This window comes from Labrys okinawensis, assembly GCF_002982075.1.
GTDB lineage: Bacteria > Pseudomonadota > Alphaproteobacteria > Rhizobiales > Labraceae > Labrys > Labrys okinawensis_A.
This window is the reverse complement of the sequence record NZ_PUEJ01000012.1, coordinates 114,362-170,227: the sequence shown is the minus strand read 5'-3', so window position 1 is coordinate 170,227 and position 55,866 is coordinate 114,362. Positions and strand designations below refer to the sequence as shown.

The window sequence follows — 55,866 nt, the reverse complement described above, 5'->3', positions numbered from 1 at the left end:
CCGGCATGACCTCGACGATGGCATTGAGGGCGGCCTCGGAAGACTTGCGCGTCGCCATTGCGGTGGGGGCAGCGGCCAGGGCCTTCTTGTGGGCGAGAATGGCCTTGCCGAGCTTGGCGGGGCGCACATGGCCCATGCGGCGGTTGAATTCGGCCTGCTTGCGCTCGGAGAGGGTGGCAAAACGCTCTTCCCAGGCTTGGCGGGCAGTGGCGCCACGCGAGCCGGCTTCGCGCCAGGCCTTGAGCACGTCGGCGGGCACCTCGAAGGGGGCGCCGGTGATGCCGAGATTCTCCTTGGAGAGCTTGGCCTCTTCCGGCCCGAGCGGCTCGCCATGGGCCTTGGAGGTGCCGGCGCGATGGGGCGAACCGAAACCGATGGTGGTCTTGCAGGCGATCAGGGTCGGCTTGTTCGACTTCTGGGCAGCCTCGATGGCGGCCGCGACGGCATCCTGGTCATGGCCGTCGACATTCACGGCGCGCCAGCCGGCGGCCTGGAAGCGCTTGATCTGGTCGACCGAGTCCGAAAGCGTCAGCGGGCCGTCGATGGAGATGCCGTTATGATCCCACAGCACGATCATCTTGTTGAGCTTGTAATGGCCGGCGAGCGCGATCGCCTCCTGGCTGACGCCTTCCATCAGGTCGCCGTCGGAAGCCAGCACATAGGTGTAATGGTCGACCACCTTCTTGCCGAACTGGGCGGCCAGCATCTTCTCGGCGAAGGCAAAGCCCACGGCGGTGGAGATGCCTTGCCCGAGCGGGCCGGTGGTGGTCTCGACGCCGACGGTGTGGAAATTCTCCGGATGCCCGGGGGTCTTGTGGCCGAGCTGGCGGAAATGCTTGAGCTCCTCGACCGTCATGCCCGGCACGCCGGTCAGGTAAAGCAGCGAATAGAGCAGCATCGAGCCATGGCCCGCCGACAGGATGAAGCGGTCGCGGTCGGCCCAATGCGGATTGGCGGCATCGAACTTCAAGAAACGCGTGAAAAGGACGGTGGCGACATCGGCCATGCCCATGGGCATGCCGGGATGGCCGGATTTGGCTGCCTCAACTCCATCAATCGCCAAGCCACGGATGGCATTGGCCAGGCGGTTCTGCATTTCGGTGAGTGCCATGGAGTGTTTCCTGATGAAATTCGCCGGAATTTGGCAAAAAAGGGCGGTGGGTTCTTAGCACCTCATCCCCGACTGTCAATGATCCCCAGGCTTGTGCCTGAAATTCACGCAACCGGCGGTGAGGCGATCGAAAGCCAGAGGTATCATCAGGGGAAGGCCGGCGGCTTTCGCTTGGCCGCGGTGCGAAACCGCGATACTTTGATATTTAAGCAAAAACGCGGAGCGGCGCCGTCATGATTCGATGGAATGCCGCGATAGGGAAAGAGTGAGTAGGCCCTTGTCTGTGGATGCAGCCTTGCAACGATTGAATACGGCCCTGGCCAAGCTCGAGGAGGCCGCCGAGCATCGCGCGGAACTCGACCGCACCATCGGCGGACATCGCATCGAAGTGCAGGCGCTCTCGGAAGACCGCAATCGCCTGGCCTTGGAACTCGACGCGAGCTATGCACGTTTCGCTGCGATGGAAACCGCCAATCGCGACGTATCGCGACGCCTCGACCAGGCGATGGATTCCATCCGTTACGTGCTTGAGCCGCAGGACAGCTAGCATGGCGCATGTATCCGTCACCATTGCAGGCCGTGCCTATCGCATGGCGTGCGACGAGGGCCAGGAGGAACATCTCCTCGGCCTCGGTCGTCAGCTCGACGCCAAGATCGATGCCCTGCGTTCCTCTTTCGGCGAGATCGGTGACATGCGCCTGGCCGTGATGGCCGGCATCATGGTCGCGGACGAACTGTCGGAAATGCAGCGGCGGGCAGCAACCCTGCAGCAGGATCTCGATGAATTGCGCCAGACCCGCGACAATGCCCTGCAGCGCGAGCAGCAGACCCAGATGCGCGTGACTCAGGCCTTGACCGACGCCGCCAGCCGGGTCGAGAAGCTGATCGATTCCCTGTCGAAGACCGGCGTCTAGAGCAAAGCGCGTTCAAGTGTGAACGCTTATTTGCCCTAACTCATTGGTTAGACGCGTCTTTGTCTTTTCCGGGATCTCGGGATGCCTGCGATCCCGGGCCGTTCGCGCTCTCAGCAATATTTTCATCGCCCTCTGGCGCTCGCATCGTCTCGACCCTATTATCTCGGCGCGGTGCTGCCTGGTTCGTCAGGACAACTGTATCCCCGGGGCCATACGACTCCCAAGGGAGCTGTCACTGTTCTCGCTCGAGGGCTTGGACATTACGGCGCCCACCTACATCAGTAGGCGCCCGGGATCGAACCGTCCAACGGCCGAGGTGGCCCGCTCCCTCCTCTTTTCATGCGCGTAATGGCCTCCACCGATCACAAGACCCAGTTGCGCCACAAGGCGATGGCGGCGCGTTCAGAGATCCGCGGTCATCAGCGCCAGGCAGCGACGGCGAGAGCCGCCCATCACGCCTTCAGCCGCCTGAAATACACCAGCGGCATCGTCGGCCTCTATCAGGCCTTTCGCGACGAGATCCATCCGGACGAAGTGGCCGAGCGCCTGCACCATGCCGGCCGCAAGCTGGCGCTGCCGACCACGCCGAAATACGGCCACCCGCTCACCTTCCGCGCCTGGGCGCCTGGCGACCCGCTGGTGGTCGGACGCCACAACATCCCCGAACCCTCGCCCGAGGCGGAGGAAGTCCATCCCCAGGTGCTCCTGGTGCCGCCCGTCGCCTTCGACCGCCGCGGCTACCGCATCGGCTATGGCGCGGGCTTCTACGACCGCACCATTCCGCAGTTGCGGGCGATGCATCCCGTCTTCACCCTCGGCTATGCCTTCGCCTGCCAGGAAGTCGCGTTCCTGCCATCCGAGCACCATGATGTGCCGCTCGATGCCATCGCCACCGAAAACGAAATCATCACAGTGACGGGGCGTTAGGGTCTACCCTCGGCTATGATTTTGAATTTGATGAGGTCAAAAATGATTGGATGGGAGGAGCCAGCGCTGCCCAGACTCCCGTCTTGGCAAGCGAAGCGACGCTGCAGACGACCATTTTTAACCTCACCGCCTTCGGCGGCGGGGCGCTTTTGGCCGATGAGCGCGTCGTATCAGCCACAGGCTTTGCCTGTGGCGAACGTAGCAAGCCGAAAGGCTTGCGTCCTCGAACTCCCGCGCACTTGCTCCACAACTGCGGACATCCTCGGCCAAAATCGCTCCCGTCAAATCCAAACCATAGCCGAGGGTAGACCCTAACATGCGCTTGCTTTTCCTCGGCGACATCGTCGGCCGCACCGGCCGCAATGCAGTGATCGAACGCCTGCCGGGCCTGCGCGAAGCCTGGAACCTCGATGCCGTCATCATCAATGGCGAGAACGCCGCCGGCGGCTTCGGCTTGACGGAGGCGATCTTCGACGAGGTCGTCGCCGCCGGTGCCGATGTGGTAACGCTCGGCAATCACTCCTTCGACCAGCGCGAGGCCCTCGTCTTCATCGAGCGGGCGCCGCGACTGATCCGTCCCGCCAATTATCCCAAGGGCACGCCGGGGCGCGGCGCCACACTGGTGGACCTGAGGAACGGAGCCCGGCTGCTGGTGATCCAGGTGATGGGCCGGGTCTATATGGATGCGCTCGACGATCCCTTTGCGGCGCTCGAACGAGAGCTCGCCGCCTGCCCGCTCGGTCTCGGCGCCGACGCGGTGGTGGTGGACGTGCACGCCGAGGCCACCAGCGAGAAGCAGGCGCTTGGCCATTTCGCCGACGGGCGCGCCAGCCTGGTGATCGGCACCCACACCCATGTGCCGACGGCGGATCACCAGATTCTCAGCCACGGCACCGCCTATATGTCGGATGCTGGCATGTGCGGCGACTATGACAGCGTGCTCGGCATGGACAAGGAAGAGCCGGTGCGGCGCTTTATCCAGAAGACACCGGGGCTGCGCTTCGAGCCGGCGACCGGCGAGGCGACCCTGTCGGGCCTGGCGGTGGAGACCGACGACAGCACGGGCCTTGCCGTGAGGATCGCGCCGGTGAGAATCGGCGGGAAACTGTCGCGGGCCGAGCCGGCTTTTTGGGGAGTCTAGCGCACCGGGAACCCGCGGCATCTCGCCTGGCATCCCGGGATTTGCCTCTCGGTATGGATTTTTCCCGCCGCCTTTTCTATAAGCCGCGCCACAATTCATTGGGTTCGCTTCGCGGAGCCTCAGATCGACACAAGGCAGGACACATGGCCGGTCATTCCCAGTTCGCCAACATCATGCACCGCAAGGGCAAGCAGGATGCCAAGCGTTCCAAGCTCTTCTCCAAGCTCGCCCGTGAAATTACGGTGGCGGCCAAGCTCGGCCTGCCCGATCCGAACATGAATGCGCGCCTGCGCGCGGCCGTGCTGGCCGCCCGCGCCGAGAACATGCCCAAGGACAATATCGACAGGGCCATCAAGAAGGCTGCTGGCGCCGACGGCGAGAACTATGACGAGATCCGCTATGAGGGCTATGGCCCCGGCGGCGTGGCCCTGATCGTCGAAGCCCTCACCGACAATCGCAATCGCACCGCCTCGGACGTGCGTTCCTATTTCACCAAGGCCGGCGGCAATCTGGCCGAAACCGGCGCTGTGTCCTTCATGTTCGACCGGGTCGGCGTGATAGAATATGACGCCGACAAGGGCTCCCCGGATGCCATGCTGGAAGCCGCCCTGGAAGCCGGAGCCGATGACTGCGCTTCCTCCGAGGATGGCCATGAATTTATCTGCGCCGCCGAGAATCTCGCCGAAGTAACCAAGGCTCTGGAAACCCAGCTTGGCGAGGCCCGCAAATCCGGCCTGGTCTGGCGTCCGCAGAACACGGTGGCCGTCGACGACGAGACCGGCGAGAAGCTGATGCGCCTGGTCGACAATCTCGACGACCATGACGATGTGCAGCACGTCTATGCCAATTTCGAGCTCTCCGACGCCCTGATGGCGAAGCTGGCTGAGTAATCCGGGGACCGCCGGCTTTCAGCCGGCTCTTGGAATCAGACCGTTCGCAGGAAAGGGAAGAGCCGGCTGAAAGCCGGCGATCCCAGGAAAATATGTCCCAGACCCCCATCCGTATCCTTGGCGTCGACCCGGGCCTGCGCCGCACCGGCTGGGGTGTCATCGAAGTACTGGCCAACCGATTGACCTTCATCGCCTGCGGCACGGTGTTTTCCGACGACAATGAGGAACTCGCCCACCGCCTGCTCGAACTGCACAAGGGCCTGACGGAGGTGGTGACCCGTTTCGAGCCCGACGAGGCGGCGGTGGAAAAGACCTTCGTCAACAAGGATGCCACGGCAACCCTGAAGCTCGGCCAGGCCCGCGGCATTGCCATGCTGGTGCCAGCCCAGGCCGGCCTTGCCGTCAATGAATATGCGCCGAACCTGGTCAAGAAGACCGTGGTGGGCTCCGGCCATGCCGACAAGCAGCAGATCCACCTGATGATCAAGGTTCTGCTACCCAAGGCCGACCCGAAGTCGGATGACGCGGCCGACGCCCTGGCCGTCGCCATCACCCATGCCCATCACCGCACCAGCCATAATCTGGCAGCGGTCCTGAAGCGGTCCTCCTGAGACGCTGGCATCTCGCAGATGCACGCGCTCCCAGGTAAATAGCGCTTGCCACCCCGGTTTGCCGCCCCTAGAACAAATCGTGAATTTATTCGAGGATTCGCCATGACCCAGGCTCGCCGCGCCGCCGTGTTCTCCGAACTGCACCAGCGTCCCGAACTTTTCCTCATTCCCAACGCCTGGGATGCCGGGTCCGCCAAGCTTCTGGATTCGCTTGGCTTTTCTGCCATTGCCACCACCAGCGCCGGCCTCGCCTTCACCTTCGGGCGCAAGGATGGCCAGATGTCACGCGAGGAAACGCTCGCCAATGCCCGGGCCATCGTGGAAGCGACCGGCCTGCCGGTGAGCGCCGATCTCGAAAACGGCTTCGGCGATGCGCCGGAAGACTGCCGGGCCACCATTCTCGCGGGCATCGAGGTCGGGCTCGCCGGGGGCTCGATCGAGGACGCAACCGGCCGGCCCGAGCAGCCGATCTACGAATTCGGCCATGCCGTCGACCGAGTGCGCGCCGCGGCCGAAACCGCGCGGGCCGGAGGTTTCGTGCTCACCGCCCGCGCCGAGAATTTCCTCCACGGCATCGCCGACCTCGACGATACCATCCGCCGCCTCCAGGCCTTTCAGGAGGCAGGGGCGGAGGTGCTCTATGCGCCGGCGCTGACTCGCCTCGACCAGATTGCCAGCGTGCTGAGCTCGATCGACCGGCCGCTCAACGTGCTGTTCACGGTGGGCGGGCAGGATTTCACCGTCGCCGACCTCGCCAGGCTCGGCGTGCGCCGCGTCAGTGTCGGCGGCTCGTTCGCCCGCGCGGCTTTCGGCGCCCTGAAGCGGGCCGCCCTCGAGCTGCGCGACCAGGGTACCTTCGGCTTTGCCAAGGATGCCATGTCCTATGCCGAGCTTTCTGCTCTCTTCGGCAAGTGAGAAATCCTGGGATCGCCGGCTTCCCGCCTGCTCTTGAAGCCGCGACACCGGCGGGAGCGAGAGCAGGCTGGAAGCCGGCGGTCCCAGGATTAGGCCCATGCCCCGAATCACGGCAAAGCATTAGAACTGCCGTGAGAGGATTTTCATGATCGGTAAACTGCGCGGGATCGTTGACAGCTATGGCGAGGATTGGGTGATCCTCGACGTGCAGGGCGTGGGCTATGTCGTCTATTGCTCCACCCGCACGCTCAGCGCCCTGCCCTCCGTCGGCGAAGCGACGGTGCTCGCCATCGAAACCTATGTGCGCGAGGACCAGATTCGCCTGTTCGGCTTCACCAGCGACAATGAACGGGATTGGTTCCGCCTGCTGCAGACGGTGCAGGGCATCGGCACCAGGGTGGCGCTCGCCATCCTCTCTACACTCAAACCGGCGGATCTCGCCTCCGCCATCGCGCTGGGGGACAAGGCTGCCGTGGCCCGCTCGCCCGGCGTCGGCCCCAAGGTTGCCCAGCGCATCGTTTCCGAGCTCAAGGACAAGGTGCCGAGCTTCGGCCATGTTCCCGCCGACGTCATCAGCCTGCAGAGCGATCTCGGCGAACAGCGCGCCGCCGGCCCCGTCAGCGATGCGGTGTCTGCCCTGGTCAATCTCGGCTACGCCCAGACCCAGGCTTCGGCTGCCGTCGCCGCCGCCTTGCGGGAAGCGGGTGAAGGCGCCGAGACGGCCAAGCTCATACGCCTCGGCCTGAAGGAATTGTCACGATGAAGCCCACGCGCAAGAGCGCCGGCGGCGAGGCACCCAAATCCGCCCGCCTCCTGAGCGGCGATTCGCGTGACGAGGATGCGGCCGATTCCAAGCTGCGCCCGCAGGACCTCGGCGAGTTCGTCGGCCAGGCCAAGGCGCGCGAGAACCTGTCCATCTTCATCGAGGCCGCCCGCAAGCGTGGCGATGCCCTCGACCATGTGCTGTTCGTCGGCCCCCCGGGCCTCGGCAAGACCACGCTGGCCCAGATCGTCTCGCGCGAGCTCGGGGTCAATTTCCGCGCCACCTCGGGGCCGGTGATTGCCAAGGCCGGCGATCTGGCCGCCCTGCTCACCAATCTCGAAGAACGCGATGTCCTCTTCATCGACGAGATCCACCGCCTCAATCCGGCGGTGGAGGAAATCCTCTACCCCGCCATGGAGGATTTCCAGCTCGACCTCATCATCGGCGAGGGACCGGCGGCGCGATCGGTGCGCATCGATCTCGCCAAGTTCACGCTGGTGGGCGCCACCACCAGGGCCGGGCTGCTGACCACACCGCTGCGCGACCGCTTCGGCATTCCCATTCGTCTGCAATTCTACACGGTGGAGGAGCTTGAGCTGATCGTGAAGCGCGGCGGCCGCGTGATGGGCACGCCGATCGCCGATGACGGCGCCAACGAAATCGCCCGCAGGGCCCGCGGCACGCCTCGCATTGCCGGCCGCCTGCTGCGCCGTGTGCGCGACTTCGCTGCGGTGCTCGGCGCCGAAACCATCACCAGAACCATCGCCGACAAGGCCTTGAGCGCGCTGGAAGTCGACCAGGCCGGGCTCGATGCCATGGACAACCGCTATCTGAACCTGGTGGCGCTGAGCTTCGGCGGCGGCCCGGTGGGCATCGAGACGATCGCCGCGGCGCTGTCCGAACCGCGTGACGCCATCGAGGACATCATCGAGCCTTATCTGATTCAGCAGGGCTTCCTGCAGCGCACGCCGCGCGGCCGGGTGATGACGCCGCATGCCTATCGCCATCTCGGTCTGGCAGTGCCGAGTTCGACAGCGCCCCAGATGCCGCTGTTCGGCGACGAGGACTGACGCAGCTTTTAAAGCGTTTTACAGAAAAGTTGATGGACTTTTCGATTAAAAAACACTGAGAAACAGAGAGTTAGAGAAAAACAAGAGGCGGACAGGACGCCCGCGGTCCCCACCTGAGCGTTGCCGTTGCAAACCTTGCAAGGTTCGTGTGGCCAATGCTTCGGCTGGAACCGCGGACGTCTCGTCCGCCTCAAAAACACACAGGATCAGGCGGGTCCGAAGACCCGCCCCCGCTTAAGAATTGCCGCCGTTCAGCACGGTGACGGCGCGGCGATTCTGCGACCAGCAGGAAATGTCGTTGCAGGTCGCGACCGGGCGCTCCTTGCCGTAGGAGATGGTGCGCATGCGGCTGCCCGAAATGCCCTGCGCCATCAGATAGTCGCGCACGGACTGGGCGCGGCGCTGGCCGAGGGCGAAGTTGTAGTCGCGCGTGCCGCGCTCGTCGGCATGGCCTTCGATGGTGACGGAGTAGCGCGGATAGGCCTTCAGCCACTGGGCCTGCTTGTTCAGCGTCTGCTGCCCTTCGGGGGTGATGTCGGACTGGTCGACAAGGAACAGCACGCGGTCGCCGACATTCACGACGAAGTCCTGCTGGCTGCCGGGCGATGCAGCGCCGCCGGCGCCGTAGCCGCCACCACCAGCGCCGCCGGGCCCGCCAAGGCCATCGCCGGCACCCGACTTACTCTTACAGGCCGCCAATGCGAGCACGCAGGTCAGTGCAGCGGCAAAGCGCAGTGCAGGGACCGCGCGCAGGGACGTCATCATTCCGGTTACTCCTCCGGTCGTCAGAATTGGTAAACCAGCCATAGCGAAAGCTGGTTAATCGAACGTTCCGCAAACACGGCCCGCGGCGATTTCTTGACCGCCGCGCCGCGGTCGCACCCCACCCCAAGAGCTAAACTGCCACTATGGTTAACCAAGTGCTGATCAATTCCGGCACAATGGTGGCCCCGGCTGGGCTCAAGCGAGGCGCGCCGCCATTCCCCGCCACTGTCGCATTTATGTCACACAGGAGCGACATGTGGATTGAGCTATAATACCTTTAGTCCATGCATTTTATAGATTGACAAGGTTGATTGATTTAGTGGAGATTTGGTCAGCTTCTCTCTCGACCGGAAACCATCCCATGACGATCAAAACGCTTCGCCTTGCGCGCCTTAGAGATACGCTCGGCGTCCTCCTCGCCCTGGGCCTGGTGCTCTGGCTGATTTTCGGCGCGCTCGCAGGGGCTCGCGCCGCCGAACTGCTGAATGTCTCCTATGATCCGACGCGCGAGCTCTACAAGGAGATCAACACAGCCTTCATCGCCGATTGGAAGGCCAAGGCCGGCGAAGACCTCACCATCAAGCAATCGCATGGCGGCTCAGGCAAGCAGGCACGCTCTGTGATCGACGGCCTCGAGGCGGATGTGGTGACCCTCGCTCTGTCCGGCGACATCGACGCCATCGCCAAGGCGACCAAGAAGCTCCCCGACAATTGGCAGTCGCGCCTGCCCCACAACTCCTCGCCCTACACCTCGACCATCGTCTTCGTGGTGCGCAAGGGCAATCCCAAGGGGGTCAAGGACTGGGACGATCTGGTCAAACCCGGCATCGCTGTGATCACTCCCAATCCTAAGACCAGCGGCGGGGCGCGCTGGAACTATCTAGCCGCCTGGAGCTATGCCTTCGACAAGAACAATGGCGACGAGGCCAAGGCCCGCGATTTCATTGCCGCCCTCTACCGCAACGTGCCCGTGCTCGACTCGGGCGCCCGCGGCTCTACCGTCACCTTCGCCCAACGCGACACCGGCGACGTGCTGATCGCCTGGGAGAACGAGGCCTTCCTGACGCTGCAGGAGTTCGGCGCCGACAAATACGAGATCGTCTCGCCCTCCTCCTCCATCCTGGCCGAGCCGCCGGTCGCGATCGTCGACGCCAATGTGGATGCCAAAGGCACGCGCAAGCAGGCCGAAGCCTATCTCAACTTCCTCTACACGCCGGCCGCCCAGAAGATCATCGCCCACAACTTCTATCGGCCGATCGACGAAAAGGCCGCCGATCCGGCCGACCTCGCCCGCTTTCCCAAGCTCAAGCTGGTGACGATCGACGATGCCCGCTTCGGCGGCTGGAAGACCGCCCAGCCCAAGCATTTCGGCGATGGCGGCGTGTTCGACCAGATCTATAAGCCGCAATGATGCGGCCAACCGACGAAGCGAAGCGGGCCTGCGGGCCCGTTTCTTTTTGGGACTTCCCTGCAAAATGCTGCCCGACTTCCACAGTCGCTCGATCGGCGGGTTCGGTCGGGATAGTCCACATATAACACGTAATTGTTGTGGAATTTACCCAATTTAACACATTGACAATGTCGATTGATTTAGTGGATATATGAAGAAGTTGTAAATTCTCCTTTCCCGCTTCCAGGTTGTGAAATGAACGGCATGACCAGCCTCACCCGCCTTCGCGACACCCTCGCCGTGCTGCTGGCCCTCGGCTTCGTGCTGTGGATGACCTTCGGCGCGCCCACGCGCGGCCATGCCGCCGAGTTGCTCAACGTCTCCTATGACGCCACGCGCGAGCTCTACAAGGAAATCAACAAGGCGTTCGCAGCGGATTGGAAGACCAAGACGGGCGAGGACCTCACCATCAAGCAGTCCCATGCCGGCTCCGGCAAGCAGGCGCGCGCCGTCATCGATGGGCTCGACGCCGATGTGGTGACGCTGGCCTTGTCCAATGACATCGACTCTATCGCCAAGGCGACCAAGAAGATCCCGGAGAACTGGCAGGCCCGCCTGCCGCGCAATTCCACGCCCTATGCCTCCACCATTGTCTTCGTGGTACGCAAGGGCAATCCCAAGGGCATCAAGGACTGGGGCGACCTCGTGCGCCCCGACGTTGCCGTGATCACCGGCAATCCCAAGACCGGCGGCGGCACGCGCTGGAACTATCTGGCCGCCTGGGGCTATGCGTGGGACAAGACGGGTGGAGACGAGGACAGGACGCGCGAATTCGTGGCGGCCCTCTATCGCAATGTGCTGGTGCTCGACAGTGCCGCCCGCGGCGCCACCATCACCTTCGCGCAACGCGAGGTCGGCGATGTGATGATCGCCTGGGAGAACGAGGCCTTCCTGACGCTGAAGGAATTCGGCGAGGACAAGCTCGAGGTGGTGGTACCCTCGATCTCGATCCTGGCCGAGCCGCCGGTAAGCATCGTCGACGCCAATGTGGATGCCAAGGGCACCCGCAAGCAGGCCGAGGCCTATCTCAACTTCCTCTACACCCCGGCTGCCCAGAAGATCATCGCCCATAACGGCTATCGCGCCAGCGACGAGTCAGCCGCCGATCCGGCCGACCTCGCCCGTTTCGCCAAGCTGAAGCTGTTCACCATTTCCGACCCGCAGTTCGGCGGCTGGGCCAAGGTCCAGGCCAAGCATTTTGCCGATGGCGGCATTTTCGACCAGATCTACAAGCCGAAGGGGTGAAGGCACGTCATCCCGGACGCGATGCGGCACGCAGTGGCGCTTTGCAGAGCCGGGACCGAGCTCCGAATAGAGCGCCTTTCTCGTTTTACGGTCCCGTGTCTGCGACGCAGCATCTCATGCTGCATCGCGCACGGGATGACATTCCACCCAGGAACCGCCCATGGCTCTTGCCGCCACCCTTCGCGCCCCTTTCGTCAAGCCGAGTGCCCTGCCGGGCTTCGGCCTGACGCTCGGCTATACGATCTTCTATCTCAGCCTGATCGTGTTGATCCCGCTGGCCGCTCTGCTGCAGAAGGCGGCTGTGCTCGGCCCCTCCGGCATCCTGGCCATTGCGGCCGAGGGGCAGGTTGCCGCGGCGCTGAGGGTCACCTTCGGCATTTCCCTGATCGCCGCCCTGGTCAATGTCGTCTTCGGCGTCATCGTCGCCTGGGTGCTCGTGCGCTACGACTTCCCGGGGAAGCGCCTGGTCGACGCCGCCGTGGACCTGCCTTTCGCCCTGCCGACGGCCGTGGCGGGCCTGGCCTTGTCGAGCCTTTATGCCTCCAATGGCTGGATCGGCCAGTTCTTCGCCCTTGCCGGCATCAAGGTCGCCTTCACCACCAAGGGCATCTTCGTCGCCTTGGTCTTCATCGGCCTACCCTTCGTGGTGCGTACGCTCCAGCCGGTGCTGGCCGAGATCGACAAGGAAATCGAGGAAGCCTCCGCCACGCTCGGCGCCACGCGCTTCCAGACGGTGACGCGCGTGCTGCTGCCCCCGCTGCTGCCTGCCGTGCTGACCGGCTTTGCCCTCGCTTTCGCCCGTGCCGTCGGCGAATACGGCTCGGTGATCTTCATCGCGGGCAATATTCCCTATGTCTCGGAAATCGTGCCGAGCCTGATCTTCCAGAAGCTCGAGCAGAACAAATATGCCGATGCCGCCGCCATCGCCATCATCATGCTGGCGATATCCTTCGCCATGCTGCTGGCGATCAACCTGATCCAGGCCTGGAGCCGCAGGAGGATGGGCGATGCCTAATTCAACCTCCGAACTGGCGATCGAGCTCTATCGCGAACCGCCCGTCAGCCGTGAACACGCGGTCACCACCGAGACGTCCTGGGTTCGCCGCGTCCTGATCGGCATCGCCCTCGTCTTTCTCGCGGCCTTCCTGGTGCTGCCGCTGATCGAGGTGTTCTACCAAGCATTCCGTAGCGGGGCTGCCGCCTATTTCGAGTCCTTCGAAGACCCGGATACCCGCACCGCCGTCTGGATGACCCTGATCGTCGCCCTGATCGCCGTGCCGCTCAACATCGTCTTCGGCGTGATCGCGGCCTGGGCCGTGGCCAAGTTCGACTTCAAGGGCAAGAGCCTGCTCATCACCCTGATCGACCTGCCCTTCTCGGTCTCTCCCGTGGTGGCGGGCCTCGTCTTCGTACTGCTGTTTGGCGCACAGGGCCTACTCGGCCCCTGGCTATCGGCCCATCGCATCCAGATCATCTTCGCCCTGCCCGGTATCGTGCTCGCCACTATCTTCGTGACCTTCCCCTTCGTGGCCCGCGAGCTCATTCCGCTGATGCAGGCCCAGGGCAAGGCGGACGAGGAGGCGGCGCTGACGCTGGGCGCCTCGCCGCTGAAAATGTTCTGGACCGTGACCGTGCCCAACATCCGCTGGGGCCTGCTCTATGGCGTGCTCCTGTGCAATGCCAGGGCCATGGGCGAGTTCGGCGCAGTCTCGGTGGTGTCGGGCCACGTCATCGGCGGCACCAACACCATGCCGCTGCATATCCAGATTCTCTATGAAGGCGGAGGCTCGGCCGCGATCGCCGCCTTCGCCGTCGCCTCTCTGCTGGCAATGCTCGCATTGGTGACCCTCGTGGCCAAGACGCTGCTCGAATGGCGCTATGGTGACGAACTCGCTCACGGCGCCAAACACTAATTCGTTGTTTCGACGCACCTTCTGAACCGAAAAGCCTGCCAGTTTTCCAGAAGATGCTTTAGCAAGGACCAGATCATGGACATCCGCGTTACGGGCCTGACCAAGAGCTACGGCGTCTCGCCGGCCCTGCACGGCATCGATCTCGAGATCAAGTCGGGCGAGCTTCTCGGCTTGCTCGGTCCTTCCGGATCGGGCAAGACCACGCTGCTGCGCATCATCGCCGGGCTCGAGCGCCCCACCACCGGCACCGTCTTTTTCGGCGCCGACGACACGGCCGGCCTGACGGTGCAGGAGCGCCGGGTCGGCTTCGTGTTCCAGCATTACGCGCTGTTCCGCCACATGACGGTGGCCGACAATGTCGCCTACGGCCTGAGGGTTCGTCCGCGCGCCAAAAGGCCGGCCGAAGCCGAGATCGTCAGGCGCGTGGCCGAGCTGCTCGATCTCGTGCAGCTGGGCGCCTTCGGCCAGCGTTACCCCTCCCAGCTTTCCGGCGGCCAGCGCCAGCGTGTCGCCCTCGCCCGCGCCCTTGCCGTCGAACCCAAGGTGCTGTTGCTGGACGAACCGTTCGGCGCCCTCGATGCCAAGGTCCGCAAGGATCTGCGCAGCTGGCTGCGCACCATTCACGACAAGACCGGCCACACCACCATCTTCGTCACCCACGACCAGGACGAGGCGCTCGAACTGTCGGACCGCATCGCCGTGCTCGAAAAGGGCCGTATCGACCAGCTCGGCGTGCCCGACGAGATCTATGACCATCCGGCCACACCCTTCATCTTCGGCTTCATCGGCGAGTCCAGCCGCGTGCCGGTGGCGATCTCGCAGGGACGCATCCTGCTCGACGGCACGGCCCTGCCCTTCAATGCCGACGGCCTGCCGGACGGGCCGGCCAGCCTGTTCGTGCGCCCGCACGACGTCACACCAGTGGAGCCGGGCGCCTCGTCTCTCAATGGGCTGATCGTGGCGCAGCGCCGTGTCGGCGCCACTCGCCGCCTGGAAGTCGCCTTGGGCACGCAAGGCACGGTAGTGGAGGTCGATACGCCAAGTCTGCGCAGCAGCGAGAACAACAAGCCGGTCGGCCTCAAACTGCTCAACGCCGCCGTTTTCGCCGGCAATGGCGAAGCCCGTTATTTCCGCGGCGCGGCGACGGAGCCGGTGGTGGTCCGGCCGAGCGCCTTCCAGCGCGCCTGAGCCCAGTAGTCGTGCGGGCCGGCCGCCTCTGCGGCTCCCGCCCCACTGCGCGTGCATAGCAGGTCTGCGCAGGCCCACGACGCCGCGGGTGAGGCTTCCGCCCCTCGCAAGGATGGGTTAACGCTGGCTAGCATTCCAAGGGTGCCGTCTCGCCGCCGCCCGTTGCGGCAATACCGTTTGTCCCGGTCAGGTGATCATCAACTTGCTCTCGCGCTTCCGCCCCGACAATTTCATGCTGATGCTCCTGGGTGTCGTGGCGTTGGCGAGCTTCCTGCCCGTTGCGGGGCGGCCGGCCGAGATATTCGCAGCCCTGGCCAATGGTGCGATCGCCCTGCTTTTTTTCCTGCACGGCGCCAGGCTGTCGCGCGACACGGTGATTGCGGGCCTTTCACACTGGCGTTTGCACCTCACCATCCTGCTGGCGACCTACGCCCTCTTCCCGGTGCTGGCGCTCGCGCTCGATTACGGCCTGGTGTCGCTGCTGACGCCGACGCTCGCCAGCGGCATTCTCTTCCTCGCCATCCTGCCCTCGACGGTACAGTCCTCGATCGCCTTCACCTCGATAGCGGGCGGCAATGTCCCAGCCGCCGTCTGCGCGGCATCGGGCTCCAACATTCTCGGCATCTTCATCACACCGCTGCTGGCGGGCCTGCTTTTCGCCTCGCGCGGCGTGGGCTTTTCCGGCTCGGTGCTGATCACCATCGTCACCCAGCTCCTGCTGCCCTTCGTACTCGGCCAAGTGCTGCAGCCCTGGATCGGTGGCTTCGTACGCAGGCATCGCTTCGTGCTGAGCTTCGTCGACCGCGGCTCGATCCTGATGGTGGTGTATCTGGCCTTTTCCGATGCCGTGACGGGTGGACTGTGGCGGCAATTCTCGGCCACGGCCCTGCTCACCATGGTGTTCGTCGATGCCGCCCTGCTCGCCCTGGTGCTCCTGATCACCACCTATGGCAGCCGCCGTCTCGGCTTCTCCAAGGAGGACGAGATCACCATCGTGTTCTGCGGCTCCAAGAAGAGCCTCGCCACCGGCGTGCCGATGGCAACCGTTATCTTCGCCGGCCAGAACATCGGCGCCATCGTGCTGCCGCTGATGCTGTTCCACCAGATCCAGCTGATGACCTGCGCCATCCTGGCTCAACGCTATGCCCGGCGCCTGAAGGCCCTCGCGGCGAGCCAGGAAGAAGACCCGACCGAGGATTGGCCCGAAACGGCGCCTCGCACACAAGAAGCGTCATCGCGGGCCAAATAAAAACCCCTCCCCGGCGTTGAAACCGGAGAGGGGTGATTTTTCGGGGTGCACGGGCATCTTGCCCGTTCTTCTCTTCCTGCAAGCATAGAGTTTCCGAGAACGGGCAAGATGCCCGTGCACCCGAAACTCGCTTCTTGCGTCAGTTCTGCTTGAACAGATTGGTGGACCAGGCCGGATCGGAGGCAAAGCCCTGCGTCGGTACGCGCTGCTCGGGCGTGCCGAAGATCGAGGCCTGCCAGAGCTGCGGCCCCTGGCCGAGGTCGCGGAACCACATCAGATAAAGGCCGTTCGGCGCCCAGGTCGGGCCTTCATTGTGGAAGCCCTCGGTGATCATGCGCTCGCCCGAACCGTCCGGCTTCATGATGCCGATGCCGAACTGGCCACCCTTCTGGCGAGTGAAGGCGATCAGGTCGGAGCGGGGCGACCAGACCGGCGTGGAATAGCGGGCACCGCCCTCGCCACTGGAAATACGCTGCTGGTTCGAGCCGTCAGCGTTCATGATGTAGATTTGCTGGGTGCCGCCGCGATCGGATTCAAACACAATGCGGCTGCCGTCCGGCGAATAGGAAGGCGAGGTGTCGATGGCGCTGCCATTGGTGAGCTGGGTCGCCTGCTTCGACTGCAGGTTCAGGACCTGGATGGTCGAAGAGCCGTTCTTTTCATAGCTCATGATCACCTTGCGCCCGTCCGGCGAGAAGCGCGGCGAGAAGGTCATGCCCGGGAAGTTGCCGACTACGCCGCGCTGGCCGGTCTGGACATTGGCCAGGAAGACGCGCGGATCAGCATCGCCGAACGACAGATAGGTCAACTCTTGGTTGGTCGGCGAGAAACGCGGCGTCAGAACGAGGTCGGTGCCGCGGCTGAGATAGACGGTGTTAGCACCGTCCTGGTCCATCACGGCCAGGCGCTTGACGCGCTTGTCCTTGGGGCCGGACTCCGAAATGAAGGCGATACGCGTGTCGAAAGCGCCCGGCTCACCCGTCACCGCCTTGAATGCAGTATTGGCGGCGAGATGGCCGAGCTGGCGCCAATTATTGGCCGAGGTCGAGAATTGCTGGCCGGCGATCTGCTTGCCCTGGGCGACATCCCAGACTCGCACCTGGATGCCGAGGCCGTTGCCGGTGGGCACGACTTGGCCCGCCACTACGACCTGGGCGTTCAGCGTCTGCCAGCTTGCGAAATTCGGCGTGGCATTGGGACCGACCTGCTCGACAAAGGCCTTCGGATCGATCGGCTGGAACAGGCCGGAGCGGCTGAGATCGTTGCTGATGATGCCGGAAAGATCGCGCCCGCCGCCGCTCATCGGCATGATCGCAACCGAGACCGGGGTTACACCGGCCCCGCCGTCGAAATGCAACGTCATGATGTTATCTTGCGCCGCCGCAGGCACGCTGACGCCGGCAAAGGCCAATGCCAGTGCGGTCGCAACCAGGCGGACCTTTGACTGAATAAGGGAGGCGATGGACATTCTCATCTCTCGACTTTTTGGAGGCCTTGCGCTTGCTTAGAAGCTGCCCGGCCTCACCTCGTAGTTGAAGACCTTCCAGGAAGCGTAGATCTCACGCTTGAACCTGAGCGGGTTGTCGGATGTTATGCAGCGCTTGATGGCACGCATCACGGCACCGGAAACCGTGGCGCTGGTCGCATTAACCACCTCGCTTTGAGCGACGGTTCCGTCCTCGTTCATATGAAGACGGATAGTCGCCTTCTGCGTATCGCCGTCGACGCCCAGCTGAAGATTGAGGCACCCCTTGATCTGGCTGTTGATCATGCCTTGCATGGCCATCTGCTCGGAGGGAGTAGCCTTTCGCCCGGTCGCCTCAGGTCTGCCTGTCGAAGCCGTTTCACCAACATTATCACGGGTATTGCCGGCACGACCTGAAGGCTTTGCCGGTGTGCTTGCGGGTGAGGCTGACGGCTTGTTCTTGCCGATCGTTTTGCTGAAGTCGAAATCATCGAACTTCTTCGCATTCGCGGCCATCTGCTGTTTCTTCGCAGCATCCGCCTTGGCCTTGGCGTCAGCAACCGCCTTTGCTTCGGCATCGGCCTTAGCCTTGGCCTCTGCAACAGCCTTGGCTTTTGCCTCTGCGTCAGCCTTCGCCTTGGCTTCGGCAATCGCCTTGGTCTTCGCTTCGGCATCAGCCTTCGCCTTGGCATCCGCGACCGCCTTGGCCTCCGCATCGGCCTTGGCCTTGGCCTCTGCAACAGCCTTGGCTTTCGCTTCGGCCTCGGCCTTCGCCTTGGCGTCCGCGACCGCCTTGGCCTTGGCATCAGCTTTAGCCTTTGCCTCCGCCTCGGCGATCTTCTGCTGCCGCTCGGCCTCCGCCGCTTCCTTGGCCGCAGCCTCGGCCTTGGCGGCAAGCTCGGCACGAGCCTCGGCCTGCGCCTTCGCAGCGGCATCGGCGGCAGCCCTGGCCTGGGCCGCCTTCGCGGCGGCGTCCGCCTTGGCCTGCGCGGCCTTCGCTGCGGCAGCGGCCTTGGCCTGCTCCTGCGCCTTGGCAGCAGCTTCCGCCGCGGCAGCGGCCTCGGCCAGCTTGGCGAGGGCCTGCGTGTCAGGTTTCGGATCGGGCTTGGGTGTCGGCGGGGGCGGCGGAGCGTCGTCGGCATTGTCCGCGACTTCGGCATCCGGCACATCACGCGTGGGCGGCGTCGGCGGAGCCTGCACCTGCTGCGGCGCGTCCTGTCCGCCGCCACCGCTGGCCGACGGGCTGGGATCGCCCTTCATAATCTCGGCATATTGTTCAGGCGTGACTGTATTCATCGGAACGTCCGGCGCCGAGTCGAGCGGCTTGGCGGCCGGAAACGCGAACAACAACGCTCCCAGCAAAATTGCATGCACCGCCGCCGAAACGGGAAGTCCATAATCACGCATCGTACTCAAACCGGCCTTTCAAACCCCAATCCCGACGTCATCGCCCGTTCGATACCCTGCGACGTCGCCAAGCTGCCCCGTTCCCGTGCCCGCCCGTCAGCGCGCGCATCAGCCGAAACGAGGTAAATGCGAGCATTCCCGTTCTAGCTCTGCGGCTGGGTTACCAGCGCGGCCTTCTTGAAGCCGGCGCCGGTGATGTCACTCATCACCTTGGCAATCTGGTCCCAGCTCGCCTTGCCGTCTCCCTTGACGAAGATGCGTTCTTCGACCCCTGCCCCATTCTCCGTCATCGCCTTGAGGCGACCGAGCAAATCGGGCTCCGGCTTGTCGCTGTCGTTCAGATAGGACTGGCCGTCCGCCTTGATGGAGACGGTGATCGGGCGCTTGTCCACCGAGATGGCCTTCGCCTGAGTCTGCGGCAGATCGATATCGACGCCTTGGGTCAACAGCGGCGCGGCGACCATGAAGATGATGAGCAGCACCAGCATGACGTCGATGAACGGCGTCATGTTGATATCGGCGATCGGCGCCTTGTGACGGCGCCGGCGGCGCGTCCCGCCGCCCGAGCCGCCGGATCCTGTCGCAACACTTCCACCCATGATGCTTTCCTCGAGATAGGGGCCGGAACGAGGCAGCCGCTCAGGCGGCCAGGCGCTCGTCGATCTGGCGCGACAGGATGGCGGAGAATTCGTCGGCAAAACCTTCCAGGCGAGCCTGCTGCTTGGCGACTTCCGCGTTGAACTTGTTGTAGGCGATCACCGCGGGAATGGCGGCGACCAGGCCCATGGCGGTAGCGAACAGGGCTTCGGAAATGCCGGGCGCCACGGCGGCGAGCGAAGTGTTCTTGGTGGCCGCGATCGACTGGAAGGCGGTCATGATGCCGACGACCGTACCGAACAGGCCGATGAACGGGCTGGAGGAGCCGACGGTGGCGAGCACCAGGAGCTTGGATTCCAGACGCTCCACCTCACGCTGAACGGTGACGTCCATCACCTTCTCGATGCGGGCCTGCAGGCCGAGGAAGGAGCGGCCGGGCGATTCCAGCGAGCGCTTCCACTCACGCATGGCCGAAACGAACAGGCCGGCCATACCGTAGTTCTGGCGCTGCGACAGCGAACGATAGAGCTCCTCGAGGCTCTGGCCCGACCAGAACACCTGCTCAAAGCGGTTCATGGCGGCGCGCGACCGGGAGAACAGGATGGCCTTGTCGATGATGATGGCCCAGCACCACACCGAGGCTGCCATCAGGCCCAGCATGACGATCTGGACGACCAGACCGGCATTCATGATCAATCCGAGCAGGCTCACATCGGTTACCGGAGCCAGGGCCGTCTGGGCCATATCGGCGGTCGCTTCCATTCCTTCAATTCCTCGTCCTGAGGCCGGCGGGCCAAAGCCGATCCCGAGGATCGGCGTCTTCTCAGTCTATCCGGTCCGCAGGGGATCGGCACATTCGAGCTAGGCTGATCCGCGCAAGATCGGCATATTCGCAGCAACACTCGGCGAGCCCGATCTCGATCCTGAGCTTCAAGCCAAGATCAAGCCTGCCTCAGGTGCCGCCCCGGCACACACCAAACGTTACTCGGGAAATCCACGCGCCTGATTGTGCAGAGCAACAACTCCAGGCGTCACGGGCTCCTTTTGACGTTTGAATGTGACCGCAGTGCGGCACCCCTTCCCAACCGCGATAAGCGGCGGATTCCAGGCCTATTGATCATCGGTACCGTTAATGTCGGGTTACGGCCGGCCTCGATTCGCGAATTCTTATTTATGATGCACCGCAACATTGATGACGGCGGCTCCAGGTCCCCCGATTACTGATCCCGACTGAAGCGTTCTGCGATTTGAGGAAAGCTGCCCGGACCGCAAAGAAGTGCGCAAACAAAGGACCGGAGAAAAGAAGCGTTTACGCTCCGACGCACTATGCTCTTGATAGCACAGTACGCAGACTCTCCGGCAGGCGCTGCGGCCTGCCGTTACGGATACAGACCACGAGCACCTTGGCGGTGGTCAGGACTTCCTCGCCCCGCCGGATGGTCTGTTCGAGATGCAGCGAGGGCCCGCGTACTTCACCCGCCTTGGTCTCCACCTCGATGATGTCGTCCATCAAGGCAGGACGCATGAATTCGACCTGGATCGACCGCACGGCGAAGGCGATTCCTTCTTCGCGATGGAGGGCGAGCTGGTCGACCCCGAGCGCACGGATGAACTCGGTCCGCCCCCGCTCGAAGAAGCGCAGATAATTGGCATGGTAGACGATGCCGGAGAAATCGGTGTCCTCGTAATAGACCCGAAGAGGCAGCATGTGGCAGACATCGTTAAGCACGCCGCCGAAATTTGGTGGGGTTTGCGCCTTTTCTATCATGGGGAAAGCCGTTTGTTCAAAGTTTCGCCTGACTTGACCTGTGTGGTATCGACGTGACCGGAGCATGATGCGTTGTGGTGAGAACACGCCTTGCTCGAATGCCGAGTTTCGACACATCCTTGCGATTTACGGCGATTCCGCCAGATCGCAGAACGCTTTGGATTGATTGCAACCGAATGAGCCGCCCTATGCTCCGCCCCGCTTCCGCCGCCCTTCTGCTGGCCGTGACCCTGGCCCTGCCCTCGGGCCCGGTACGCGCAGCGTCCTATGACGAGGGACTGATGCCGCCCGGCAGCGTCGGGCAGGACCAATCCGCGCAGGATAATGGCTACACGCCCGACCAGCCTTACCCCCAGCCGCCTGCTCAAGCCGAATATGACGGCACCGTCACCGGCTCGACTTATGAGCAGCCTCCCGCCGCCGCAGCGCCGACCCCGTCGCAAGGCGGCTACGTTGTGGCCCAGGAGTCCACCATGGGCGATCTCCTCGTACGCGTACAGCGGCTGGAAGGCGAGAACCGCAGGCTGCTCGGCACCGTCGAGGATCTGCAGTCTCAGGTGCGCCGCCTCCAGGACGACATGAAGCGCCAGCAGGAGGATACCGAATATCGCCTGCAGGCCCTCGAAGGCGGCGGCGGCAAGGCTTCCGCCCCCAAGCCCGCCCCCAGCGCGCCTCCGCGCCAGAAGAGCGGCCAGAACGCTCCCCCCGCCACGCAGCCCAATTCCCTAGGCAGCCTTCCCGCCGGCGGCGGCGACGACGTCGCCATGCAGGACTCCACCGGCGATGTTCCCGACCAGGCGCCGCCCTCGACGCCGCGCCCGCGCAACTCCACCGTCGCCCCTGGCCTGCCGGGCATCGCCGTCGACACCTCGCGCCCCATGGCGAGCAACGAGCCCAATGCCGGCGCCGAACCGGCGCCGGCTCCCGGGGCTCCAGCCACGCCGGAAGCCGAATATGCCGCCGACTATCGCCTGATCGAGACCCAACGCTACGACCAGGCCGAGGCCGCCTTTCGCAATTTCATCGCCAGCCATCCCAAGGACAAGCGCGTGCCTGACGCCATCCATTGGATCGGCGAGAGCCTCTATCAGCGCAAGCAATATACCGACGCAGCCGAGCAGTTCCTGAAGGTCACCAAGACCTACGCCAATTCCAGGCGCGCGCCCGCCAGCATGCTCAAGCTGGGTATCACCTTGGCGGCCATGGGCGAGAAAGACGCCGCATGCGCAGCTCTCCAGGCGGTCGGCAGCAAATATCCTAAGGCCGGACCGACCATCCTCAGCGGAGCCGATCGCGAGATCAAGAAGAACGCCTGCAAGGTGGGGTGAGGACGTTGTCGTCGCTCACGCTAACCCTCTCCCGATCCGGGAGAGGGTAAGGGCAAGGATAAGGGGTAGGGAGCGGCCCCGAAAGACTTCATGACGCGCGGTGCCGTGCAACGGGAAGCCACTTTGTCTACGCCCATCGCCCCCAACGAACTCCCGGCTTTGTTCGCCGATTTCCATGATCGCACCCATGTCGTCCTCGCGGTCTCCGGCGGCGCCGATTCCACCGCTCTGATGCTGCTCGCGGCACGCTGGCACGCGCAGAACCCGCAAACCCGTCTCACCGTCGCAAGTATCGATCACGCCCTGCGTCCGGAAAGCGCGGAGGAATGCCGTATCGTTTCCGCGAGAGCCGCCGATCTCGGCCTGCCCTGCATCATCAAGCGCTGGGAGGGCGACAAGCCGGCCGCGCGGCTGCAGGAGGCAGCCCGAAGCGCCCGCTATGCCCTGCTGGCCGAAGCGGCGGCTGAAATCGGAGCGGATGCGATCGCCACGGCCCATACGCTCGACGACCAGGCCGAAACCGTGCTGATGCGCTTGCTGCACGGCTCCGCCATCGACGGCCTGGCCGCCATGCGCCCGCTCACGCCTCTCCGTCCCGGCCTCGGCCTTCTGCGTCCCTTGCTCGGCGCGACCCGGGTCCGGCTGGTGACGACCCTGCAGGCTGCCGGCATGACCTGGCTTGAGGATCCCTCGAACCGCAACGCCCGATTTGAGCGCGTTCGCCTGCGTGCCCTTCTCGACCAGCTCGCCCCGCTCGGCCTCGACCCGGCACGCCTGGCCCTGCTCGCCCGCCGGGCCGCGCGCAGCAGCGATGCGCTGGAAGCCATTACGGCCGAGCGCTTCGAGATCCTCGCCCACGGAGACCAAGACCGTCTGCGGCTCGACGGCCCCGGCCTCGCCGCCTGCCCGGCCGATATCAGGCTGCGTATCCTGGAGCGGGCCATCCTGCTCGTGCAGGACAAGAGCAGGGGATCGGCCTATGGCCTGCGCCTCGACCGCCTGGAGGCGCTGGGGGCGGCACTCGAGCAGGCCCTCGATCCGGGCCACGGCCGAGGCAAGTCCTGGCAGCGCAGCCTCGGCGGCACCCTGCTGCGGCTGGACAGGTCCGGCAATCTGCAGGTCACCCGTGAGCCCGAACGCCGGCGCGGTGCCATAAAAAACAAGATGTAGAAATTGTCATTTTCTGCCGACCTTGCCCTAGAAGCGGCAAAATAACGGCCTATTTCAAGAAATTAGCGGCGCATGCGCCACTCGAATCTTCACCGTGACAAGCCCTCGGCACTTCTATAAGGGAGCGCAGGGCTATCTATCCCACCGGCTTGCCTTGGCATTTGGCTCGCCTGTGCCTATTTTAGCCGCGATATGCTGTGGCGTCCCCTGCTTGAGGCAGGCCGTCCGCCGCGAAAGGCGAGAGATGAACGCGAACTTCCGAAATTTTGCGCTTTGGGTGATAGTCGTGCTGCTGCTGCTGGCGCTCTTCACCCTGTTCCGGCAGACGGGCAGCCAGAGCGCTTCCGCCAACAGTGCCATTTCCTACTCGGAACTGGTGAAGTCGGCCAAGGACGGCAAGGTCAAGGATGTCACCATTACCGGCAACGAGCTGACCGGCACCTACTCGAATGGTGAGAAGTTCAGCGCGCAATTGCCCAACGACCCGGGCTTGGCCAAGACGCTGAACGATCTCAACGTGCAGGTCAGCGCCGCTCCGCCCGCCGAAACGCCATGGCTGTTGCAGCTGTTGCTGCAAGCCCTGCCGATCCTGGCGCTGATCGGCGTCTGGATCTTCCTGTCCCGGCAGATGCAGGGCGCCGGCGGCAAGGCGATGGGCTTCGGCAAGTCCAAGGCCAAGCTGCTGACCGAGGCTCATGGCCGCGTCACCTTCGATGACGTCGCCGGCATCGACGAGGCCAAGGAAGATCTGCAGGAGATCGTGGAATTCCTGCGCGATCCGCAGAAGTTCCAGCGCCTGGGCGGCCGTATTCCGCGCGGCGTGCTGCTGGTCGGTCCGCCCGGCACCGGCAAGACCCTGACGGCGCGCGCCGTCGCCGGCGAAGCCAATGTGCCCTTCTTCACCATTTCCGGCTCCGACTTCGTCGAAATGTTCGTGGGCGTCGGCGCCAGCCGCGTGCGCGACATGTTCGAGCAGGCCAAGAAGAACGCGCCCTGCATCATCTTCATCGACGAAATCGACGCGGTCGGCCGCCATCGCGGCGCCGGCCTCGGCGGCGGCAATGACGAACGCGAGCAGACCCTCAACCAGCTGCTGGTCGAGATGGACGGCTTCGAGACCAATGAGGGCATCATCATCATCGCGGCGACCAATCGCCCCGACGTGCTCGACCCTGCCTTGCTGCGTCCCGGCCGCTTCGACCGCCAGATCGTGGTGTCGAACCCCGACCTCTCCGGCCGCGAGAAGATCCTGCGCGTGCATGTGCGCAAGGTTCCGCTCGCTCCCGACGTCGACCTCAAGATCATCGCCCGCGGTACACCCGGCTTCTCGGGCGCCGACCTGATGAACCTGGTCAACGAAGCGGCCCTGCTCGCGGCACGCCGCAACAAGCGTATGGTCACCCACCTCGAGTTCGAGGACGCCAAGGACAAGATCCTGATGGGTGCCGAGCGCAAGACCATGGCGATGTCTGAAGAGGAAAAGCGCCTCACCGCCTATCACGAGGCGGGCCATGCCATCGTCGGCCTCAACGTGCCCAAGGGCATCCCGGTGCACAAGGCCACGATCATTCCGCGCGGCCGCGCGCTCGGCATGGTGAAGTTCCTGCCCGAGGGCGATCGCTACTCGATGAAATATATCGAGTTCACCTCCCAGCTCGCCGTCGCGATGGGCGGCCGCGTGGCCGAGGAGATGATCTTCGGCAAGGAGAACATCACCTCCGGCGCTGCCGGCGACATCGAGCAGGCCACGCGCATGGCAAAGGCCATGGTCACCCGCTACGGCTATTCGGACGAGCTCGGCACCGTAATGTATGGCGAAAACCAGGACGAGGTTTTCCTCGGCATGTCCATGGGCCGTACGCAGAGCGTATCGGAGGCGACCTCCCAGAAGATCGACGCCGAAGTGCGCCGCCTGATCAACCAGGGCTGGGACGATGCCAAGCGTATTCTCACAGAAAAGCGGGACGACCTTGAGGCCCTGGCCCAGGCGCTGCTCGAATATGAGACGCTGACCGGCGACGAGATCCGGGACCTCCTCAACGGCAAGCCGCCGTCCCGCGATCCGCTGGAGGAGCCGCAGACGACACGCGGTTCGGCCATCTCCGCCGGCAAGCCGCGCCGCCCGCCGCCGCAGCCCGAAGGCGGCATGGAGCCGGCGCCCTCCGCCTGACAGGCGGCTTCCCATCAAAGACGATCAAGGCCGGTCCCCGCGACCGGCCTTTTTCATGCCGTGAGGGACTACCCGGTAAGAGGTGGTGCGTAGCGCCCCGGTGGATAGGCGTGGTGGCGAAAATCGCGGAAGGAACCGGCCGGACTCCATTTTGATTGTTACCTGCGAAACACTGCCTCTTCTCAGCTTGAATCGCCCCTGTTCAGCTTGCGGAGGGTGAACTATGCAGCAATCGTCGCGGCGCCTCCGCAGGCGTGGCGGCGCCCCTCCAGCCCAGCCGCTCTGGCGGCCGACAGAGACAGTCCCATGCTGAGATATTTCGCCGGCGCCGCTGCGCTCGCTCTCCTCGCCGCTTCGCCCGCCGCAGCCCAGAGCTGCGCGCAGAATCTGAGGACTTCCGGCGTGCCGCTGCTCACCGGCCTGACCTACTCGACCTGGGCTGTGTTTCCCAAGGTCGCTCCCGCCAGGGCCCTCGACAATGTCGGCCGCGCCCTGTCCGCCGAGGGCATCGATGTCGTCAGCGTCGACAAGCGAGCCGGCGTGCTGATCGCCGACCAGGATGGCGCCAATAATGGCCGTCGCCAGACCGTCCGCGTCACGGCCCGCAAGACCGGCAACGGCACCCGAGTCGATCTGCAATTCCACGTACAGGCCGGCCAGATAGCCACCGAGGACGCTCTGCGCTCGCATATCTGCCGTGTCGTCAACACCGCGGGACGATAGGAGGCGTGGTGTCGGGCCGCCCGTCCCGCCTCGGGGCCGGACACGGGCTTTTGATCATCCCCGCATGATTTCCGCCTCAATCGCCGGCCAGTCTCGCTCGGCCGAAGTCGGTACGAGGGGGGCATCGATGACGATCGCGATCGAACGGCGCGTTTTTCTCTATCTCGCCGGGGCGGGCGCCGCCATCAGTTTGGCGCCGAATGCCTTCGCCCATCACGGCTGGTCATGGGCCGAAGGCGAGCAGATGGAATTGAAAGGCACCATCAAGACCGTTTCGATGGCGCCGCCTCATCCTTCGCTGGAAGTCGCCGCCGAAGACGGCGTGCTGTGGCGGGTCGACCTCGCCAATCCCGGCCAGACGCAACGCGCCGGCTTTACCGGCGACACTGCCAAGCCGGGCGATGCCGTCACGGTGCTGGGCAACCGCGCCAAGGATCGCGGCAAGGCCTGGATGAAGGCCGTACGCGTCACCATCGCCGGCAAGAATTACGACATGTATCCCGATCGGATCCAGACACGCTGAATCCGGCGCCCTTCCATGTTGGAGCTTTTCGCAGCCTGGCCGGGAGCGGTACTGCTGCGCGACACGCCCGCGGCCTATATCTTCGTCAATGCCGGGCACATCCTCGGTATCGGCTTGCTGCTCGGCGCGATCCTGCCGCTCGATCTGCGGCTTGCAGGACTATGGCCCAAGGTGCCGGTCGCGGTCATCGGGCCGTTCCTGACCCGCACGGCCGCCACCGGCCTCGGCCTTACCCTCGTCTGCGGCCTATGGCTGTTCAGCGTACGTCCGGCGCACTATGCCGACAATGCCGCCTTTCAGGCCAAGCTCGCTCTGCTCGCGCTGGCCCTGATCAATATCGGCCTCCAGCACCGCCGCCCGGCCTTCCGCGCCGCTCTCGCCGGTGGGCCATTGGCGGCGAGCGTAAGGGTATCGGCCCTCGTCTCGGCCTTGCTCTGGCTCTCGGTGCTGGTGGCCGGGCGCTGGATCGGTTTCCTGTAGCCGGCCTGGCTCAGGCGGCGTCCCTGAACTGCAGCTGCGCCAGCCGGGCATAGAGGCCGCCCCGCGCCACCAGGGCCTCGTGCGTGCCCTCTTCGACGATGCGTCCGTCATCCAGCACGATGATCCGGTCGGCCGCCTGCACCGTCGCCAGGCGATGGGCGATCACCAGGGTGGTGCGTTCGGTCATCAGGCCGTCGAGAGCTGCCTGGACTGCCTTCTCGCTTTCGGAATCGAGCGCAGAGGTCGCCTCGTCGAGCAGCAGGACGGGCGCATCCTTGAGGATGGCGCGGGCGATGGCGATACGCTGGCGCTGGCCGCCCGACAGCGTCACGCCACGCTCGCCGATCGGGGTGTCGTAGCCTTGCGGCATGGCCCGGATGAAGCTGTCGGCCGCGGCCAGGCGTGCCGCCTCCTCCACCTCGGCATCGCTCGCGTCGGGGCGGCCGAAACGGATATTGTCGCGGGCGGTCGCCGCAAAGACCACCGGATCCTGCGCCACCACGGCAATGCGCTGGCGCACGCGCTTGGGATCAGCCTGCGGCAGCGCGACCCCATCCAGCCTCACGCGTCCGAACTGGGGATCGTAATAGCGCAGCAGGAGCTGGAACAGCGTGCTCTTGCCCGCGCCGGACGGTCCGACGATGGCAACCGTCTCACCCGCCTTCACCGCGAGATCGACATCGTGCAGCACCGGCTTGTCCGGCTGGGCGGGATAGGCGAAGGTCACGCCCTCGAAGGCGACGGCACCGCGCGCCGGCTCGGGCAGGGCCAGCGGCCGGGCCGGCGCGGAGATCGCCGGCCTTTCGCCGAGAAGCTCGCCCAGGCGCTCGGCGGCGCCGGCCGCCTGCACGAGCTCCGCCCAGACCTGGCCGAGTTCCGAAAGGGCGCCGGCCCCGAACACCGCGTAGAGCACGAATTGCGACAAGGTGCCGGCCGTCATGGTGCCGGCGACCACGTCATGGGCGCCGAGCCAGAGCACGCCGACCACCGAAGCGAAGACCAGGAACAGCGCGATCGCGGTCAGCACCGCACGCGAGCGAGTGGAGATCGCCGCCGCCTGGTAGGCGTTCTCGACCTCGCCCGAAAAACGCCCGATGGCGAGCCGTTCGGCCGTGAAGGCCTGCACCACCCGCATCGCGCCGATGATCTCGCTGGCATAGGCGGAGGCGTCGGCCAGCGTGTCCTGCGCCTTGCGCGAGCGCGTGCGCACGGACCGGCCGAAGGCCACCAGGGGCAGCACGATCAACGGAATGGCGATCAGCACCAGCGCCGAAAGCTTGGGGCTGGTCCACACCATCATCACCACGGCGCCGGCAAACAGGAAGAGGTTGCGCAGGGCGACGGAGGCGGAAGAGCCGAAGGCCGCCTTGATCTGCGTGGTATCCGCAGTCAGGCGCGAGAGCACCTCACCGGTCTTGACAGTGTCGAAGAACAGGGGCGAGAGCTGGGTGAGATGGGCAAAGACGGCAGTGCGGACATCGGCGACCACGCGCTCGCCGAGGGTCATCACCAGATAGTAACGGGCGGCGCTCGCCAAAGCGAGAATCAGCACCACGCCGGTCATGGCAAGGAAGTAGGAATTGATGGCGGCGGCATGCCCCACCGAGAAGCCGAAATCGATCATGCGGCGCATGGCGACGGGGACCACCAGCGTCGCCGCCGCTGCCACCGTCAGAGCCATGAAAGCCATCAGGATGCGGCCGCGATAGGCCAGAGCATAGGGCGCCAGCGCCATCAAGGGGCGGAGAGACCGGCTGTTCCTGGCGGATTCCGCGGTGTTTTCTCGGATTTTCGGATCGGTTTCCGTGGCCACGTAGCATTCTTCCTTTCGAGCGCGCGGGACAATGCCCCGCTGTGGGCGCGGCTGCAATCTCACCGGCCCAAACCGCTTCAGTTTGCCGCGCTCTCCATATTATCGCGCAGTGCAAAAAAGCGCTTGACTGCGACGGCTGAGAGGCGCAAGTCGCGATTGTTCCGGCCTTTGGATTTATTCCAAAGGAATCGTCCCTGGCCGGACCCCACGAGATCAACGAGATCATGCCAAGCGACAGTAGCAGTCGAATGTTCGCGCCGTTGACGGCTTGTAAGGACTGACCGCTCGCGGGCTCGTCCTTCCGGCCGGCAACGGCCGAAAGGAAGGAAGAGCCATGGAAGACCTGGCTGAAAAAACGGTTGAGGTCGCTGACCGCGACATCCTCGAGGTTTGCCTCGGCCTCGAGCACGTAGCCGATATCGTCGAACTGCTCAACGAGCAGGAGATCGAAGAGCAGGCCCACGTCCTGGTGCACCTGCCCGACGAGCGGGCGATCGAAGTGCTCGACCAGCCGGGGCTGGACGATCCGGCGGCGCTGATCGAAGCCCTGCCCGCCGAACGGGCGCTCAAGCTGATGGCCGGCATGTCCTCGGACCGCGTGGCGGATGTCTTCCGCTACATGGACGATCCGCCGCGCACCGATCTGCTCAACCGTCTCGATCCCGAGACCCGCGCCTCGCTCGACAGGCTGCTGTCCTATCCGGAGGACACCGCCGGCGCGCTGATGACCACCGAATTCGTCTCCGTGCCCTCGTCCTGGACGGTGGAGCAGACGCTCGATCACATCCGCCGCGTCGAGCGCACGCGTGAGACGATCTACTCGGTCTATGTCCTCGATCCCAAGACCCGCCAGCTCCTCAAGGCCGTGGCGCTGCGCCGCCTGATCACCGCCGACCCCAAATCCTCGGTGCTGACCGCCGCCCGCTTCGACAAGCCGATCACGGTTGCCCCCACTGCCGACCGCGAGGAAGTCGCTCGCCTGATCGCGAAATACGACCTTCTGGCCGTACCTGTGGTCGACGACAGCATGCATGTCATCGGCATCTGCACCTTCGACGACATCATCGACGCCATCGTGGCCGAAGGCACCGAGGACGCCCAGAAGTTCGGCGGCATGGAAGCCCTCGACGATCCCTATGACCAGATCGGGTTCTGGTCGATGATCAAGAAGCGTGCGGGCTGGCTGTCGGTGCTGCTGCTCGGCGAGATGCTCACGGCGAGCGCCATGCAATTTTTCGAGGGTGAACTCGAAAAGGCGGTGGTGCTCACCCTGTTCATCCCGCTCATCATGTCCTCGGGCGGCAATTCCGGCTCGCAGGCGACCTCCCTGCTCATCCGCGCGCTGGCGCTGAGCGAGGTGAAGCTGAAGGACTGGTGGCGGGTGGCCCTGCGCGAACTGCCCACCGGCGTCGTGCTCGGCGCCATTCTCGGCCTGATCGGCATCGTGCGCATCGTCGTCTGGCAGAAGGCCGGATTCTACGACTATGGACCGCATTGGGCGCTGCTGGCCCTGACCATCGGCTGCGCGCTCACGGCGATCGTCACGTTCGGCTCGCTGACCGGCTCCATGCTGCCTTTCATCCTCAAGAAGGTCGGCTTCGACCCCGCCAGCGCCTCCGCCCCCCTGGTCGCCACGCTGGTCGATGTGACCGGCCTCGTCATCTACTTCACCGTCGCCCTGGTCATTCTGAGGGGAACGTTGCTGTAGCCGGCGCAGAAAGGCGATTCCCGCATGTGAGAAATGCGGGGCCAGTGCTTGTATCCGGACCGAAATTGCGCTATCGAGCCGCCCACTCATTCGAATTTGACTTGTCCGACCGGGGTAGCGCTCCGGCACAGAGCAGGATTTGACCCCATGAAGGCCGACATTCATCCCGACTACCACAAGATCAAGGTTGTCTTCGTCGACGGCACCGAGTTCTACACCCATTCGACCTGGGGCAAGGAAGGCGATACCCTTCAGCTCGACATCGATCCCAAGACCCATCCGGCCTGGACCGGCGGTTCGCAGCAGGTTCTTGACCGCGCCGGCCGCGTGTCGAAGTTCAACCAGCGCTTCGCTGGCATCAGCTTCAAGCGCTGATCGGAACGAACCTTTTCCATATCGACGCAAGCGGGCCTTCGAGCCCGCTTTTGTTTTGGGCTTTGGGGATCCTGAGAAGCCTGGCTCAATCATCGCAAACAGAGCCGGAAAAGCTCGGTTCTGTGATGCGAGCTTGTCCGAAATACCGCCCCTTGTCGACATTGCGGCGCCGGATTGCCGGGACGAAGCCCGGCAATGACAACGGCCGCGTTTTACAGATTTTTCGGTCAGGCTCTCCAGCCTACCGCGTCATGAAAGCTCGCTGCCTTTCTCTACCCTCGACTCGATGGGGAGGGTCGGGCCGCGGGGGCGAGGCTGGGTGATCATATGCAAGCCGCAGCGACGCAGCAGGATGCAGACCTGCTTTGCTCTTTCGCGAGACGCCGCGCTTCCAGAGGAAGCTGACGATCCGTCCTCCACGACAAAAAGAAGCCGCGATAAGATATCGCGGCTTGTCCAAGTCGAAACAGGGAGGCGTCAAACAGAGTGAACAGGAGCCACTCGAACATCCAGCGAGCTGGAATGGCGTCGAGGCTATCGCAGAATTCTTGATGTTCGGTTAACGCCCGGCCCAGGTCAGGCAGCGGCCGCGCAAAGCCTGTCCTCCTTCGATGCCGGCGTCAGCCGGCACGATCCCAGCAGCGCCACCGTCAGCGCGACGAAACCAGCTGCAAGCGAGATCCAGAAGCCGTCGGCGGCGCCGAAGCGGTCGATGACCCAGCCCGAGACGAAGGAGCCGACCGCCATGCCGATGCCGATGCCGGTCATCGCCCAGGTGATTCCTTCCGTGAGCTTTGCCGCCGGCACATGCCGCTCGATCAGACCCATGGCGGTGATCAGCGTCGGCGAGATCGACACACCGGACAAGAACAGCAACAGCGCCAGCATCGCCACGCCGGAAACGAACAGCAGCGGCACCGTGGTGGCAGCGGCGACTGCGATGGCGATCAGGAACTGCCGCTCGAGCGGCATCTTCAACTTCAGGGCCCCGAACACCAGGCCAACGACGAGCGAGCCTGCGGCATAGCCGGCGAGCACGAAGCTGGCCGCGCCGGCCTGCCCCAACTGCCTGGTGAAGGCGATCACGGTGACTTCCGCCGTTCCGAAGATCGTGCCGATGGCGACCAGGACGAAGGTCAGGATCTGCACCGGCGGCAGGCGGATGGCCGAGGAGCCGCCGCTTTCGGTGAAGCGGACCGGCGGTTCGGTGGATTTCTGCGTCACGAACAGCGCCGTGCCGACGGCGAGAAACACGGTCGAGACGAGGGGACCGGCTTCTGGGAACCAGGCCACGCTCAGACCGACCGCAAGGATCGATCCGGCCATGTAGACGACTTCGTCAGCCACCGATTCGAAGGCGAAGGCCGTGTGCAGCTGCGGGGTGTCGCGATAGAGCTCCGACCAGCGGGCCCTGACCATCGCCGGCATGCTGGGCATGGTGGTGGCGAACAGTGCCGCGGCAAACAGGATCCAGGCCGGCCAGTGGAAATGCGCGGCCAGCAGCAGAACCGAAAAGGCAGCAACCGACAGGCTGGTGGCAGGAATTAGGACGCGGCTCTGGCCGTGGCGGTCGACCAGGCGGGAAATCTGCGGGGACATGAAGGCATTGCCGAGGGCGAAAGTGGCCGACACGGCACCGGCGAGCCAATATTCGCCATGGGTCTGGGAGATCATGGCGACGATACCCATGGTCACCATCGCGAGCGGCAGGCGCGCCAGGAAGCCGGCAGCCGCGAAAGCCTTTGCCCCCGGCGCTCGAAAGATCTGGCTGTAAGGATTGGACATCGGGCACTCCAAAGCGGAAGAGAAAGCATTGACATACGCAACGTATGTATTCGTCATAGTTGCATACGCGCCGTATGTCAAATAATATACGCAGCGTATATGAAGGAAATGGTATGGCCCGTAAACCGCGAGCCCAGATGATCGCCGAGACGCGCGCCAAGCTGCTCGCCGCTGGGCGCGCGGCCTTCGGCACCGTCGGTTATGCGCAAGCGTCGATGGACGATTTTACGGCGGCGGCCGGCCTGACGCGCGGCGCGCTCTATCACCATTTCGGCGACAAGAAGGGCCTGTTCGCGGCGGTCATCGCGGAACTCGATGCCGAAATGTCCAGGCGGCTTTCGGCGATCTCGGCCCAGGCCGAAGATCCCTGGCAGGGTTTCGTCGCCGAATGCTCGGCCTATATCGAGATGGCATTGGAGCCGGAAATCCAGCGCATCCTGTTTCGCGACGGCCCGGCCGTCCTCGGCGATCCCTCACAATGGCCGAGCCAGGATGGCTGCATCGCTTCGATGAGCGCGACCTTGGCTGCGCTGAAGCGGGAGGGCGTTCTCGCCGATATCGACCCGGAGGCCGCGGCCCGGCTGGTCAATGGCGCCACTTGGCATGCCTCGCAATGGATCGCCAATGCAGCCGATCCCAAGGCGGCATCCGTGCAGGCAGTGAGAGCCTTTCATGCGTTGCTGAACGGCCTTCGGCGTCATCCAGCCTGAACGTCAGCGTTGCCCTTGAGGGGGTCAGGTCTTGAAAAAGGCACTCGCCGCCGAGAGCGAGGCAGCCTTGCTGGCCTTGGCTTCCTCCAGGCGCACGATCTCCTGCCTCAGGGCCGCGATGCGTTCGTCAAGCTCGTGCAGCGACAGGGTCGAGAGGTCCTGTCCGATCTGATGTGCCACCGTTACCTTTCGCGGCTCGTCATCGAAAATCGCCATGTCGCCTCCTCACTTCCCATCCAAGCCAGCCCCGCTCCCCGAGCTCCGCTGCAGTGGCCACTCTAACCCCATTCGCCCCGATTATGAAAAGCTCATCGGTGAGCGGTTATGAGCGAGAGCCGGAATCTTCGCTCACATTCGCGGCAAGACCGGCCCGCGCGCCGTCTTTCGCAAACAGTTTTCGGTAGCACTCGCCGCCCTGGTACGGGCGGCGGCAAATGCGAGCAGTGCCTGCAGCACCCGACGATGACTGCTTCCACTCCGGCTCCGCCTCGCCATCGAGCCCTAGCCAGAGTGGGTTTCTGTCGACAATCCCGGCAGGAAAGCGGCGCAACAGACTTTCCTTTCGGGTCAACCACGACTATATGGGGTATGAATCCCGACAATCAGCTCGCGTCGGGCTTCGTTCCAGGAGGCTGGGGCGAGGCGGCAGCGAGCCCATGCTTTCCGAGGAGATGCAAATGTCGACCGCCCCGCTGATGCCGAAGGCCACTGCTGTCTGGCTGGTTGAGAACACCGCCCTCACCTTCGACCAGATCGCCGAGTTCTGCAAACTGCATCCATTGGAGGTCAAGGGCATTGCCGACGGCGAAGTCGCGGCCGGCATCAAGGGTCTGGATCCCGTGATCTCCAACCAGCTCACCCGGGAGGAGATTGCCCGCGGCGAGCGCGATTCCCATCATCGCCTCCGGCTGGCCGAGCCGAAGGTCAAGATCGCCGTCGCCAAGGTCAAGAAGGGTCCGCGCTACACGCCGGTCTCCCGGCGCCAGGACCGCCCCAACGCCATTCTCTGGCTGGTCAAGAACCATCCCGAACTCAAGGACGCCCAGATCATGCGTCTGGTGGGCACCACCAAGACGACGATCGCGGCCATCCGTGACCGCACCCACTGGAACACCGCGCAGCTGACCCCGGCCGATCCGGTCATGCTGGGGCTGTGCACCCAGATCGACCTCGACTTCGAAGTCGCCCGCGCCTCCAAGGACCGGCCGCCCGAGGCCGAGAGCGCCACGCTGCTGCCGGCCGAGATCACCACGGGACCGGCGGCCGACCGGGGCCAGAGGCCGGACGACCCCTTCGCTTCGCTCGGCAACAAGCCGCGCCAGACGGAAGACGAGGACGAACTCGACGTCGCCAACGTGTTCGCCAAGCTCAAGGGCATCAAGCAGAAGGAAGACTGACGCCCTCGGGGGTCAGTCCATACCCGTCATGCGAAAAGGGCTCTTCCGTCGGCGCGGAAGAGCCCTTTTTCTGGTGCAAGCACCTGCCGGCAGTGTCCGCGATCCCAGGCGCTGCACCTTAACCCACCCCCTTTCAAGGTGTTTGGACTAGGTCGCCGGAAAAGGCTGGTAAAGGGCATCGAGACCCCTCATCCGCCCCTTCGGGGCACCTTCTCCCACAAGGGGAGAAGGCAACTGGCAAGCGCAGCGCCACGAAAACTGCCCCCTTCTCCCCTTGCGGGAGAAGGTGCCGGCAGGCGGATGAGGGGTTGCACCACCCTATCCCGACCTTTTCCCGGTTTGTTCGAAACACCTTGAAAGGGCTGCACCTTAACCCAGGCTCTCCTGCGCGGGATCCCGGCAACAGAAAAGGGCGCGATCGATGATCGCGCCCGGTGATCCCGCTGAGTTGCGGATCTTTTCCTCATGGAAGCGGACGCCCGAACTCGTCCCGCACGCCCTCGTAGCGGACATAACCGACAGGCGGCACGTCGTCATCGCCATAAAGGTCGCTCGGGCGCCCCGCCTTCGCGGCCGCCTGATCTTGCCCTCTGAGCTGGGCCAGGCCGGCGGAGATCGTCTCGACGAAGGACATGGCGCCGCCGACCACGGCAGCGGCAATCGAATAATGCAGACGCACCTGCGTCCCGTGCAGGGCCGGGGAATAGCTCCAGTGCCGGCCCCATTCATCTTCGTGGAATTCGACGCTCGACATACTCGTACCCTCAACAAAAAGTAAATGCGCTCTCGCGATATGTTTCCTATTTTCAATGCTTTATGCTAGATTATCAACCGGGTGAACCTTTCTTCACCGTCAACAAAAACTTGATGATCATGAGGTGGGCATGAGCAAGTCGGGAGCCGGCCTTGGTGCGCTGTGGACCTTTGCCGTCGCCGCCCGCCATCTGAGCTTCGCCAAGGCCGCGATCGAGCTCGACGTGACCCCCGCCGCAGTCAGCAGCCAGATCCGCGCTTTCGAAGACCGTCTCGGCACCCGGCTGTTCTTTCGCACCAGCCGAAGCATGAAGCTCACTCATGCCGGCGAAGAGCTGCTCGAATCCACAAGCGGCGCTCTGCGCACCATCGACGAGGCCCTGCGCCGGGCCGCCAACACCACCCAGCGCAAGAGTTTCACCGTTTCTTCCGGTTCATCCTTCGCCGCCAAATGGCTGGTGCCACGCCTGCCGCGTTTCCGGCAGCAATTCCCCGATATCGACATGCGCATCGACATTTCCGACACGCTTGCCGATTTCAATCGCCAGGAAATCGACGTCGCCATCCGCTTCGGCCGCGGCGCCTATGCCGGCCTGCGCTCGGATCGCCTCTTCGTCGAGGACGTCTTTCCGATCTGCAGCCCTCAGCTCCTGCACGGGCCCGTTCCCCTGCGCGAACCCAACGATTTGCAGTATTTCACCCTGATCCATCTCGACTGGCACAGCCAGGATTCGATGTGGCCGGACTGGCGCATGTGGCTGATGGCTGCCAAGGCGGACAAACCCGATCCCACGCGCGGCCTGCATTTCAGCCAGTCGATCATGACCCTGCAGGCGGCCGTGGATGGCCAGGGCGTGGCGCTGGGCAACACCAGCCTGGTGGGCGACGATCTGGCCGCCGGCCGGCTGGTACGCCCCTTCGACCTTTCCTTGAAGATCGCGCCTGAATTCGCCTATCACCTGGTGGCGCCGAGGGCCAAGGCGGACAAGCCGATGATCAAGGCGTTCCGAGACTGGATGCTCGCCGAAATCGCCAGCGGCAAGGCGGTTTGATCGCCCGGATCGCATCAAACCCCACTGTTGGCGCCGCGGCGTCCGCCGCCCCCAAGCGTCAGGCGATGATGTCCGGCGTCAACAGGTCCTCCAGCAGGGACATGCGGTCCTTGAGATGGAGCTTGCGCTTCTTCAGGCGTTGAAGCTGGAGACGGTCAGGGGACCCCACCTGTTCCAGAGCGGCAATCGCGGCGTCGAGATCGCGGTGTTCCTGGCGAAGCTGCCCCAGCTCCGCAACCATCGCGGCTTCCTCCTCCTCGGTGAGCGGATTTGACAAGCCCATACCCTTCCATTCCGAATGGCAGCTTCGGTATTTCGACCATCCTGCTGCCCTATGCCCCTTCGGGCACGGTGCCGAACTATGCCGAGCCGATTCCCCGCCCGCAAGCGCTGCGGCAAGATATCGCCATCTATTTACACCCGTTTGGCAGAGCTTGCCGGACAACTTTCACAAGCCCTTCCTAGGCCTTTGATCCAGCATTCTTTTTATGCCCTCCACACCACATTACCGCGCGGTAACCTATTGTTCCGACTAAATTTATTGCTGCTTTGCACAATCGATTCAACGCTCGAATCCGCGATTTTCCTTCGACATAGGCGACTTTTCGTGAGAACGTTAAATGTCGGAACTGTGACACAAGGAGCCGTTAATGCCTGTGCAGTCGCATTTGGTCGAACTGGAGCGCAAACATCACGCTCTTGAAACGGAACTCACCATCGCACTGGCTCATCCCTCCTCGGATGACCTCAAGATCGCAGAGCTGAAGCGTAAGAAACTCCTTCTCAAAGACGAAATTGCAAGATTGAAGAGCGCCGAGAGGCTGCACTGAACCAGTCGACACTGGTGTATGTTGACCGCCGGACCGGAGCAAAAGCCGGTACCGGCGGTTTCATTTTGTGGCCAGATCTCGTGGATCCACGTGCCAATTGATACGGACAGCTCCCCCAGACAGGTTCAGGATCGGCTGCGATCGAAGCAACAACCCATGGAGGGTTTGCTATGGCCAGCACGACACGGCGTTGGGGGATCGGCCTGGTTTCTTCCTTTCTGCTGGCTTGCGCCATGCTGCCCGTTCCCGGTGCCGTCACCGGCCAGGCCCGGGCGGCACCCGTCGTGGCTGTCCGGGCGCAGGCCCCCAGCCTCGACGAGTTCAAGGCCGTACTGTCGGACTATGGCCAATATATCTATTCCGAACGCTACGGCGAAGTCTGGAAGCCTTCGGTGGTGCCTGCCGGCTGGCATCCCTATCCAGCCTGCCGCTGGGTCTATGACCGCACTTACGGCTGGACCTATGACGATCCCACCGTCTGGGGCAAGATCATCCATCATTACGGCCGCTGGGCCTCCGATGGCAGCAATGGCTGGGTCTGGGTGCCCGGCACGCAATGGAGCCCCGCCTGGGTGATCTGGCGCGGCGGCGGCGACTGGACCGGCTGGGCGCCGACCCCGCCCGCGACCGATCAGCAGGAGATCAGCCTCGCCAACTTCAACGTGGACAGGCAATGGACCTTCATCGAGACGGCCAAGCTCGGCAATCGCTGCGACAATGGGCCTTCCTCCGCGCCGGCCGGTACCTTTGCCGGCTCGACGCCGGTGACCCGCATCAAGATCGTGCGCGGCATCGCCGTGTTCGTGCTGCCGCAGCCGGCCCTCGTCATCGACTATGACACCGGCCCGGTGGCGCCCTGGTCGAATGAATTCCTGGGCGAATGGCTGCTCTGGCTGAATACCGCCGCTTCCGCCGCCTCGCTCAGCGTCGGGGACAGCCTAGCCGCCTGCGCGCCTCCTCCGCCTCCGGCGGCACCCCTGGCGACGCCCGTCACTTTGCCGGCCCCAGCGGCGCCTCGCATGAAATCCTGGAGCCCGCCGCCGCCTCGCTCCAGCAAACGGCGTGAAGTGCGGGTCACGGTGCCGGAGATCCCACGCAGCCGACGCCGGATCTATGGCGGGCCTGGGCCCGATTATGGCGACGAGCCCCCGATCTACAGCCCGCCGCGCCGGCGCCGCCCGCCCGTCTGGGACGAAGGGCCGATCGTGCAGAGGTCGCCGCGTTATCCCAGACCCGGTCCCGTGATCACCCCCTCCAGCAACCCGGCTACGCCCAGTTCAGGCCAGCGCCGTCGCTGGCGGCCACGGCCGAACCCCGACGGGAATCCGTCGTCACGGTGAGTGATCCGGTGATCGCAGCAGGCGAGGCGTTGAAATAGCGCCTCGCAGCGGTATGGTTCAGGCAGTCCCCGTGCTGGATTCGATCATGCCCACCACCGCCTCCCTACCCCGCCGCCATTGGTTCGAGATGACGACGGAGGATTTCCGCACCGGCGATACCGCCAACTGGATCGCCGTGCTGCCGATCGCTGCCGTCGAGCAGCACGGGCCCCATCTGCCTGTCGGCGTCGACAGCATGATCATGCAGGGCTATCTGGAGCGCGCCATCCCGCTGATCCCCGCCGATATCCCGGCGACCTTCCTGCCGATCCAGACCATCGGCAAATCCAACGAGCATCTGGAATTCCCCGGCACCCTCAGCCTCTCGGCCGAAACCGTGATCCGGTCCTGGACCGAGATCGGCGAGAGCGTGCATCGGGCCGGCGTCCGCAAGCTTTTGATCGTCAATTCCCACGGCGGCAACATGGCGGCGATGGACATCGTGGCCCGCGAACTGCGTGTGCGCCACGGCATGCTGGTCGCCTTCACCTCCTGGCACATGTTCGGTTATCCGAAGGGCACCTATTCCGATGACGAGACGCGGCTCGGCATCCATGCCGGCGAGATCGAGACCGCTCTGATGCTTGCCTTTCGCGCCGACCTCGTGCGCATGGACAAGGCCAAGGATTTCCGCCCGGTCACCTACGAAATGGAGCAGACCTTCAAATATCTGCGCACCGGCCGCCCCGGCGGCTTCGGCTGGATGGCCCAGGACATCCGCCCCGAAGGCGCGGCGGGCGACGCCAGCAAGGCGACGCCGGAGCATGGCGAACTCTCGGCCGCGTTCGGCGCACAGGCCCTGGTCGATCTGCTCAGGGACATCAGGGATTTCGACCTCTCGCGGCTGAGAAACGGGCCGCTCGCGCCGTGAGACGGCCCGCCGCCCGAAGGACATGACGGTTTCTCGTCCTGCGATTGGGCCGCCCCGGTGATCCGGAGGGGCGCATGCTGCGGGCTTCAGGACGCGCTTTCGGAGGCGGGTGATGACAAATCTCGACGATCTGCAGCAGGGCTACGAAGCTCAATCGAAGGCTGCAGAGCTCTTTCAGGCAAAATCCGACGAACAGGCGCATCTTCTCAATCGCTTCGCACTCGAGAAAATACTCATCGCCTTTCATCGCGGCTTCGAAGGCCAAGTTCTGGCGCGATTGCTGCTCGCTTTTCGCAGTCTGGCTGTAACGGCATTCGTGACCGGCCGCTCGGAGGAGGGACTCGCCGCCTTGGGTACAGGGCTTGCCTATGTCGATGTCGGCCTCCGCCATTGGCCGGGTGCCCCGCCACTGCTGGACGAGCAGGCTCAACTCATCCGTCTGGCGGAGAAGGTCGGCGGGCGGCCTGCTGCCTATGTCGTGGAGGAAGTCACGGGCGACTGGCGTTGGCCATTCGACAAATGAAATCCAGACTGCTGCGCGAAACCGCCGAGCCCAGCCCCATTCTCAGGCCGCCACCTTCTCGGCTTCTTCCAGCAATTGCAGGTCGCCACGGCCGAAGGACACAGTCACGTCCTCGCCCATCTGCGGCGGCGGCGCGCCCGGATTGTTGAAGGTATCGAGCGAGACGACATTTTCGTTGAAACGCACGCGAATACGAACGATCGAGCCGAGGAAGCTGACGAGTTCGATGCGGCCGGTGAGGCTGTTGCGCCCCTCGCCGCCCGCGCCCAGCACCACCGCCTCGGGGCGTAGGGCCAGCGTACGCGTCTCACCATTGCTGGCACCCTGCAGGCCGCGGCTGGTCACCACCTCCTGCCCGTCGACGGAGAAGCGGCCAGTGGCGGCATCGACGACCTTGCCGGTGAGAAAGTTGAGCGTACCCACGAAAGAGGAGACGAAGCGGGTCTTGGGAAAATTGTAGATCTCGAAGGGCGTGCCGACCTGTTCCATCTGTCCGGCGCTCATCACCACGATGCGGTCGGACATCGACAGTGCCTCTTCCTGGTCATGCGTCACGAACAGCGTGGTAATGCCGAGTTCCTGTTGCAGCACGCGGATCTCGTCGCGCAGGGATACGCGGATCTTGGCATCCAGCGCAGAGAGCGGCTCGTCGAGCAGGAGGATCTTCGGGCGTACCGCGATCGCACGGGCCAGTGCCACGCGCTGCTGCTGGCCGCCGGAGAGCTGGAAGGGATAGCGGTCGGCGATCTGCGGCAGCTTGATCATCTCCAGCATCTGCTTGACGCGGCTATAGATCTCCGCAGGCGGCTTCCTGGCGATCTTCAGGCCAAAGCCGATATTCTCGGCCACCGTCATGTTGGGAAACAACGCATAGGCTTGGAACACCATGCCGACATTGCGCTGGTTGGGCGCCAGGCCGGTGATCTCCTTGCCATCCATGCGGATGGACCCCGATGACGGCGACTCGAAGCCGGCCACCATGCGTAGGACCGTGGTCTTGCCGCAGCCCGAGGGGCCGAGCAGGGTGATGAATTCCCCCTTCTGCACCGACAGATCGAAACGCTTCACCACCTGGTTGGCGCCGAAGCTCTTCTGCAGCCCGGTGATCTCGAGAAAGGACATGCTGGCCTCCCAGTGCTGGTTCAACGTGCCGCCCGCGCGCCGCGCGAGCGGCCGACGAGCTGCAGCAGGCCCATGCAGGCCCAGGTGATGATAAAGGCGACGATGGCAAGCGCCGAGGGCTCATAGGCCCGGTTGGCGCCGATCAATTGCAGATAGGTACCGAAGACCGGCCGGTTGAGCAGGCTGGCGAAGGTGAACTCGCCGATGACGATGGCAAAAGCGATGAAGGAGCCGCTGAGCACACCGGAGCGAATATTCGGCAGGATGACCTGCCAGAGGATGGTGAAACCACTCGCCCCCAGGCTCTGGGCTGCCTCGGTCAGAGTCTTGACGTCGATGGCGCGCAGGCCTGCATCGACGGACCGATACATATAGGGCAGCGCCAGCACGACATAGCCGAAGGTGAGCAGGAGGTCCGTGGTCCATTCGCTGTCGGTCAGCGGCAGCCAGGACGAGGAGTTGAACATCCGGATATAGCCGAAGACGATGATGATCGCCGGAATGACCAACGGCAACAGCGTGATGAATTCCACCGGCGACCGCCAGCTCGGCAGGCGCAGACGCACCAGATAGGCTGCCGGCACCACCAGGACGATGCTCAGCACGATGGTGGCGAGCGCAAGCAGGATCGAACGGACGAAAGCATGCTGGAATTCCGCCTGGGCGAACACCACGCGATAGGCTTCAAAACTATATTGCCCGCGCAGCATGCGCAGCGAGAACTCGAAGGTGGAGAGCAGCGGGATGATGAAATAGCTGATCGCCAGAAGGATGATCAGCCAGGACAGCACGGAGGACTTCTTCATCGCACCCACCGCTCGCTATAGCTGCGCAGCCAGATATAGGCGCCGCTGGAGATGCTGGTGATCACCACCATGCCGAAGGCGATGGCATAGCCCAGATTGGGATTGCTGAGCACGTCGCCTCGGATCTGGGCGAAGAGCTGGATCGGAATGATCGGCAGGCTGGATCCGGTCAGCGCATAGGCGGTTGCCACCGCACCGAAGGCATTGGCGAACAACAGCAGTGTCGCACCCAATATGCTCGGCAGCAGGATCGGCAGGGCGATATGCTGCCAATAGTGGAAATTGCTGCCGCCCAGTACGGCATTGGCCTCGCGCCATTCGCGCTTCAACCCGTCGAGAGCCGGCGCGATTACCAGCACCATCAGCGGAATCTGGAAATAGAGATAGACCAGGGTCAGGCCGGTGAAGCTGAGGATGTTGAAGCCCGTCGAGTAAAGGTTGAAGCCGAGGTAGTCCCTTAGCAGGACGGTGACGAGCCCGACCCGCCCCAGAGTCGCCAGAAAGGCGAAGGCCAGCGGCACGCCGGCGAAATTCGAGGCGACACCCGAAAACGTCATCACCGCGCCGCGCATCCACTCCGGCAGGCCGCCGAGAATGACCGCATAGGCCACGAAGAAGCCGATGAAGGCGCCACCGAGGGCCGAGGCGAAGCTGATCTTGATGCTGAGCCAGAAGGAGGAAACGATCGCCGGATTGGTGAAGAGCTCGGTGATGTTGCCGAAAGTGAAATGTCCTTCCCGGTCGAAGAACGCCCCCACCAGCAGCAAGGCCGTGGGAACCACCAGGAAGAGCAAGGCAAAGAGCACGAAGGGAGCCATGCCCAGCACGGCAAGCCCTCCGCCGGTTCTGGCCGAGCCCGGAGCTACAGCTGGGACGGTGTTTGTGGTGGTATTCATCGCGGCGACCACAATAGCACGCGTCCTGCCCGGAGAGCCCGGACAGGACGCGCAGGAGAGGACAATCGATCTTACTTGACGGCGGCGCCGACCACGCTGTCCCAATCCTTGGTGATCTCGGCCTTGGCCGCGCTCTGCTCATCCAGGGTCGGGAACACCGCCTTGGCGTAGGCCTCGGCCGGCGGGAGCTTGGCAAGCAGGTCTGCCGGGATCTTCTTGTTGGCGACGAGGTCGTTGAAGCGGATCGGATGGCAATAGCCCTTCAGATAGCCGATCTGGCCTTCGTCCGAATAAAGATATTCCATCCACAGCTTGGCGGCGTTGGGATGGGGCGCATACGCGCTGATGGCCTGGACATAGACGCCGGCAACCACGCCGCTGGCGGGAATCACCACGTCGACGTCCGGATTGCCCTTGAGCGTGTCACGATCGGTAAGGGCGTTGTAGTCCCAGCGCAGCACGATCGGGGTCGCGCCCTGGGCCAGCGAGGCGGCCTTGCCGATGGTGGGCACGAAATTACCCTTCTTGTTGAGCTCGGCGAAGAATTTCAGGCCCTCGGCAGCAGCCTTGCTGGAATCGCCCTTTGCGGCTGACAGGCCGGCGGCATAGACGCCCTGGATGGCCTGGTTCGCGGTGCGGGGATCACCCGCCAGCGCCACGGCATTGGCATAGTCGGAGCTCAGCAGGTCGGACCAGTCCTTCGGCGAATTCTTGACGATGTCCTTGTTCACCTCGAAGGCAAGCACGCCGTAATAGTCGCCATACCAATAGCCGTCGGCATCCTTGGCATTGTCGGGAATGGAAGCCCAGGTCGCCACCTTATAGGGCTGGATCAGGCCGTCCTTCTTGGAGGTCGGACCGAAGGAAAGGCCGACGTCGATCACATCGGGAGCCTGCGGACCGGTGTTGCCCTTGTTGGCCTTGATGGCCTCGACCTCATCGCCCGAACCGGCATCGGGGTTGAGTTCATTGACCTTGAGGCCATACTTGGCCTTGAAGCCTTCGATGATGGCGCCATAACCGCACCAGTCATGCGGCAACGCGATCGTCGTGAGTTGGCCTTCCTTCTTGGCGGCGTCGATCAGCTCCTGGCTCTGGGCAAACGCGCTGCCCATCGAAGCCGCCAAAGCCAGTACGGATACCGATGCGATACCCAGCCACGTTTTCCTGCTCATCGTCCAACTCCTTGATGGTGCCGCAAGGCCCATTTTATCCGTAAGGGTTTTTACAGCGGCGCTGGTATCAATGACGGTTGACACTTTTGTGTCAATAGAAGCTGTCATATATGACAGCCCTCAAATTCACTGTTTGCAGCTATTTTTACGGGTTTACGACATTCGCCCGATCCGTTAGGAAGTGAAAAAGCCCGGCCATCGGATGAGCCGGGCTTTTGCGTGTCCGGGTTTTGGAATTCCGAGCGAAGGCGTTTTTGCGATTTGGTGGGACCACCAGCAGGAAAGCAAAACGCGTCGGAACGAACGAGTTGGGGCAAAATGGCGTTTCCGTTCGAACCCGTTTTGCTCTGAGGAATTCCGGGGCCGAGGGCCAGAGAGAGAAGGGAGATCACCATGGCCAATGTCGTCGTGGTCGGGTCGCAATGGGGCGACGAAGGCAAGGGTAAGATCGTCGACTGGCTGTCGGAACAGGCCGACGTCGTCGTGCGCTTCCAGGGCGGGCACAATGCCGGCCACACCCTCGTCATCGGTGACAATGTCTATAAATTGTCCCTGCTGCCCTCGGGCATCGTGCGCGGCAAGCTCTCGGTGATCGGCAATGGCGTGGTGCTCGATCCCCGCGCCTTCGTCGCCGAGGTGAAGAAGCTGAAGGAACAGGGCGTGTCGGTGACGCCCGAGGCCTTGCGCATCGCCGAGAACACCCCGCTCATCCTTTCCCTGCACCAGGACCTCGACCGCCTGCGCGAGTCGGCGACCGACGGCACCAAGATCGGCACGACCGGGCGCGGTATCGGCCCTGCCTATGAGGACAAGGTGGGCCGGCGCGCCATCCGCCTGATGGACCTGGCCGACCTTTCCGCCCTGCGCCCGAAGATCGCCCGCCTGCTCAACCACCACAATGCCCTGCGCCGCGGCACCGGCCAGAGCGAGATCGATCCGGAGGCGCTCTATCAGGAACTGGCGGACATCGCGCCGCAGGTCCTGCCCTTCATGGACGATGTCGGCGCGCTGCTCGACAAGGAGCGCAAGGCCGGCAGCCGCATCCTGTTCGAAGGCGCCCAGGGCGCGTTGCTCGACATCGACCACGGCACCTATCCCTATGTCACCTCCTCCAACACGGTAGCCGGGCAGGCCGCCGTCGGCTCCGGCCTCGGGCCGGGCGCGCTCGATTATGTGCTGGGCATCACCAAGGCCTATACCACGCGCGTGGGCGAAGGCCCGTTCCCGACCGAGCTCACCGACGAGACCGGTCGCCTGATCGGTGAGCGCGGTCGCGAGTTCGGCACGGTCACCGGCCGGGCCCGCCGCTGCGGCTGGTTCGACGCCGCGCTGGTGCGCCAGACCATCCGCACCTCCGGCATCACCGGCATCGCCCTCACCAAGCTCGACATTCTCGACGGATTCGAGACCATCAAGGTGTGCGTGCGCTACGAGCTGGACGGTCGCGAAATCGACTATCTGCCGGCCAGCCAGGCCGCCCAGGCCCGCGTCAAACCCATCTATGAGGAAATCGAGGGCTGGCGGGAAACCACCGCCAAGGCCCGCTCCTGGGCCGACCTGCCGGCGCAGGCGATCAAATATGTGCGCCGCATCGAAGAGCTGATCGGCGCGCCGGTGGCCGTGCTCTCCACCAGCCCCGACCGGGACGATACGATCCTTGTGCAAAATCCCTTTCAAGTCTAAGAGCAGACCTAATCCCGTCAGATTCGGGCATTAGTGCGTGATCTGCTGCGACGGCACTGCGCGGGTTGCGACCCGCGCGGCGCCTGGATTGTCCGGCGGCGATCTTGTTCTCCGGAGCAGGATCGGGCGTGGTTTCCGCTACGTCATGGCGACAAGGCCTGTCTGCAGCGGATCATGGGCCCGGAGCAAAGTGCGATTTCTCCGAATCGGATTTTGCTCTTACGTCTTGTTTTGACGCATTTTCCTAATTGAAAAGTCGACAATCTTTTCTGGGAAGTGCTTTCGTGAAGAGATCGAGACAGAACGCGTGTCGACGGACTATTTTCCTCCCATTCAGCGAGCCGTGCAGGGTCTTTCCCCCAATACGCAGGAAACCCGTCAGGCGCTCTATGAGAAAGCCCGCTCCGCTCTTCTCCGCCAGCTCAATGCCGCCGATCCCGCGCTGACCGAAGGGCAGATCGCCCGGGAACGCAACCTGCTCGAAGAAGCCATCCGGCGCGTCGAGCACCATTACGACGAGGCCGAGTTCACGCCTGAACCGGTGGCCTCCGAGCGTCCGGCTGCCCCCCAATCACAGTCCGACACTGCATCGACCGGCGACGAGGCATCCCAAGACGAGGCCTCGACCCCTGCCTCGCCGCGGCCCAACGGCCTGCCGGCTTTTGCCGAGCGCAAGGCCGAGAAGCGGCGGCCGCAGGCGCCCCGCCGCAACAGGTCCAACGGCAATCTCAGGCGTTATGCCCTCATGGCCGCGACAGCGGCCATCATCATCGGCGGCGGCGCCGCTACCGCGCTCTATTTGCGCGGCAGCGACGACAGCCCCGTGCTGGTGCCCCAGCAGGCGACCGCGCCGCAGGCAGCGCCCAAGCCCGCGCCCGAACCCGGCAAGTTGAACGACCGGCTCGGCGGTACGCCGGCTGCGCCCCAGACCGAGGTTGCCACCGGCAATCCCCCGCCCCCGGCGCCCGCGCCAGCCACCCCGGAGCCCGCTGCGCCGGCCCCGCAGGCTCCGTCTGCGCCCGCGCCATTGCTGCCCTCGGCCCAATCCGAAGCGCCGGAGGGCCAGCGTGCGCGCCTGATGGAGGAAGATCCGAGCGCTCCCATGAAGGGCCGCCTGTTCGAAGGCACCGTGAATTGGCGCACGGAATCGCAGGCCAGTGGTACCAATGGCCCGCTCGATACCGTCGTCGTCGGTGAGATCAACGTTCCCGACCGCAAGATGAAGGTGCTCCTCACCCTCAGGCACAATTCCGACCGTTCACTGCCGGCGAACTATCTTCTGAACATCCAGATGAGCGTGCCGGCCGACTATCCCAGCGGAGCGGTCGGCGACGTCAAGAGCGTCAACGTCAAATCCGATCCGCAGGTTCCGGGCCTGCAACTCGACGGCGCCTTGATGAAGGTCACCACGGGCGTGTTCCTGATGGGCCTGCTCGACCCGCCAGACGAGAAGGGCCGCAACGCCAAGATGTTGCAGACCAACCAGTGGTTCGATCTGGTGTTTACCTTTGCCAATGGCCGCAACGCCGTGTTCACCTTCGAGAAGGGACCGACGGGCGAGAAGGCCTTCAACGACGCCATGGCAGCCTGGAACGCCGACGCCGCCGCGGCGCAATAACCTTCCAGAACAAAGTGCGATTTCTCGGAATCGCACTTTCTCTCTAACTCTTTGTTTCAAGGCGTTTTCTTGATCGATAAGTCTATCGGCTTGTCTGGGAAAACGCTCCGGCGCCCCCTCAGGGCGCTTTCACGGCCGTGACGTGCAGTTCGTGCTCGCGGCCGTCACGGGCCTTCCAGGTGATCGACTGCCCCGGCGACAGGCCCAGCAGGGCCGTGCCGATCGGCGTGAGGATCGAGACCTTGCCTTCGGCAATGTCGGCCTCCCCCGGATAGACCAGCCTTACCTCGCGCATAGCGCCGCCCTCGGTCTCGAAGGTGACGACAGAACCGATCTGCACCACGCTGTGCCCCACCTCGGTCGCCGGAACAATCTCTGCCCGGTCCAGCTCGCCGAGCAACGCCTCGGCCACTTCCGGGAACCGATCGAGGGCCGAGGTCGCGAGTTGTGTCAGACGCTCGAAATCGACGTCGTTCACGATGATGCTGGGCCTGGCCTGATTCTTCAGGGGGTGATTCATGATTGGCTACCTTAAAGTTGGGCGCGATACGGCACGCCCGCCCCACCCGCGGCTATCCGCTGGCTGGGCATGGCGACAAGAACGGATGCACCGGCCCTCGCGCTTGGCGCGAACCTGCCGGCTGAGGCGTTGCGATGTGACGGACTGAGAATGCGCCGGATGATAGGCCGCACCTTAGAGGAGCGGCGCGCCCCGAAGCTCGGAGCGCAAATGGCCGAGCCCGGGGCTACGCTTCTGCGATCGGGAAAAGACGAAAGGTGGTTTTGACCACGGTGCTCATGGCTCCACCATGTTGGTCGAGGCCGATCCTGTCAAGCCGGCGCGGGCAATGCCTCTCCACCGGCGAAAATGCGCATCGTTGGAATCGCACTTTGCCCAAGGAAAAGCCGCCCGAAGGCGGCTTTCCATTCGCTATCGCAAGCGGCCTCAGGCTGGTGCGTGCGCCGCCTCGAGACGGGCGACACCGGAGCGCACCGCCGCCTGCACCTTTTCGAAGGCTCTTACCTCGATTTGGCGCACTCGCTCACGCGAGACACCGAACTCGTCGGAGAGCTCCTCGAGCGTGATGGGATCATCGGCAAGGCGGCGTGCCTCGAAGATACGGCGCTCGCGATCGTTCAGGACGGTCAGGGCCTGGCGCAACGCGGTGGAGCGGTTCTCGCTCTGCTCTGTTTCGGCCAGGCGGGTCTCTTGGTTGGCGGAATCATCCACCAGCCAATCCTGCCACTCGCCATCGCCTTCCTCGCGCACGGGAGCATTCAACGAAGCATCGCCGCTCAGACGGCGGTTCATCTCCACGACTTCCTGCTCCTGCACGCCGAGCGACTTGGCGATCGACTTGACCTGATCGGGACGCAGATCCCCCTCATCCAGCGCGGAAATCTGGCTCTTGGCCTTGCGCAGGTTGAAGAAGAGCTTTTTCTGGTTGGCGGTGGTGCCCATCTTCACCAGCGACCAGGAGCGCAGAATGTATTCCTGGATCGAGGCGCGGATCCACCACATGGCGTAAGTGGCAAGGCGAAAGCCTTTTTCTGGCTCGAAGCGTTTGACGGCCTGCATCAGGCCGATATTGCCTTCGGAAACCACTTCGCCCAGCGGCAGACCATAACCACGATAGCCCATGGCGATCTTGGCCACGAGCCGCAGATGCGAGGTCACCAATTGATGGGCTGCTTCACGATCGCCATGCTCGCGCCAACGCTTGGCAAGCATGTATTCCTGCTCCGGCTGAAGCATCGGGAAGCGACGAATTTCTTCGAGATAACGCGACAGGCCACTCTCGGTGGCCAAGACGGGAAGCGCGGCAGAAGCCATATGTTCCTCTCCTCTGAACCCCCATCGAGGGCGGTTCAAATCGCCATCCCTCATCGAGAGCAGACGGCGCCTACGTGATATGGGGACGACGCCGGCCTTTGCGAAGACCTTGTCAGATCTTTCGAAGGCGCGATATCTAGCGGCCCCGCATGTGCCCACCCCGGCAAATCTATCGACCTGCTTCTACCGAGGAATCTCACCAGCCATGGGGCATTCGTCACCCAGGCGGCCGAGCACGGACCAATCCCGATCACCAACTCATCATGCGCCCGATTGCGGCGATTTCGCGTTGCAATCTTTCACGGGCGGCCATGCATTAATGTGACAGCTCGGTAACAGTGTCAAATTAAGGGTTGTTAATCGATTTCAGGCGGAGGGAACCGCCACCCCTTCCGCGCGTTTACCGTAACACTTTGTTTACCTTGCACCAACCGCCAGCCGGCCTAACCTTTCCAGGAATGCCTTCCGCCATCGCAGGTCGGCGATGCTGGAAACCGGCCGTGGCCCCACTGCTGACCAACGGGAGACATCAGTATGGACGGCGATAAGCGAACTGCTCAGGCCAAGGCCGATCTGTCCGAGAGCCTCGGCAAGGACCTCGACGCCCTGAGGGCGGAAGTGGCCCGCCTGACCGAACAGCTCAGCGCCTATGTCGATGCGGAGAAGAGTTCCTGGTCGAAATTTCTGTCCAAGGAAGCCAGGCACGCCAGGCAAGTGCTCGACGAGAAGGTGAACGAGGCCGGTGCCAAGGCCAGTGAACTTCGCGGCGCCGCGCAGGAGCAGGTATCCGACCTTCAGAAGGCGATGCTCGACTACATCACCCGCAAGCCGCTGCAATCGGTGGCACTCGCCGCCGGTATCGGCTTGATCCTCGGCCTGTGGAGCAAGGGGCGTTCGTGACTCGTCTTCTTGCCCTGGGCACCCTCGCCAAGGAGGAACTGAGCGCCGTCCTGCGTCAGTACGGGACCGTGATCCTTTGGCGCTTCGTCGCCGGCTGCTGCCTTCTCGCAATGGTGATCGTCGGGCTGATCAGCCTGCACCGTTTCCTCGCTGAAACCTATGGCCCCTATTGGGCCGACGCGGCGCTCGGCGCCGGATTTGCGGTGCTGGCCGTATTGGCGCTGGTGATGGCTCAGGCCGCCGAGAAGAAAGCCAAGCGCCGCCGGCTCCTGGCCGCAACCCTGGTGACGGCGGCGGGCGTCGTCGAGGAGAGCTTGCCGAATAAGAAGACGGTCAGCGGCGCCCTGGCGCTCGCGGCCCTGGCTGGCGGCTTCTGGCTCGGCCGCAAGCGCTAGAGCAAAGCGCGTCCAAGCGTGAACGCTTATTTGCTCCAGCTCATTGTTCTGACGCGTCTTTGCGATTCTTGGTGACTCCGTCCAATCGCAAAACGCCATAGAGCGTCAAAAACGGTAGAGAGAAAATGCGATTCGGAGAAATCGCATTTTCTCCAGGCCAATCTAGCCGTTGCGCAGCGCATCGGCCAAGGCTGCCAGGTCGGCCGGCAGCGGGCTTTCGAACACCAGATGCCTGCCGCTGACGGGATGCTCGAATCCGAGCAGCCGGGCATGCAGCGCCTGCCGACCGAGCCCGGCAAGCACCGCGCGGGGGACCTCCGGCAGCAGCGCAGCCTTGGTCTTGAAACCGCTGCCATAGACTGCGTCGCCGAGCAGGGGATGGCCGAGATGGGCCATGTGGACGCGGATCTGATGGGTTCTGCCGGTCTCCAGCCGGCATTCCACCAGACTGACCAACGGCTGCCCGCCATGGCTGTCCGAGGCTTGCCTGCCGAAGGCCTCCACCAGCGAATAATGGGTGATGGCTTCCCGCCCGCGCCCGAGCGCTACCACGGCCATCTTCTCGCGATTGCGCGTGGAGCGGTCGATGCCCGTCTCGATGGTGCCATGGGGACGCGTCGCGCCCCAGACGAAGGCCAGATAGGCCCGCTCCAACGGCCCGGTGCGGCCGTGATCGGCAAACTGGGCTGCCAGACCCTGATGCGCCCGGTCGTTCTTGGCAACCACCAGCAGCCCCGACGTATCCTTGTCGAGGCGGTGCACGATACCGGGCCGCTTCACGCCGCCCACGCCCGACAGCGAATCACCGCAATGAGCGATGAGCGCATTCACCAGCGTGCCGCTCTCATGGCCGGCGGCCGGATGCACCACCAGGCCGACGGGCTTGTCGATGACGAGCAGATCGTCGTCCTCGTAGACGATGGCAAGCGGAATGTCCTCGCCCTGCGGTTCGGCGGGCTCGGGCTCGGGAACCCGAAGCGCGATTCGCTGCCCCTGCTTGAGCATATGGCCGGCATCGAGCACCGCACGGCCGTCGATCGTGGCATGGCCGGCTTCGATCAGCGCCTTGATGCGGGTACGCGACAGGGGCTGCAGATCGGGCCTGCTAGCGGCCGCCTGGCATTGGCGAACCAGGAAGCGGTCGATACGCTCGCCGGCTTCGGCGACCTCGAAAAACGTCTCTACGGAGCTGCTGTCGATGCTGTTCATGGGCGCCTACTAGAGCAAAACGCGCTCGAGTGGAAACGTCATTTGTCTCTAACTCGTTGTTTCGGCGCGCCTTTGCGAGTCCTGGCGGCTCCCTCGAATTGCAAGACGCTTCAGGCGTGAATGTCAGCCATGCCAAGAATTCACACCGCAAATGGGCAGATCGCGCAGATTGCCGCTTGCCGCCGTCCTGATTTGCCGCTATAGGCGCACTCCTTGCCGCTGCTCCCATCGTCTAGTGGCCTAGGACGTCGCCCTCTCACGGCGAAAACAGGGGTTCGAGTCCCCTTGGGAGCGCCATTCGCTTTTCAGGCGCTTAAACAACCATTCCCACATATCGGCTGATCTACGGCGCTTGCCGCTGATTCACGCGCCAAACGAAAAGCGCCGCGGTTTCCCACGGCGCCCGGCAGATTTTCGTCAGGGACGGGAAGCGGCCGACGCGTCAGCGCATGCCGACCAGACGCTTGGGCGTACGATATTCCACCACCACGGCCCGCGGCGCGACAGCTGCGCGGGGGGACTTCGCGATCGGCAGGCTGAGACGGCGCTCGACCGGCTTCACCGACCGCTTGGCAACCGCACGCACTTCCTCGACGCCGACACCGAGCAGCGATGCGGCGATCTCGACCTGCTGGTCGAAGTCGTCATTGAGACACTCGGCGGCGAACAAGGCTTCCTCGATGGTCGGAAGGGCCTGCTTGACGCGCCTGCTGCCGAATTTGGTGTTCCAGGTCTCGCTCACGGATCTATGCCTTCTCTTTCACTTGCCGCCACCATAGCAGGATTCGCGCGATGTTGCAGTGCAACAAAGGCTGAGCAGCTATGCGTTGCAATTCCGGCAAATGTTGGGATCGCCGCGCCAGAACACCTTCTGCCGCTTATGACGGGTGGCCGGGGCTGCCGCCCCCGGCATGCCCGCCGACCTTCCGGCCTGGATCAGCAATAGTTTCCAGCCGAACAAGTACCCTGCCTCCCTACCTTACCCTGATCAACATTCCATGCATGGTTAGGTTATGAACCGGCCTGGCACCTAGGGTATGACGCTTCAAATACCTTTGCGTAAGAAATACCCATAAAGAATAAATTACCCAATGGAATTCCAGGAAATCACCTCCCTAAATCGTCTAATCCTGACAATTCTAAGTCCGCCATTTCCATAGCGACTGCTGTCAGAACACCTGACGCTATCTGATCGCAATGCGATACACTGCGTTAGACTGCGATGCAAAAACGCAACAGACTGGCTGGTTTCCAAAGGATGAGCTCTGAACATGCTTAATAAGCCTTCACTTTTCGGCTGTCGCAGCGCTATGATGCCTCCGATTAGACGCCGCGTTGATCCCACCTTCGAGTAACGGTTCGATATTTGTCATGACATCACGTTTCCCGCGCCTGGCACTGGTGCTGTTCATCCTGCTTGCTGCCTTCTCCACGCAGACGGCGGCCGCCCAGACCGCCCCGGCGAAGCAGGGACCCGAAGTCATCGGCGACGTCGTCGGCCTGACGCCGGCCGTGCACGGCTCAATGTCCGGGCGCCTCGAAATCGGTTCCAGCGTGCATCAGGGCGAGAAGATCGTCACCGGCCCGAGCGGCGTGATCGAATTGCGCTTTCTCGACAACACCCATCTGATGCTCGGCTCGAAATCATCGGTGACACTCGACAGCTTCGTCTATGCCGGCAATGGCAAGGCCAAGTCGGTCGTGCTGCAGTTCGCCAAGGGTGCCTTCCGCTTCGCCACCGGCGATTCGGCCAAGAGCGCCTACAAGATCCATGCCCCCCAGGCTTCGATCGGCGTGCGCGGCACCAAATTCCAAGTCGATTCGCGCACCCCCACCAGCGCCATCACGCTCTATGAGGGCAAGACCTTCATCTGCCCGCCTCGGCGCCCCATTCGCTACTGCAAGCTGGTCAAGCCGGGGGAAACCGCGCTGGTCGGCGAGGATCGCGTCATCCGTATCGTGCCTGCCGCGAGTTCCCCGACGGAGCATTGCACGGGCACCCCCAATTCCAAGATCTGCGACACCTTCGGCGGCAAATAACGGCCTCCAAGCAAACGCAACACCTCCTTGACGGGCCCCTTCTGGGGCCCGTCCCGTTTCGCGCCCGGGATTTCAGAACTTCTTGCTGAGGAATTTCGAGCCACTCCAGCCGAAGCGCCAGGGCCGCTCGACCGCCTTGCTGATTCCGATGCGGGGTCCTATGGCGATGGGCGGCTCATGGGCCCGCCGCAGGAGCTCAAAGGGTGGCTGCGTCAGCGCCAGCCCATTCTGGCTGCCGGTCAGCCCCAGGGCCTGGCAGAGCCGCCCCGGTCCGGAGCACAGCAGGGCCGGATTGGCGAGCCCCCTCCTCTGCGCCATCCGCTCCAATCCGGCCACCGGCTCGAGCGCCCTCAGCAGCACCGCGCTGGCGCGCCCGGGTTCTCCGGAGACGATGTTGGCGCACCAGTGCATGCCATAGGACAAATAGATGTAGATATGGCCCGGCGGGCCGAACATCACGGCGTTGCGCGGCGTCGGCCCGCGGAAGGTGTGGGAGGCCGGATCGTCGCGATCATAGGCCTCGGTCTCGACGATGACGCCCCCGACGCCATCGACCAGAAGCGTCATGCCAATCAGATCTCTGGCGACGGCGAGAACGTCGCGGCGGTAGAACGCGGGGGGAGCGTGGGCCTGGGAGGAATCGAGCATTCTCGGATTTGAAAGATTATTGGGCTCTTTTGCGGGTTTTTGCGCGAAATTCTCGGTCAAATTAATCTATTGTCACGAAATCGGCTCGGTTTGAAGCGTCGCGGCATTGACAGGCGATAATCCCTGTTTAGCTTGCGGGCGCAGTAGAAGTTAGGAACTTTTTGATGAACGACGCTTTCGACCGGCGGCTTTTCCTCAAGGGAGCCGTAAGTCTCTCGACCCTGATGGCACTGGGCCTTCCCACCGCAGCATTTGCCGATGAAGGCGTGCTGACCTTCGGTCCGCCTGCGCCCTTTTCCTTCGAGGGCCTGATCGAACGCGCCAAGAAGCTGGCGACCGAGGCCTATGTTCCGACCGAAAAGCCGGCGCCGGACATCACCTCCAAGCTGACCTATGAAGAGCTCGGCAAGATCAAGTTCAAGACCGAGGACGCCCTGTGGGCCAACGGCCCGGCGCCCTTCCCGGTCACCTTCTTCCATCTCGGCACCTTCTTCCAGAAGAAGGTCACCATCAACGTGGTCGAAGGCAAGAACGCCAGCGAGATCATCTACCGCAAGGCCT

General features: G+C 63.8%; 57 protein-coding genes, 1 tRNA gene and 1 other RNA gene (2 of these 59 only partly in view). 38 read left to right on the top strand and 21 right to left on the bottom strand.

Annotated elements, in window-relative coordinates; genetic code table 11:
• On the bottom strand, positions 1-1,111 hold the 5' portion of the coding sequence (gene tkt, locus C5L14_RS26325; RefSeq protein ID WP_105865023.1) for a transketolase. It extends 878 nt beyond the left edge of the window; 1,111 of the gene's 1,989 nt are visible here — the first part of the coding sequence; it begins with the start codon at positions 1,109-1,111; the stop codon falls past the left edge of the window.
• 295 nt (positions 1,112-1,406) lie between these two features.
• Between tkt and C5L14_RS26320 the strand changes: the two genes are divergently transcribed.
• The 10 genes from C5L14_RS26320 (at position 1,407) to ruvB (ending at position 8,342) form a co-directional block, all read left to right on the top strand.
• Entirely contained in the window at positions 1,407-1,658 is a 252-nt protein-coding gene (locus tag C5L14_RS26320) for a DUF4164 family protein (RefSeq protein WP_181161337.1), read from the top strand.
• A gap of 1 nt (position 1,659) precedes the next feature.
• The gene (locus C5L14_RS26315) at positions 1,660-2,025 is read left to right on the top strand and encodes a cell division protein ZapA (RefSeq protein ID WP_105865021.1); all 366 of its coding nucleotides are present in this window, start codon (positions 1,660-1,662) and stop codon (positions 2,023-2,025) included.
• A 168-nt stretch (positions 2,026-2,193) separates the two neighbouring features.
• A non-coding RNA gene (gene ssrS, locus C5L14_RS26310) (6S RNA) lies at positions 2,194-2,351 on the top strand.
• Positions 2,352-2,373: 22 nt separating this feature from the next.
• Positions 2,374-2,952, top strand: coding sequence for a 5-formyltetrahydrofolate cyclo-ligase (locus tag C5L14_RS26305; protein ID WP_181161336.1), 579 nt, complete (start codon positions 2,374-2,376; stop codon positions 2,950-2,952).
• Between the two features lie 316 nt (positions 2,953-3,268).
• Positions 3,269-4,093 carry a TIGR00282 family metallophosphoesterase gene (locus C5L14_RS26300; RefSeq protein ID WP_105865019.1) on the top strand — a complete coding sequence of 275 codons (825 nt, stop codon included), beginning with the start codon at positions 3,269-3,271 and terminating at the stop codon, positions 4,091-4,093.
• Between the two features lie 143 nt (positions 4,094-4,236).
• On the top strand, positions 4,237-4,983 hold the full coding sequence (locus tag C5L14_RS26295; RefSeq protein ID WP_105865018.1) for a YebC/PmpR family DNA-binding transcriptional regulator: 747 nt from the start codon (positions 4,237-4,239) through the stop codon (positions 4,981-4,983).
• Between the two features lie 92 nt (positions 4,984-5,075).
• Entirely contained in the window at positions 5,076-5,594 is a 519-nt protein-coding gene (gene ruvC, locus C5L14_RS26290; RefSeq protein ID WP_105865017.1) for a crossover junction endodeoxyribonuclease RuvC, read from the top strand.
• A gap of 102 nt (positions 5,595-5,696) precedes the next feature.
• Positions 5,697-6,509, top strand: coding sequence for an isocitrate lyase/PEP mutase family protein (locus tag C5L14_RS26285; RefSeq protein WP_105865016.1), 813 nt, complete (start codon positions 5,697-5,699; stop codon positions 6,507-6,509).
• Positions 6,510-6,654: 145 nt separating this feature from the next.
• Positions 6,655-7,272, top strand: a complete 618-nt coding sequence (ruvA, locus tag C5L14_RS26280) for a Holliday junction branch migration protein RuvA (protein WP_105865015.1) — start codon at positions 6,655-6,657, stop codon at positions 7,270-7,272.
• Complete coding sequence (gene ruvB / locus C5L14_RS26275) at positions 7,269-8,342, top strand: Holliday junction branch migration DNA helicase RuvB (RefSeq protein ID WP_105865014.1); 1,074 nt, start codon at positions 7,269-7,271, stop codon at positions 8,340-8,342. Before ruvA ends, ruvB begins: the two co-directional genes overlap by 4 nt.
• Before the next feature lie 234 nt (positions 8,343-8,576).
• Here ruvB and pal read toward each other — a convergent pair whose 3' ends face one another.
• Positions 8,577-9,107: a peptidoglycan-associated lipoprotein Pal gene (pal, locus tag C5L14_RS26270; RefSeq protein WP_105865013.1), complete on the bottom strand. Its 531-nt coding sequence runs from the start codon at positions 9,105-9,107 to the stop codon at positions 8,577-8,579.
• Between the two features lie 367 nt (positions 9,108-9,474).
• On the opposite strand from pal, the gene C5L14_RS26265 reads away from it, so the two are divergent.
• From C5L14_RS26265 to C5L14_RS26240, 6 genes are all read left to right on the top strand, one after another.
• On the top strand, positions 9,475-10,518 hold the full coding sequence (locus C5L14_RS26265; protein WP_245443598.1) for a sulfate ABC transporter substrate-binding protein: 1,044 nt from the start codon (positions 9,475-9,477) through the stop codon (positions 10,516-10,518).
• A 243-nt stretch (positions 10,519-10,761) separates the two neighbouring features.
• Positions 10,762-11,802 carry a sulfate ABC transporter substrate-binding protein gene (locus C5L14_RS26260; protein WP_428832663.1) on the top strand — a complete coding sequence of 347 codons (1,041 nt, stop codon included), beginning with the start codon at positions 10,762-10,764 and terminating at the stop codon, positions 11,800-11,802.
• 160 nt (positions 11,803-11,962) lie between these two features.
• Positions 11,963-12,817, top strand: coding sequence for a sulfate ABC transporter permease subunit CysT (gene cysT, locus C5L14_RS26255; protein WP_105865011.1), 855 nt, complete (start codon positions 11,963-11,965; stop codon positions 12,815-12,817).
• Positions 12,810-13,715, top strand: a complete 906-nt coding sequence (gene cysW, locus C5L14_RS26250) for a sulfate ABC transporter permease subunit CysW (protein ID WP_105865010.1) — start codon at positions 12,810-12,812, stop codon at positions 13,713-13,715. The genes cysT and cysW overlap by 8 nt, the downstream gene beginning before the upstream one ends.
• A 75-nt stretch (positions 13,716-13,790) precedes the next feature.
• Positions 13,791-14,903, top strand: coding sequence for a sulfate/molybdate ABC transporter ATP-binding protein (locus C5L14_RS26245; RefSeq protein WP_105865009.1), 1,113 nt, complete (start codon positions 13,791-13,793; stop codon positions 14,901-14,903).
• Between the two features lie 232 nt (positions 14,904-15,135).
• A complete protein-coding gene (locus C5L14_RS26240; RefSeq protein ID WP_105865049.1) occupies positions 15,136-16,152 on the top strand; it encodes a bile acid:sodium symporter family protein in 1,017 nt (338 codons plus the stop codon).
• 139 nt (positions 16,153-16,291) lie between these two features.
• Here the strand turns inward: C5L14_RS26240 and tolB are convergent, their stop codons facing one another.
• The 5 genes from tolB to ybgC form a co-directional block, all read right to left on the bottom strand.
• A complete protein-coding gene (tolB, locus tag C5L14_RS26235) occupies positions 16,292-17,626 on the bottom strand; it encodes a Tol-Pal system beta propeller repeat protein TolB (protein ID WP_105865008.1) in 1,335 nt (444 codons plus the stop codon).
• A 30-nt stretch (positions 17,627-17,656) separates the two neighbouring features.
• The gene (gene tolA, locus C5L14_RS26230; protein WP_105865007.1) at positions 17,657-19,024 is read right to left on the bottom strand and encodes a cell envelope integrity protein TolA; all 1,368 of its coding nucleotides are present in this window, start codon (positions 19,022-19,024) and stop codon (positions 17,657-17,659) included.
• A 143-nt stretch (positions 19,025-19,167) separates the two neighbouring features.
• Entirely contained in the window at positions 19,168-19,623 is a 456-nt protein-coding gene (locus C5L14_RS26225; RefSeq protein ID WP_105865006.1) for an ExbD/TolR family protein, read from the bottom strand.
• Positions 19,624-19,663: 40 nt separating this feature from the next.
• A complete protein-coding gene (gene tolQ / locus C5L14_RS26220) occupies positions 19,664-20,383 on the bottom strand; it encodes a protein TolQ (protein WP_068285660.1) in 720 nt (239 codons plus the stop codon).
• 562 nt (positions 20,384-20,945) lie between these two features.
• Positions 20,946-21,329, bottom strand: a complete 384-nt coding sequence (ybgC, locus tag C5L14_RS26215) for a tol-pal system-associated acyl-CoA thioesterase (protein WP_245443595.1) — start codon at positions 21,327-21,329, stop codon at positions 20,946-20,948.
• 248 nt (positions 21,330-21,577) lie between these two features.
• Here ybgC and ybgF point away from each other — a divergent pair, with 248 nt between their 5' ends.
• The 6 genes from ybgF (at position 21,578) to C5L14_RS26185 (ending at position 27,783) form a co-directional block, all read left to right on the top strand.
• The gene (ybgF, locus tag C5L14_RS26210; RefSeq protein ID WP_181161335.1) at positions 21,578-22,717 is read left to right on the top strand and encodes a tol-pal system protein YbgF; all 1,140 of its coding nucleotides are present in this window, start codon (positions 21,578-21,580) and stop codon (positions 22,715-22,717) included.
• 90 nt (positions 22,718-22,807) lie between these two features.
• Positions 22,808-23,887 (top strand): tRNA lysidine(34) synthetase TilS, encoded by a 1,080-nt coding sequence (tilS, locus tag C5L14_RS26205; RefSeq protein WP_105865003.1) that lies wholly within the window; start codon positions 22,808-22,810, stop codon positions 23,885-23,887.
• 244 nt (positions 23,888-24,131) lie between these two features.
• Positions 24,132-26,057 (top strand): ATP-dependent zinc metalloprotease FtsH, encoded by a 1,926-nt coding sequence (ftsH, locus tag C5L14_RS26200; RefSeq protein ID WP_105865002.1) that lies wholly within the window; start codon positions 24,132-24,134, stop codon positions 26,055-26,057.
• Between the two features lie 306 nt (positions 26,058-26,363).
• Positions 26,364-26,780 carry a hypothetical protein gene (locus tag C5L14_RS26195; protein ID WP_105865001.1) on the top strand — a complete coding sequence of 139 codons (417 nt, stop codon included), beginning with the start codon at positions 26,364-26,366 and terminating at the stop codon, positions 26,778-26,780.
• Positions 26,781-26,907: 127 nt separating this feature from the next.
• On the top strand, positions 26,908-27,303 hold the full coding sequence (locus tag C5L14_RS26190; protein ID WP_105865000.1) for a DUF6152 family protein: 396 nt from the start codon (positions 26,908-26,910) through the stop codon (positions 27,301-27,303).
• 15 nt (positions 27,304-27,318) lie between these two features.
• Positions 27,319-27,783 (top strand): DUF6644 family protein, encoded by a 465-nt coding sequence (locus C5L14_RS26185; RefSeq protein WP_105864999.1) that lies wholly within the window; start codon positions 27,319-27,321, stop codon positions 27,781-27,783.
• A 10-nt stretch (positions 27,784-27,793) separates the two neighbouring features.
• Here the strand turns inward: C5L14_RS26185 and C5L14_RS26180 are convergent, their stop codons facing one another.
• Positions 27,794-29,596 (bottom strand): ABC transporter transmembrane domain-containing protein, encoded by a 1,803-nt coding sequence (locus C5L14_RS26180; RefSeq protein ID WP_428832662.1) that lies wholly within the window; start codon positions 29,594-29,596, stop codon positions 27,794-27,796.
• A gap of 334 nt (positions 29,597-29,930) precedes the next feature.
• On the opposite strand from C5L14_RS26180, the gene mgtE reads away from it, so the two are divergent.
• Positions 29,931-31,304, top strand: a complete 1,374-nt coding sequence (mgtE, locus tag C5L14_RS26175) for a magnesium transporter (protein ID WP_105864997.1) — start codon at positions 29,931-29,933, stop codon at positions 31,302-31,304.
• Between the two features lie 147 nt (positions 31,305-31,451).
• Positions 31,452-31,679 carry a 50S ribosomal protein L31 gene (gene rpmE / locus C5L14_RS26170; protein ID WP_105864996.1) on the top strand — a complete coding sequence of 76 codons (228 nt, stop codon included), beginning with the start codon at positions 31,452-31,454 and terminating at the stop codon, positions 31,677-31,679.
• A 576-nt stretch (positions 31,680-32,255) separates the two neighbouring features.
• Here the strand turns inward: rpmE and C5L14_RS26165 are convergent.
• Positions 32,256-33,464 carry an MFS transporter gene (locus tag C5L14_RS26165; RefSeq protein WP_105864995.1) on the bottom strand — a complete coding sequence of 403 codons (1,209 nt, stop codon included), beginning with the start codon at positions 33,462-33,464 and terminating at the stop codon, positions 32,256-32,258.
• Positions 33,465-33,577: 113 nt separating this feature from the next.
• Between C5L14_RS26165 and C5L14_RS26160 the strand changes: the two genes are divergently transcribed.
• Entirely contained in the window at positions 33,578-34,174 is a 597-nt protein-coding gene (locus tag C5L14_RS26160; RefSeq protein WP_105864994.1) for a TetR/AcrR family transcriptional regulator, read from the top strand.
• 24 nt (positions 34,175-34,198) lie between these two features.
• Here C5L14_RS26160 and C5L14_RS26155 read toward each other — a convergent pair whose 3' ends face one another.
• A complete protein-coding gene (locus C5L14_RS26155; RefSeq protein WP_105864993.1) occupies positions 34,199-34,390 on the bottom strand; it encodes a DUF1192 domain-containing protein in 192 nt (63 codons plus the stop codon).
• 461 nt (positions 34,391-34,851) lie between these two features.
• Between C5L14_RS26155 and C5L14_RS26150 the strand changes: the two genes are divergently transcribed.
• On the top strand, positions 34,852-35,571 hold the full coding sequence (locus C5L14_RS26150; RefSeq protein WP_105864992.1) for a DUF1013 domain-containing protein: 720 nt from the start codon (positions 34,852-34,854) through the stop codon (positions 35,569-35,571).
• Between the two features lie 463 nt (positions 35,572-36,034).
• Here the strand turns inward: C5L14_RS26150 and C5L14_RS26145 are convergent, their stop codons facing one another.
• Positions 36,035-36,325, bottom strand: coding sequence for a hypothetical protein (locus C5L14_RS26145; RefSeq protein WP_105864991.1), 291 nt, complete (start codon positions 36,323-36,325; stop codon positions 36,035-36,037).
• 130 nt (positions 36,326-36,455) lie between these two features.
• Between C5L14_RS26145 and gcvA the strand changes: the two genes are divergently transcribed.
• Complete coding sequence (gcvA, locus tag C5L14_RS26140) at positions 36,456-37,376, top strand: transcriptional regulator GcvA (protein ID WP_105864990.1); 921 nt, start codon at positions 36,456-36,458, stop codon at positions 37,374-37,376.
• Positions 37,377-37,434: 58 nt separating this feature from the next.
• Here gcvA and C5L14_RS26135 read toward each other — a convergent pair whose 3' ends face one another.
• On the bottom strand, positions 37,435-37,659 hold the full coding sequence (locus C5L14_RS26135) for a YdcH family protein (RefSeq protein ID WP_105864989.1): 225 nt from the start codon (positions 37,657-37,659) through the stop codon (positions 37,435-37,437).
• A 367-nt stretch (positions 37,660-38,026) separates the two neighbouring features.
• On the opposite strand from C5L14_RS26135, the gene C5L14_RS26130 reads away from it, so the two are divergent.
• The 4 genes from C5L14_RS26130 (at position 38,027) to C5L14_RS26115 (ending at position 40,979) form a co-directional block, all read left to right on the top strand.
• Positions 38,027-38,206 carry a YdcH family protein gene (locus C5L14_RS26130; protein ID WP_068285636.1) on the top strand — a complete coding sequence of 60 codons (180 nt, stop codon included), beginning with the start codon at positions 38,027-38,029 and terminating at the stop codon, positions 38,204-38,206.
• 170 nt (positions 38,207-38,376) lie between these two features.
• On the top strand, positions 38,377-39,546 hold the full coding sequence (locus C5L14_RS26125) for a DUF6600 domain-containing protein (protein ID WP_105864988.1): 1,170 nt from the start codon (positions 38,377-38,379) through the stop codon (positions 39,544-39,546).
• 85 nt (positions 39,547-39,631) lie between these two features.
• Positions 39,632-40,456, top strand: coding sequence for a creatininase family protein (locus C5L14_RS26120; RefSeq protein ID WP_105865048.1), 825 nt, complete (start codon positions 39,632-39,634; stop codon positions 40,454-40,456).
• Positions 40,457-40,568: 112 nt separating this feature from the next.
• A complete protein-coding gene (locus tag C5L14_RS26115; protein ID WP_105864987.1) occupies positions 40,569-40,979 on the top strand; it encodes a hypothetical protein in 411 nt (136 codons plus the stop codon).
• Between the two features lie 42 nt (positions 40,980-41,021).
• Here the strand turns inward: C5L14_RS26115 and C5L14_RS26110 are convergent, their stop codons facing one another.
• The 4 genes from C5L14_RS26110 to C5L14_RS26095 form a co-directional block, all read right to left on the bottom strand.
• A complete protein-coding gene (locus C5L14_RS26110) occupies positions 41,022-42,101 on the bottom strand; it encodes an ABC transporter ATP-binding protein (protein ID WP_105864986.1) in 1,080 nt (359 codons plus the stop codon).
• Positions 42,102-42,121: 20 nt separating this feature from the next.
• Positions 42,122-42,907, bottom strand: a complete 786-nt coding sequence (locus C5L14_RS26105; RefSeq protein WP_105864985.1) for an ABC transporter permease — start codon at positions 42,905-42,907, stop codon at positions 42,122-42,124.
• Positions 42,904-43,803 carry an ABC transporter permease gene (locus tag C5L14_RS26100; protein ID WP_105864984.1) on the bottom strand — a complete coding sequence of 300 codons (900 nt, stop codon included), beginning with the start codon at positions 43,801-43,803 and terminating at the stop codon, positions 42,904-42,906. Before C5L14_RS26100 ends, C5L14_RS26105 begins: the two co-directional genes overlap by 4 nt.
• 71 nt (positions 43,804-43,874) lie before the next feature.
• Positions 43,875-44,918, bottom strand: coding sequence for an ABC transporter substrate-binding protein (locus C5L14_RS26095; RefSeq protein WP_245443596.1), 1,044 nt, complete (start codon positions 44,916-44,918; stop codon positions 43,875-43,877).
• A gap of 453 nt (positions 44,919-45,371) precedes the next feature.
• On the opposite strand from C5L14_RS26095, the gene C5L14_RS26090 reads away from it, so the two are divergent.
• Positions 45,372-46,661: an adenylosuccinate synthase gene (locus C5L14_RS26090; RefSeq protein WP_105864982.1), complete on the top strand. Its 1,290-nt coding sequence runs from the start codon at positions 45,372-45,374 to the stop codon at positions 46,659-46,661.
• A gap of 307 nt (positions 46,662-46,968) precedes the next feature.
• Positions 46,969-48,279: a hypothetical protein gene (locus C5L14_RS26085; RefSeq protein WP_105864981.1), complete on the top strand. Its 1,311-nt coding sequence runs from the start codon at positions 46,969-46,971 to the stop codon at positions 48,277-48,279.
• Between the two features lie 118 nt (positions 48,280-48,397).
• Here C5L14_RS26085 and rnk read toward each other — a convergent pair whose 3' ends face one another.
• On the bottom strand, positions 48,398-48,799 hold the full coding sequence (gene rnk / locus C5L14_RS26080) for a nucleoside diphosphate kinase regulator (protein ID WP_105864980.1): 402 nt from the start codon (positions 48,797-48,799) through the stop codon (positions 48,398-48,400).
• 426 nt (positions 48,800-49,225) lie between these two features.
• A complete protein-coding gene (gene rpoH, locus C5L14_RS26075) occupies positions 49,226-50,113 on the bottom strand; it encodes an RNA polymerase sigma factor RpoH (RefSeq protein ID WP_105864979.1) in 888 nt (295 codons plus the stop codon).
• 534 nt (positions 50,114-50,647) lie between these two features.
• On the opposite strand from rpoH, the gene C5L14_RS26070 reads away from it, so the two are divergent.
• Both C5L14_RS26070 and C5L14_RS26065 read left to right on the top strand, forming a co-directional pair.
• A complete protein-coding gene (locus tag C5L14_RS26070; protein ID WP_105864978.1) occupies positions 50,648-51,013 on the top strand; it encodes a DUF883 family protein in 366 nt (121 codons plus the stop codon).
• Positions 51,010-51,408, top strand: coding sequence for a hypothetical protein (locus tag C5L14_RS26065; RefSeq protein WP_105864977.1), 399 nt, complete (start codon positions 51,010-51,012; stop codon positions 51,406-51,408). The genes C5L14_RS26070 and C5L14_RS26065 overlap by 4 nt, the downstream gene beginning before the upstream one ends.
• Positions 51,409-51,570: 162 nt before the next feature.
• Here C5L14_RS26065 and C5L14_RS26060 read toward each other — a convergent pair whose 3' ends face one another.
• Positions 51,571-52,617, bottom strand: a complete 1,047-nt coding sequence (locus C5L14_RS26060; RefSeq protein WP_105864976.1) for an RluA family pseudouridine synthase — start codon at positions 52,615-52,617, stop codon at positions 51,571-51,573.
• Positions 52,618-52,838: 221 nt separating this feature from the next.
• Between C5L14_RS26060 and C5L14_RS26055 the strand changes: the two genes are divergently transcribed.
• A tRNA-Glu gene (locus C5L14_RS26055) sits at positions 52,839-52,914 on the top strand.
• A 145-nt stretch (positions 52,915-53,059) separates the two neighbouring features.
• Here C5L14_RS26055 and C5L14_RS26050 read toward each other — a convergent pair.
• On the bottom strand, positions 53,060-53,359 hold the full coding sequence (locus C5L14_RS26050) for a hypothetical protein (protein ID WP_068285434.1): 300 nt from the start codon (positions 53,357-53,359) through the stop codon (positions 53,060-53,062).
• Between the two features lie 629 nt (positions 53,360-53,988).
• Here C5L14_RS26050 and C5L14_RS26045 point away from each other — a divergent pair.
• The gene (locus tag C5L14_RS26045; RefSeq protein ID WP_105864975.1) at positions 53,989-54,657 is read left to right on the top strand and encodes a FecR family protein; all 669 of its coding nucleotides are present in this window, start codon (positions 53,989-53,991) and stop codon (positions 54,655-54,657) included.
• Positions 54,658-54,729: 72 nt separating this feature from the next.
• Here C5L14_RS26045 and C5L14_RS26040 read toward each other — a convergent pair whose 3' ends face one another.
• Positions 54,730-55,305, bottom strand: a complete 576-nt coding sequence (locus C5L14_RS26040) for a DNA-3-methyladenine glycosylase (protein ID WP_105864974.1) — start codon at positions 55,303-55,305, stop codon at positions 54,730-54,732.
• 164 nt (positions 55,306-55,469) lie between these two features.
• Between C5L14_RS26040 and C5L14_RS26035 the strand changes: the two genes are divergently transcribed.
• Positions 55,470-55,866 carry the 5' portion of a glucan biosynthesis protein gene (locus C5L14_RS26035; RefSeq protein ID WP_105864973.1) on the top strand. The gene runs 1,199 nt beyond the window's last position, so the window shows 397 of its 1,596 coding nt (coding positions 1-397); the start codon lies at positions 55,470-55,472; its stop codon lies off the right edge, out of view.

Coding starts and splice junctions, on each gene's coding strand:
- C5L14_RS26315 (WP_105865021.1), top strand. CDS start 1,660: ATGGCGCATGTATCCGTCACCATTGCAGGCCGTGCCTATCGCATGGCG.
- C5L14_RS26305 (WP_181161336.1), top strand. CDS start 2,374: ATGGCCTCCACCGATCACAAGACCCAGTTGCGCCACAAGGCGATGGCG.
- C5L14_RS26300 (WP_105865019.1), top strand. CDS start 3,269: ATGCGCTTGCTTTTCCTCGGCGACATCGTCGGCCGCACCGGCCGCAAT.
- C5L14_RS26295 (WP_105865018.1), top strand. CDS start 4,237: ATGGCCGGTCATTCCCAGTTCGCCAACATCATGCACCGCAAGGGCAAG.
- ruvC (WP_105865017.1), top strand. CDS start 5,076: ATGTCCCAGACCCCCATCCGTATCCTTGGCGTCGACCCGGGCCTGCGC.
- C5L14_RS26285 (WP_105865016.1), top strand. CDS start 5,697: ATGACCCAGGCTCGCCGCGCCGCCGTGTTCTCCGAACTGCACCAGCGT.
- ruvA (WP_105865015.1), top strand. CDS start 6,655: ATGATCGGTAAACTGCGCGGGATCGTTGACAGCTATGGCGAGGATTGG.
- ruvB (WP_105865014.1), top strand. CDS start 7,269: ATGAAGCCCACGCGCAAGAGCGCCGGCGGCGAGGCACCCAAATCCGCC.
- pal (WP_105865013.1), bottom strand. CDS start 9,107: ATGATGACGTCCCTGCGCGCGGTCCCTGCACTGCGCTTTGCCGCTGCA.
- C5L14_RS26260 (WP_428832663.1), top strand. CDS start 10,762: ATGACCAGCCTCACCCGCCTTCGCGACACCCTCGCCGTGCTGCTGGCC.
- cysT (WP_105865011.1), top strand. CDS start 11,963: ATGGCTCTTGCCGCCACCCTTCGCGCCCCTTTCGTCAAGCCGAGTGCC.
- cysW (WP_105865010.1), top strand. CDS start 12,810: ATGCCTAATTCAACCTCCGAACTGGCGATCGAGCTCTATCGCGAACCG.
- C5L14_RS26245 (WP_105865009.1), top strand. CDS start 13,791: ATGGACATCCGCGTTACGGGCCTGACCAAGAGCTACGGCGTCTCGCCG.
- C5L14_RS26240 (WP_105865049.1), top strand. CDS start 15,136: ATGCTGATGCTCCTGGGTGTCGTGGCGTTGGCGAGCTTCCTGCCCGTT.
- tolB (WP_105865008.1), bottom strand. CDS start 17,626: ATGAGAATGTCCATCGCCTCCCTTATTCAGTCAAAGGTCCGCCTGGTT.
- tolA (WP_105865007.1), bottom strand. CDS start 19,024: ATGCGTGATTATGGACTTCCCGTTTCGGCGGCGGTGCATGCAATTTTG.
- C5L14_RS26225 (WP_105865006.1), bottom strand. CDS start 19,623: ATGGGTGGAAGTGTTGCGACAGGATCCGGCGGCTCGGGCGGCGGGACG.
- tolQ (WP_068285660.1), bottom strand. CDS start 20,383: ATGGAAGCGACCGCCGATATGGCCCAGACGGCCCTGGCTCCGGTAACC.
- ybgC (WP_245443595.1), bottom strand. CDS start 21,329: ATGCTGCCTCTTCGGGTCTATTACGAGGACACCGATTTCTCCGGCATC.
- ybgF (WP_181161335.1), top strand. CDS start 21,578: ATGCTCCGCCCCGCTTCCGCCGCCCTTCTGCTGGCCGTGACCCTGGCC.
- tilS (WP_105865003.1), top strand. CDS start 22,808: ATGACGCGCGGTGCCGTGCAACGGGAAGCCACTTTGTCTACGCCCATC.
- ftsH (WP_105865002.1), top strand. CDS start 24,132: ATGAACGCGAACTTCCGAAATTTTGCGCTTTGGGTGATAGTCGTGCTG.
- C5L14_RS26195 (WP_105865001.1), top strand. CDS start 26,364: ATGCTGAGATATTTCGCCGGCGCCGCTGCGCTCGCTCTCCTCGCCGCT.
- C5L14_RS26190 (WP_105865000.1), top strand. CDS start 26,908: ATGACGATCGCGATCGAACGGCGCGTTTTTCTCTATCTCGCCGGGGCG.
- C5L14_RS26185 (WP_105864999.1), top strand. CDS start 27,319: ATGTTGGAGCTTTTCGCAGCCTGGCCGGGAGCGGTACTGCTGCGCGAC.
- mgtE (WP_105864997.1), top strand. CDS start 29,931: ATGGAAGACCTGGCTGAAAAAACGGTTGAGGTCGCTGACCGCGACATC.
- rpmE (WP_105864996.1), top strand. CDS start 31,452: ATGAAGGCCGACATTCATCCCGACTACCACAAGATCAAGGTTGTCTTC.
- C5L14_RS26165 (WP_105864995.1), bottom strand. CDS start 33,464: ATGTCCAATCCTTACAGCCAGATCTTTCGAGCGCCGGGGGCAAAGGCT.
- C5L14_RS26160 (WP_105864994.1), top strand. CDS start 33,578: ATGGCCCGTAAACCGCGAGCCCAGATGATCGCCGAGACGCGCGCCAAG.
- C5L14_RS26155 (WP_105864993.1), bottom strand. CDS start 34,390: ATGGCGATTTTCGATGACGAGCCGCGAAAGGTAACGGTGGCACATCAG.
- C5L14_RS26150 (WP_105864992.1), top strand. CDS start 34,852: ATGTCGACCGCCCCGCTGATGCCGAAGGCCACTGCTGTCTGGCTGGTT.
- C5L14_RS26145 (WP_105864991.1), bottom strand. CDS start 36,325: ATGTCGAGCGTCGAATTCCACGAAGATGAATGGGGCCGGCACTGGAGC.
- gcvA (WP_105864990.1), top strand. CDS start 36,456: ATGAGCAAGTCGGGAGCCGGCCTTGGTGCGCTGTGGACCTTTGCCGTC.
- C5L14_RS26135 (WP_105864989.1), bottom strand. CDS start 37,659: ATGGGCTTGTCAAATCCGCTCACCGAGGAGGAGGAAGCCGCGATGGTT.
- C5L14_RS26130 (WP_068285636.1), top strand. CDS start 38,027: ATGCCTGTGCAGTCGCATTTGGTCGAACTGGAGCGCAAACATCACGCT.
- C5L14_RS26125 (WP_105864988.1), top strand. CDS start 38,377: ATGGCCAGCACGACACGGCGTTGGGGGATCGGCCTGGTTTCTTCCTTT.
- C5L14_RS26120 (WP_105865048.1), top strand. CDS start 39,632: ATGCCCACCACCGCCTCCCTACCCCGCCGCCATTGGTTCGAGATGACG.
- C5L14_RS26115 (WP_105864987.1), top strand. CDS start 40,569: ATGACAAATCTCGACGATCTGCAGCAGGGCTACGAAGCTCAATCGAAG.
- C5L14_RS26110 (WP_105864986.1), bottom strand. CDS start 42,101: ATGTCCTTTCTCGAGATCACCGGGCTGCAGAAGAGCTTCGGCGCCAAC.
- C5L14_RS26105 (WP_105864985.1), bottom strand. CDS start 42,907: ATGAAGAAGTCCTCCGTGCTGTCCTGGCTGATCATCCTTCTGGCGATC.
- C5L14_RS26100 (WP_105864984.1), bottom strand. CDS start 43,803: ATGAATACCACCACAAACACCGTCCCAGCTGTAGCTCCGGGCTCGGCC.
- C5L14_RS26095 (WP_245443596.1), bottom strand. CDS start 44,918: ATGGGCAGCGCGTTTGCCCAGAGCCAGGAGCTGATCGACGCCGCCAAG.
- C5L14_RS26090 (WP_105864982.1), top strand. CDS start 45,372: ATGGCCAATGTCGTCGTGGTCGGGTCGCAATGGGGCGACGAAGGCAAG.
- rnk (WP_105864980.1), bottom strand. CDS start 48,799: ATGAATCACCCCCTGAAGAATCAGGCCAGGCCCAGCATCATCGTGAAC.
- rpoH (WP_105864979.1), bottom strand. CDS start 50,113: ATGGCTTCTGCCGCGCTTCCCGTCTTGGCCACCGAGAGTGGCCTGTCG.
- C5L14_RS26070 (WP_105864978.1), top strand. CDS start 50,648: ATGGACGGCGATAAGCGAACTGCTCAGGCCAAGGCCGATCTGTCCGAG.
- C5L14_RS26060 (WP_105864976.1), bottom strand. CDS start 52,617: ATGAACAGCATCGACAGCAGCTCCGTAGAGACGTTTTTCGAGGTCGCC.
- C5L14_RS26045 (WP_105864975.1), top strand. CDS start 53,989: ATGACATCACGTTTCCCGCGCCTGGCACTGGTGCTGTTCATCCTGCTT.
- C5L14_RS26040 (WP_105864974.1), bottom strand. CDS start 55,305: ATGCTCGATTCCTCCCAGGCCCACGCTCCCCCCGCGTTCTACCGCCGC.